Annotated in this window: 49 protein-coding genes (2 of these 49 cut by a window edge); 29 read left to right on the top strand and 20 right to left on the bottom strand. The window is 59.6% G+C overall.

Going from position 1 to position 57671, the window contains the following annotated elements; translation table 11 throughout:
* Together AB4P97_RS21240 and AB4P97_RS21235 are read left to right on the top strand one after the other, a co-directional pair.
* A protein-coding gene (locus tag AB4P97_RS21240) for an electron transfer flavoprotein subunit alpha/FixB family protein (RefSeq protein WP_395601574.1) crosses the window boundary here: on the top strand, positions 1-1082 show its 3' portion. It extends 139 nt beyond the left edge of the window; the window shows 1082 of its 1221 coding nt (coding positions 140-1221); its start codon lies off the left edge, out of view; its stop codon occupies positions 1080-1082.
* A 9-nt stretch (positions 1083-1091) separates the two neighbouring features.
* Positions 1092-1862, top strand: coding sequence for an electron transfer flavoprotein subunit beta (locus AB4P97_RS21235; protein ID WP_395601573.1), 771 nt, complete (start codon positions 1092-1094; stop codon positions 1860-1862).
* Between the two features lie 207 nt (positions 1863-2069).
* Here AB4P97_RS21235 and AB4P97_RS21230 read toward each other — a convergent pair whose 3' ends face one another.
* The 3 genes from AB4P97_RS21230 to gbcA form a co-directional block, all read right to left on the bottom strand.
* Entirely contained in the window at positions 2070-3596 is a 1527-nt protein-coding gene (locus AB4P97_RS21230; protein WP_395601572.1) for a lytic polysaccharide monooxygenase, read from the bottom strand.
* 81 nt (positions 3597-3677) lie between these two features.
* The gene (locus AB4P97_RS21225; RefSeq protein ID WP_395601571.1) at positions 3678-4334 is read right to left on the bottom strand and encodes a prepilin-type N-terminal cleavage/methylation domain-containing protein; all 657 of its coding nucleotides are present in this window, start codon (positions 4332-4334) and stop codon (positions 3678-3680) included.
* Between the two features lie 826 nt (positions 4335-5160).
* Positions 5161-6456, bottom strand: a complete 1296-nt coding sequence (gene gbcA / locus AB4P97_RS21220; protein ID WP_042561455.1) for a glycine-betaine demethylase subunit GbcA — start codon at positions 6454-6456, stop codon at positions 5161-5163.
* Positions 6457-6752: 296 nt separating this feature from the next.
* On the opposite strand from gbcA, the gene gbcB reads away from it, so the two are divergent.
* A complete protein-coding gene (gene gbcB / locus AB4P97_RS21215) occupies positions 6753-7853 on the top strand; it encodes a glycine-betaine demethylase subunit GbcB (RefSeq protein ID WP_042561454.1) in 1101 nt (366 codons plus the stop codon).
* 121 nt (positions 7854-7974) lie between these two features.
* On the opposite strand, the gene AB4P97_RS21210 is transcribed toward gbcB, so the two are convergent.
* Positions 7975-8799: an NAD(P)-dependent oxidoreductase gene (locus AB4P97_RS21210; protein ID WP_042561453.1), complete on the bottom strand. Its 825-nt coding sequence runs from the start codon at positions 8797-8799 to the stop codon at positions 7975-7977.
* Between the two features lie 191 nt (positions 8800-8990).
* Complete coding sequence (locus AB4P97_RS21205) at positions 8991-10031, bottom strand: low specificity L-threonine aldolase (protein ID WP_395601570.1); 1041 nt, start codon at positions 10029-10031, stop codon at positions 8991-8993.
* Positions 10032-10158: 127 nt separating this feature from the next.
* On the opposite strand from AB4P97_RS21205, the gene AB4P97_RS21200 reads away from it, so the two are divergent.
* From AB4P97_RS21200 to AB4P97_RS21160, 9 genes are all read left to right on the top strand, one after another.
* Positions 10159-10869, top strand: a complete 711-nt coding sequence (locus AB4P97_RS21200) for a TraX family protein (RefSeq protein ID WP_395601569.1) — start codon at positions 10159-10161, stop codon at positions 10867-10869.
* A 274-nt stretch (positions 10870-11143) separates the two neighbouring features.
* Entirely contained in the window at positions 11144-12397 is a 1254-nt protein-coding gene (gene glyA, locus AB4P97_RS21195) for a serine hydroxymethyltransferase (RefSeq protein WP_042561450.1), read from the top strand.
* A gap of 20 nt (positions 12398-12417) precedes the next feature.
* Positions 12418-13668: a sarcosine oxidase subunit beta gene (locus AB4P97_RS21190; RefSeq protein WP_047303829.1), complete on the top strand. Its 1251-nt coding sequence runs from the start codon at positions 12418-12420 to the stop codon at positions 13666-13668.
* Between the two features lie 14 nt (positions 13669-13682).
* On the top strand, positions 13683-14012 hold the full coding sequence (locus tag AB4P97_RS21185; protein WP_042561448.1) for a sarcosine oxidase subunit delta: 330 nt from the start codon (positions 13683-13685) through the stop codon (positions 14010-14012).
* Entirely contained in the window at positions 14009-17026 is a 3018-nt protein-coding gene (locus AB4P97_RS21180) for a sarcosine oxidase subunit alpha (RefSeq protein WP_339474388.1), read from the top strand. The genes AB4P97_RS21185 and AB4P97_RS21180 overlap by 4 nt, the downstream gene beginning before the upstream one ends.
* Before the next feature lie 144 nt (positions 17027-17170).
* Complete coding sequence (locus AB4P97_RS21175) at positions 17171-17803, top strand: sarcosine oxidase subunit gamma (protein WP_042561446.1); 633 nt, start codon at positions 17171-17173, stop codon at positions 17801-17803.
* Positions 17804-18066: 263 nt separating this feature from the next.
* Entirely contained in the window at positions 18067-18924 is an 858-nt protein-coding gene (purU, locus tag AB4P97_RS21170) for a formyltetrahydrofolate deformylase (protein WP_042561445.1), read from the top strand.
* A 201-nt stretch (positions 18925-19125) separates the two neighbouring features.
* Positions 19126-20325, top strand: coding sequence for a formaldehyde dehydrogenase, glutathione-independent (fdhA, locus tag AB4P97_RS21165; protein WP_042561444.1), 1200 nt, complete (start codon positions 19126-19128; stop codon positions 20323-20325).
* Between the two features lie 209 nt (positions 20326-20534).
* Positions 20535-21092 (top strand): DUF2780 domain-containing protein, encoded by a 558-nt coding sequence (locus AB4P97_RS21160; RefSeq protein WP_395597970.1) that lies wholly within the window; start codon positions 20535-20537, stop codon positions 21090-21092.
* 1 nt (position 21093) lies between these two features.
* Here the strand turns inward: AB4P97_RS21160 and AB4P97_RS21155 are convergent, their stop codons facing one another.
* Positions 21094-21981, bottom strand: coding sequence for an acyltransferase (locus tag AB4P97_RS21155; protein WP_042561442.1), 888 nt, complete (start codon positions 21979-21981; stop codon positions 21094-21096).
* A gap of 246 nt (positions 21982-22227) precedes the next feature.
* Here AB4P97_RS21155 and AB4P97_RS21150 point away from each other — a divergent pair, with 246 nt between their 5' ends.
* The 4 genes from AB4P97_RS21150 to creD all read left to right on the top strand — a co-directional run bounded on the left by AB4P97_RS21150 (position 22228) and on the right by creD (position 26440).
* Positions 22228-22734 (top strand): ATP-dependent zinc protease, encoded by a 507-nt coding sequence (locus AB4P97_RS21150; RefSeq protein ID WP_042561441.1) that lies wholly within the window; start codon positions 22228-22230, stop codon positions 22732-22734.
* Positions 22735-22801: 67 nt separating this feature from the next.
* Positions 22802-23482, top strand: a complete 681-nt coding sequence (gene creB / locus AB4P97_RS21145; protein WP_200616553.1) for a two-component system response regulator CreB — start codon at positions 22802-22804, stop codon at positions 23480-23482.
* On the top strand, positions 23482-24900 hold the full coding sequence (gene creC / locus AB4P97_RS21140; RefSeq protein ID WP_395601568.1) for a two-component system sensor histidine kinase CreC: 1419 nt from the start codon (positions 23482-23484) through the stop codon (positions 24898-24900). Before creB ends, creC begins: the two co-directional genes overlap by 1 nt.
* 169 nt (positions 24901-25069) lie before the next feature.
* A complete protein-coding gene (gene creD, locus AB4P97_RS21135; RefSeq protein WP_395601567.1) occupies positions 25070-26440 on the top strand; it encodes a cell envelope integrity protein CreD in 1371 nt (456 codons plus the stop codon).
* 244 nt (positions 26441-26684) lie between these two features.
* On the opposite strand, the gene AB4P97_RS21130 is transcribed toward creD, so the two are convergent.
* From AB4P97_RS21130 to AB4P97_RS21095, 8 genes are all read right to left on the bottom strand, one after another.
* Entirely contained in the window at positions 26685-27314 is a 630-nt protein-coding gene (locus AB4P97_RS21130) for a glutathione S-transferase (protein ID WP_047303822.1), read from the bottom strand.
* 172 nt (positions 27315-27486) lie between these two features.
* On the bottom strand, positions 27487-27666 hold the full coding sequence (locus AB4P97_RS21125; RefSeq protein ID WP_042561436.1) for a hypothetical protein: 180 nt from the start codon (positions 27664-27666) through the stop codon (positions 27487-27489).
* On the bottom strand, positions 27663-28793 hold the full coding sequence (locus AB4P97_RS21120) for a PepSY-associated TM helix domain-containing protein (RefSeq protein ID WP_395601566.1): 1131 nt from the start codon (positions 28791-28793) through the stop codon (positions 27663-27665). Before AB4P97_RS21120 ends, AB4P97_RS21125 begins: the two co-directional genes overlap by 4 nt.
* Positions 28794-28867: 74 nt before the next feature.
* On the bottom strand, positions 28868-31303 hold the full coding sequence (locus AB4P97_RS21115; protein ID WP_395601565.1) for a TonB-dependent siderophore receptor: 2436 nt from the start codon (positions 31301-31303) through the stop codon (positions 28868-28870).
* Positions 31304-31569: 266 nt separating this feature from the next.
* A complete protein-coding gene (locus tag AB4P97_RS21110) occupies positions 31570-32544 on the bottom strand; it encodes a FecR domain-containing protein (protein ID WP_273877167.1) in 975 nt (324 codons plus the stop codon).
* On the bottom strand, positions 32541-33017 hold the full coding sequence (locus AB4P97_RS21105) for an RNA polymerase sigma factor (protein ID WP_215729662.1): 477 nt from the start codon (positions 33015-33017) through the stop codon (positions 32541-32543). Before AB4P97_RS21105 ends, AB4P97_RS21110 begins: the two co-directional genes overlap by 4 nt.
* A 243-nt stretch (positions 33018-33260) precedes the next feature.
* Positions 33261-33968 carry a PolC-type DNA polymerase III gene (locus AB4P97_RS21100; RefSeq protein ID WP_395601564.1) on the bottom strand — a complete coding sequence of 236 codons (708 nt, stop codon included), beginning with the start codon at positions 33966-33968 and terminating at the stop codon, positions 33261-33263.
* Positions 33965-35905, bottom strand: a complete 1941-nt coding sequence (locus AB4P97_RS21095) for a putative nucleotidyltransferase substrate binding domain-containing protein (RefSeq protein ID WP_042561430.1) — start codon at positions 35903-35905, stop codon at positions 33965-33967. Before AB4P97_RS21095 ends, AB4P97_RS21100 begins: the two co-directional genes overlap by 4 nt.
* A 253-nt stretch (positions 35906-36158) precedes the next feature.
* On the opposite strand from AB4P97_RS21095, the gene AB4P97_RS21090 reads away from it, so the two are divergent.
* Together AB4P97_RS21090 and AB4P97_RS21085 are read left to right on the top strand one after the other, a co-directional pair.
* The gene (locus tag AB4P97_RS21090) at positions 36159-36605 is read left to right on the top strand and encodes a response regulator (RefSeq protein ID WP_042561429.1); all 447 of its coding nucleotides are present in this window, start codon (positions 36159-36161) and stop codon (positions 36603-36605) included.
* 136 nt (positions 36606-36741) lie between these two features.
* Entirely contained in the window at positions 36742-37161 is a 420-nt protein-coding gene (locus AB4P97_RS21085) for a hypothetical protein (RefSeq protein ID WP_395601563.1), read from the top strand.
* 139 nt (positions 37162-37300) lie between these two features.
* On the opposite strand, the gene AB4P97_RS21080 is transcribed toward AB4P97_RS21085, so the two are convergent.
* The gene (locus AB4P97_RS21080; RefSeq protein ID WP_395601562.1) at positions 37301-39478 is read right to left on the bottom strand and encodes a malate synthase G; all 2178 of its coding nucleotides are present in this window, start codon (positions 39476-39478) and stop codon (positions 37301-37303) included.
* Positions 39479-39999: 521 nt separating this feature from the next.
* Here AB4P97_RS21080 and AB4P97_RS21075 point away from each other — a divergent pair.
* A complete protein-coding gene (locus AB4P97_RS21075; protein ID WP_042561426.1) occupies positions 40000-40518 on the top strand; it encodes a glycine cleavage system protein R in 519 nt (172 codons plus the stop codon).
* Positions 40519-40738: 220 nt separating this feature from the next.
* Here the strand turns inward: AB4P97_RS21075 and rarD are convergent, their stop codons facing one another.
* The 5 genes from rarD to AB4P97_RS21050 all read right to left on the bottom strand — a co-directional run bounded on the left by rarD (position 40739) and on the right by AB4P97_RS21050 (position 46662).
* Complete coding sequence (gene rarD, locus AB4P97_RS21070) at positions 40739-41626, bottom strand: EamA family transporter RarD (protein WP_042561425.1); 888 nt, start codon at positions 41624-41626, stop codon at positions 40739-40741.
* A gap of 205 nt (positions 41627-41831) precedes the next feature.
* Complete coding sequence (locus tag AB4P97_RS21065) at positions 41832-42806, bottom strand: serine/threonine protein kinase (RefSeq protein WP_042561424.1); 975 nt, start codon at positions 42804-42806, stop codon at positions 41832-41834.
* Positions 42807-42972: 166 nt separating this feature from the next.
* Positions 42973-44874, bottom strand: a complete 1902-nt coding sequence (locus AB4P97_RS21060) for a PhoX family protein (RefSeq protein WP_395601561.1) — start codon at positions 44872-44874, stop codon at positions 42973-42975.
* Between the two features lie 70 nt (positions 44875-44944).
* Complete coding sequence (locus tag AB4P97_RS21055; RefSeq protein WP_261736664.1) at positions 44945-45709, bottom strand: TOBE domain-containing protein; 765 nt, start codon at positions 45707-45709, stop codon at positions 44945-44947.
* 218 nt (positions 45710-45927) lie between these two features.
* Complete coding sequence (locus tag AB4P97_RS21050) at positions 45928-46662, bottom strand: ComF family protein (protein WP_395601560.1); 735 nt, start codon at positions 46660-46662, stop codon at positions 45928-45930.
* 91 nt (positions 46663-46753) lie between these two features.
* Here AB4P97_RS21050 and bioB point away from each other — a divergent pair, with 91 nt between their 5' ends.
* The 10 genes from bioB to AB4P97_RS21000 all read left to right on the top strand — a co-directional run.
* Entirely contained in the window at positions 46754-47809 is a 1056-nt protein-coding gene (gene bioB / locus AB4P97_RS21045) for a biotin synthase BioB (RefSeq protein ID WP_047303803.1), read from the top strand.
* A 159-nt stretch (positions 47810-47968) separates the two neighbouring features.
* The gene (gene bioF, locus AB4P97_RS21040) at positions 47969-49147 is read left to right on the top strand and encodes an 8-amino-7-oxononanoate synthase (protein ID WP_047303801.1); all 1179 of its coding nucleotides are present in this window, start codon (positions 47969-47971) and stop codon (positions 49145-49147) included.
* Entirely contained in the window at positions 49140-49871 is a 732-nt protein-coding gene (locus AB4P97_RS21035; RefSeq protein ID WP_395601559.1) for an alpha/beta fold hydrolase, read from the top strand. Before bioF ends, AB4P97_RS21035 begins: the two co-directional genes overlap by 8 nt.
* Positions 49864-50676: a malonyl-ACP O-methyltransferase BioC gene (gene bioC / locus AB4P97_RS21030; RefSeq protein ID WP_273877164.1), complete on the top strand. Its 813-nt coding sequence runs from the start codon at positions 49864-49866 to the stop codon at positions 50674-50676. The genes AB4P97_RS21035 and bioC overlap by 8 nt, the downstream gene beginning before the upstream one ends.
* On the top strand, positions 50673-51353 hold the full coding sequence (gene bioD / locus AB4P97_RS21025) for a dethiobiotin synthase (RefSeq protein WP_042561416.1): 681 nt from the start codon (positions 50673-50675) through the stop codon (positions 51351-51353). The genes bioC and bioD overlap by 4 nt, the downstream gene beginning before the upstream one ends.
* A gap of 108 nt (positions 51354-51461) precedes the next feature.
* Positions 51462-51758 carry a pyrroloquinoline quinone biosynthesis protein PqqE gene (locus tag AB4P97_RS21020; protein ID WP_115147171.1) on the top strand — a complete coding sequence of 99 codons (297 nt, stop codon included), beginning with the start codon at positions 51462-51464 and terminating at the stop codon, positions 51756-51758.
* A 277-nt stretch (positions 51759-52035) separates the two neighbouring features.
* Entirely contained in the window at positions 52036-53841 is a 1806-nt protein-coding gene (locus tag AB4P97_RS21015) for a phenylacyl-CoA dehydrogenase (protein ID WP_042561414.1), read from the top strand.
* A 299-nt stretch (positions 53842-54140) separates the two neighbouring features.
* The gene (locus AB4P97_RS21010) at positions 54141-55430 is read left to right on the top strand and encodes a GGDEF domain-containing protein (RefSeq protein ID WP_042561413.1); all 1290 of its coding nucleotides are present in this window, start codon (positions 54141-54143) and stop codon (positions 55428-55430) included.
* Positions 55431-55521: 91 nt separating this feature from the next.
* Complete coding sequence (locus tag AB4P97_RS21005) at positions 55522-57318, top strand: acyl-CoA dehydrogenase C-terminal domain-containing protein (RefSeq protein WP_395601558.1); 1797 nt, start codon at positions 55522-55524, stop codon at positions 57316-57318.
* A gap of 210 nt (positions 57319-57528) precedes the next feature.
* Positions 57529-57671, top strand: partial view of an acyl-CoA dehydrogenase C-terminal domain-containing protein gene (locus AB4P97_RS21000; protein WP_042561411.1) — the beginning only. 1636 nt of this gene lie beyond the right edge of the window; 143 of the gene's 1779 nt are visible here — the first part of the coding sequence; the start codon lies at positions 57529-57531; the stop codon falls past the right edge of the window.

Raw genomic sequence — 57671 nt, 5'->3', positions numbered from 1 at the left:
TCGGTTTTATTGGCCCCAACGGCATCAAGCGTATCGACCGCAGCGGCGCGCAACAGGGCGGGGCGACTAAGCGTTCCGCCGCCGTAGAGGTGCAATTGCCGCTGCATCAGGTGCCGGCCCCGGCGTTCTACATCAGCGTGGTGCCGGACATGGTCGGTGGCCGCTTGAGCAGCCACGACCGCGACTTGCTGGGTCTTGCCCATGAGTTGGCCGGCAAGGATGGGGCGGTGTTGGCGGTGGTGTTCGGCGAGCACAAGGAAAGCGCATTTGCCACGGCGGGCGTTGACCGCTTGCTGGTACTCGATGGCGAAGAATTCAGCGGTTATGCACCGGAACAACGGGTGCAGGGCCTGCGGGCTGTGGATAACCAGTTCAGTCCGCGTCACTGGCTGCTGCCGGACAGTCGCAGCGGTGGCGGTGAACTCGGCCGTCGCTTTGCTGCAGCGTTGGGAGAACGCCCGGCCACACGGGTCTGGCAGGTCAAGGATGAGCAATGCATCGGCCGCGCCGGTGCGGGGCTGCAAGACCTGGCGCGTCCGGTCGCTCGATTGATTCTGGCCTCGGCCGAATGCGCAGAACCGGTCAGCGAAACTCGCCACGAAGCGCTGCCCGTGGAGTTATCCACAAGCGTCGCGCGCAGCTTGTCGCGAATCGAGGATCTGGGCGCGGTGGCGGTGGACCCTGCGGCCATTCCGATGGCCGAGGCCGAGTTCATCTTCTCTGGCGGTAACGGGGTCAAGGACTGGGCGCTGTTCCACCAGACTGCTGCCGCACTGGGTGCCACCGAAGGCGCTTCGCGGGTGGCGGTGGACGACGGCTACATGGCGCGTGATCGTCAGGTTGGCGCGTCCGGTACCTGGGTCACTGCGCGGGTGTATGTGGCGGTGGGGATTTCCGGCGCGATCCAGCATCTGCAAGGCATTGGCGCCTGCGACAAAGTGGTGGCGATCAACCTCGACCCGGGTTGCGACATGATCAAACGTGCCGACCTGTCAGTGATCGGTGAGAGCGCAGAGATTCTTCAAGCCTTGATCGCGGCGGTAGCGGCCTACCGCAACGACGCCAAGCGCGATGCGGCTTAAGGAAACGCTATGAACACGAAAATCATCAGTCTGGTTTCAATCGGCGCCCACCCGACATCCGGCCGCCCACGCCGGGCGGAGCAGGATGCACGGGCAGTGGAACTGGGTTTGCAACTGGCTGGGGATAACCTGCAAGTGCTGCACGCCGGCGATGTCGCGGAACCCGCATTGCGCGCCTATCTGGGCATGGGCCTGGAGCAGATGCACGTGCTGGAACAACCCGCCGGTGCCGATGCATTGCCGGCGCTGACCGCCTATTTGCGTGATGCCGGTGCGCAGGTGGTGCTGACCGGTAGCCAGGCGGAAACCGGTGAAGGTTCGGGGATTCTGCCGTTTCTGCTGGCCGAAGGTCTGGGCTGGCCACTGGTGGTTGGATTGGCCCAGGTCGAGTCGATCAATGATGGTTCGGCATTGGTGTTGCAAGCGCTACCGCGTGGGCAACGTCGCCGGTTGAAGGTGAAATTACCATTTCTGGCGACTGTGGATAACGCAGCGCCGAAGCCTCGGCAGAGTGCTTATGGGCCGGCGCGGCGTGGGCAGTTGGAGGCTGATGACGTCGAAGTTATCGATGATGAGCTTTTGTCTGTCGCCACGCTGCAACCGGCCAAGCCGCGGCCGAAGCGCTTGAAAGTGATCAAGGCCAAGAGCGGTGCTGATCGGATGAAGGCTGCTACGGCCAAGGCCAGTGGTGGCGGGGGGCAGGTGCTCAAAGGCGTGAGCGCCGAAGACGGCGCCCAGGCGATTCTCAAGCTGCTGATCGAAGAGGGTGTGGTCCGTTAACTCAAGGACATGCCAACCCACGCAGGAGTTGGCTTGCCGACGATAGCGGCACAACAGTCAAAATATAACTGACTGATACACCGCCATCGCCGGCAAACTGATCTTCATGTGGATAACGCTCCCTACCCGTTGCAGTTCAAGTCCATCGTCCACAGTGGTGTTGCTCGAAATAAGGCGCCATGCGACGTGTACTTGCGCACTGATGATTCATTCAACTTCATCCCAGGCATCTTTCCACGAAGAGCCTGCCCCTGGGGCATAAGCCCACGCGGCGCCGGCACACCAGGCAGTGACAGGTTCGGGTTTGCACTGATAGTTTTTGCCCGCGTTAGTCACGATATCGCCGGCCCTATACGGGGTGCCTTCTTTGTAGGCCGGGTACTCTCCGCCGTCGCTGGCTGGCGTCACGGTAAATTCGAACTCCGCTTGGTCCGTTTTGCCATTTTTCGGATCGCGAACATTCAAGCGGGCCGTGAACTTGCGTGGCTGTGTGACGGGTAATGCGATGCCGCTGACAGTCGGGCCGTCCTGTGCGCCTGTCATCCCTGGAACGGCCCACTGAAAGAGCAGGGCACCATTACTTGCCGATGATGACGTGCCGTTGAACGTAAAAGGTTGCCCCGTCTTCAATGTCGCAGGCCCGGTGATGCGCGCGACCGGTGGCGCCGGATTAACAGGGCCTGGATCCTCGCCTGCAATGATCGACATGGCCTGGCTGTAACCTTTTTGAGTGGCATAAGTCGAGTTGCTTGAAGGGTTCTGCACGTTGTAAGTGACGGTCGAACCCTGCAACTCGCCAATTCTGGCGATAGCGGGGTCGACCTGGTCAGCTATTTCCTTGCCCCATCGAGCAGGCGGTAAATTAGCTGCGCTGATTTTATGGATGATATCGACCAGCTCTTTTTTTGCCCCATCGTTACCGAAGATCCGAAAGTGCACAGAATCACCAGGCTTGAGGGCACCCATGTCGCCGTTGATAAAGCTGCCGATATTGTGAGGTTCTTCGGGTACACCTCCACCTTTGAAACTCACGTCTGAACACGAAATGAAAAACTCGCCATTCGGGTCGTTTCGTATCCAGATGCCGACAACCAGCCCATTCCCTGAAAGCCCGTCAGGGATAGTTCTGACTATTTCGAAATATCCTGATGCGCCGGGTAGTCTGGGTGGCGTCAGCCAGTTTGTTTTTGCGACGGTGAAGACTTCTTCCTGGCCCAACTGCACCAGATCGCCCCACTTTAGTTTGTCAGTCGCCGAATCGAAGCCTTGTTTACTGGTAAATGCATAGAACCTGCTGGGTACATGGGGTGCGGTGCCAATAAGTCGCAGGGTCAGTGCCTGCCCGGCTACAACGTCAGTCTTGGTCCAGTAGGGTGTGGGGTAATCCAGGCTGGCCTTTCTGGGGTCATTCGCGGCGCAGATCTGGTCATCTTTGATAATGGCCTTGATCTGATCCAACGATGGATTATCAATCTCCGGGATGTGTGCAACCTCATTCCATTGTTGGGCGGCGAATACTCTTTCGGCAGGGGTATTAAAGAGTTTGGCTGATTCGCGGCAACCTTTATCGACGATGGAGGAACCATCCTCTGATTGCCAGTAGCCTCCGGTAGCCTGGCAGTTCACCGCACGTGATGCCGGGAAATCCAGGGCGCCATGTGCCCAACTCAAGGTCGGCGCCAAACACAAAGCTGCCAGCGTCCATTTGAGAACTCCTTTTGTGTATTTATTCATGCTTTAGTCCACCTTCAATTCAGATAAACAAGTTCCGAACTGCTGGAACGATCAGTGTGCTTGTTCAATTGGCATTATTGGTTAGCGGATCTCCACGGGAGTGATGCAAGTTGCAGAGTTGTTCTGCCCAGGGCCAGACAGAAACATCCACCCTTGATTACAGCCTTGCCCTGTAAAGCTGTGATTGATGACTGAAAGTTGATTGGCTCGAATGGCTTGTCGCCCGCCACCCCGGCCGGCAGTGCCGGCCAGTGGGCAAGCAAAGGCCCGGCGCAGGTAGCGGCGCTCCAGCAGGGTTTGCAGAGAGTCAGGGGGGCGATAGGGGTTCAGTGTCAGGCGAATGGAGGACGAGTAATTGCGCAGCACGGCTTGCCGGGCTTTGGTGTGTTGGCGCAAGTGACGGGGCATGCCCTTCTCGACTAATGCCTGAAGAGAGGGCGGGTGACCGCTGTCGCTGATAGTTTTTTCAATACGACTGTCGTGGCTGGCTTCTTTGCAGGAGTCAATCGCACGGCGTTTTTCCCGCAACGAACGTTGCAGGTCAAGTCCCCGGTTGCGTTTATCCATCAACGCCGTCAGCGGATAAGCCACTGTCGAAAGCGTGGCCTGTAAGGCCAACGTCAGTAGTAATTCAATCAGCGTAAAACCTTTGGCGCAGTGATGGCTGGGCGTGCCCTGCCACATCACTGGTCTTCCTCCTTTTATAACGCCAAGGACTTCTGCATTAACCCAGGCCATTGGATATAACTGCAAAAGTGAGTGTAGATGAACTTTTCGCCCGAGTATTTTTGCGCAATTTCAATCAAGCAGCATGTTACTCACAATCGCTGTGCACACGCTTGTGGATAAGTTGTTCGCGGTTCTCTGTAGGGCACGTAAAACAGGGCCTGTAGCCTGCTGTATGAAAACTGATCAGGCTAACCCACGGTTTTTACGGGTTTTTTTGTGTGGATAAGGCTCCTGCTTATTTTCGATTTGCCCCCAAAGTCTGTTGGCGTTTCTGTGGATAAGATGTTCGCTATTGGCCACAGGCCTTGTATATAAAGGCTTTAAGACATTTGGTCAAATAGTGATCAATGTGCTGCGGAATACCAATTAAAACCCTGAAAGCCTCGGTTTATGACGGTTTGGCGTGGTTTTCCACAGAGTCGGTAAAGTTACCCCCGATCTCTGTTGGCGCTTCTGTGGATAAGGTGTTCGTCATCCTCTGCAAGCCATACAAAACGCTGCATACAGAGATATGGTCAAAAAACGTTCAATAGTCATCGCAAACCATGCTTTTGCATAAGTCACGGTTTTTCTTCACAAATCAGTGGGTTATTTTTCGAGTCATCCACAGTTGTCCCCATTTGCTGTGGGTGGGTATGTGGATAAGTTGTTTGCGGAAGGCTGGGGGGCTTGGCGGGTATGGTGTGTGGCGTGATTGATCAAAATTCATTCAATTGCAACGGAGCAGAGTCCCAGGACGCCATCGCTGGCAGGCCAGCTCCTGAAGGCTTCGGGGGTTCACAACTTATGTGTACACCGCAGAACCCTGTGGGAGCTGGCTTGCCAGTGATGCTTTTTATCCTTGAACGGGCACACCCTTGAGATACGGCGCAGGCTCAGCCCCAAGGTTGCTCAACAACCGCTCGCTGTACCAATCGACGAAATTCACCACACCAAACTCATAGGTCTTCGAGTACGGCCCCGGCTGGTAAGCCGTGGAGTTGATCCCGCGCTGGTTCTCTTCGGCCAGACGCCGATCCTGATCATTGGTCGCATCCCACACCTGGCGCATGCGTTCTACGTCGTAATCGACGCCTTCAACCGCATCCTTGTGCACGATCCACTTAGTGGTAACCAGGGTTTCCTGGGCGCTGATCGGCCACACGGTGAAGACGATGATGTGATCGCCCATGCAGTGGTTCCACGAGTGCGGCAGGTGCAGGATGCGCATTGAGCCGAGATCCGGGTTCTTGATGCGGCCCATCAGTTTGGCGCAGCCCTGTTTGCCGTCGAGGGTCATCGACACGGTGCCCTTGAGCAGCGGCATGCGCACGATGCGGTTGCGCAGGCCGAAACTGGCGTGGGCGTACGGGATCTTTTCGGCTTCCCAGGCTGCGGCGGAGGCTGCGACGTGATCCTTGAACGCCTGATCGGCGCGCGGGTCGGTGACGTCGTCCCACTCCAGCAGGGTTTTCAGCAGTTCCGGGTGCGAGGCGTTGCAGTGGTAGCACTCGCGATTGTTTTCCAGCACCAGTTTCCAGTTGGCCTTTTCCACCAGGGTGGTGGTGATTGCCACCTTGGTGTTCTCCATGTCGTACGGTTCCATGTAGTGGTTCAGCGTCGACAGGAAGTCATCGATGGCCGGTGGATTCTCCGCCAGGCTGATAAAGATGTAGCCGCCAGCTGTCTTTACGTTCACCGGTTTGAGGCCGTACTGCTTCATGTCGAAGTCGGCGCCCATTTCGGTACCGGCGAACAGCAGGCGACCGTCCAGCTCATAGGTCCACTGGTGGTAGTGGCAGACCAGTTTGGCGACCTTGCCCTTTTCACTGGTGCACAGGCGCGAGCCACGGTGGCGGCAGACGTTATGGAACGCATGCACCACACCTTCGGCGCCACGGATGACGATGATCGGGTTTTTGCCGACCTGCAGGGTCAGGTAGTTGCCCTTGGTCGGGATTTCGCAGGTCATGCCGGCGATCAACCACTCTTTCTGGAAGATCTCCTGCATGTCGATATCGAACAGCCGCTCGTCGCTGTAGAACGGTTGCGGCAGCGAGAAGGTGCGCTCGCGCTCCTGCAACATTTGGGCGGTGGCCTTGCGTGCGGGTTCCAGCGGATCGCCCAGGCTGATTTTTGCGGTGACGTCCATCGATGTGATCCTCATGGCCATCTGCGTGGCCGGCGAAAGTGGCTAATCAGGTGTGCTGCTAACGGTTGCTACGCAAGGTGTAAAGAATCTGTCTTGGTGTTGGGGCGAGTGTGGGCCCGGCGCAGTGCGGAACCTTATCCATGGGCGACATGGTGCAATCTGTTCCCGACGCGCAACCCCCGGTGGTTGGGGGCTGGTCGCGATAAGTATGCCGATGTCGCGGATAGGTAAACGGGCGGTCTGCGCTATACGCAGAATCGCCACATGAAGGCCGACAGTCGGCCGTGGAGAACAGCATGTCCAACAGCTTCCTGAATCCGGTCACCACCCAGACCTGGGCCAATGGTCGACACATTGTCCGTTGCGTCAAAGTCATCCAGGAAACCTGGGACGTGCGCACCTTCTGCTTCATGGCCGATCAGCCGATCCTGTTCTTTTTCAAGCCCGGGCAGTTCGTCACCCTGGAGCTGGAAATCGAAGGCCAGCCGATCATGCGTTCGTACACCATTTCCAGTTCGCCGTCGGTGCCTTACAGCTTTTCGGTGACGATCAAACGGGTGCCGGGTGGCAAGGTTTCCAACTGGTTGCACGACACGCTGCATGAAGGCCAGGAGCTGGCGGTGCACGGGCCGGTCGGGCTGTTCAATGCCATGGACTATCCGAGTCCGAAAGTCCTGTACCTCAGCGGCGGCGTCGGTATTACGCCGTGCATGTCGATGGCGCGCTGGTTCTACGACACCAACGCCAACGTCGACATGACCTTTGTCCACAGCGCGCGCTCGCCCAAAGACATCATTTACCACCGCGAGCTGGAACACATGGCCTCGCGGATCGACAACTTCAGCCTGCACCTGATCTGTGAGAAGCACGGCTTGGGTGAGCCGTGGGCCGGGTATCGCGGTTACCTCAATCACAAGATGCTCGAATTGATGGTGCCGGACTTCCTCGAGCGCGAAGTGTTCTGCTGCGGGCCGACGCCGTACATGCACGCCGTCAAGCGGCTGCTGGAAGCCGCCGGTTACGACATGTCGCGCTACCACGAAGAATCCTTCGGTGCCACGCCACCCGAGGCTCGCGCCGATGCTGTCGAACAGGCCGAGCAGGCAGCCGACGCCCCGGAAATCGACGCGGCGGATCTGCATCAGGTGGAATTCACTTCGTCCGGCAAGAGCATTCGTGTGGCACCGGGCGAGACCGTGCATGCGGCGGCGGCCAAGCTCGGCCTGATGATCCCGAAAGCCTGCGGCATGGGGATTTGCGGGACGTGCAAGGTGCTCAAGCTTGGGGGCGAAGTGGAGATGGAGCACAACGGCGGGATTACCGAGGACGACGAGGCGGAAGGATTTATCTTGTCGTGCTGCAGCGTGCCGAAGGGCGACGTGCGCATCGAGTTCTAAAGATTGGCGCAAATCCAATGTGGGAGCGAGCCTGCTCGCGAATGCGATGTGTCATTCAGCGTCTGCGTTTTCTGAAACGGCCTATTCGCGAGCAGGCTCGCTCCCACAGGGGTTATGGATTTCAATCTACGAAGAGGTCGGGCATCAGGGTTGCGTCGCTGTCCGGCTCGAAGCGATAGTGATTGAATTCGCTCACACCGCTCTCGCGCAAAATCTCCTCATCAATCAGCAATCGCCCCGTGATCTGCCGCTTGCTGCTACTCAAAATCACATACGCCGCATCCGCCATGATCTCGGGCGTGCGCGCATGCTTGAACGACTCTCTGTTGCCCAACTGAAACTCAATCGCTGCCGTGGCAATCATTGTCTGCGGCCACAGTGAGTTGACGCTGATCCCGTACCCGGCGAATTCCTCGCTCATGCCCAGTGTCAGCATGCTCATGCCGTATTTGGTCACGGTGTACGGGCTGTACTGGGCGAACCACTTGGTCGCCAGGTTCAGTGGCGGCGACAGGTTGAGAATGTGCCCGGCGGATTTCTTCAGATAGGGCAGGGCGGCCTGGCTGCACAGCAGCACTGCACGGGTGTTGATCTGGTGCATCAGGTCGAAACGCTTGAGTTCGATGTGTTGCACGCCGGTCAATTTGATCGCCCCGGCGTTGTTCACCAGCGCATCGATGCTGCCGAAATGTTCGTTGGCCTGCGCCAACGCCTGGCGCACTGCGTCGTCGTCACGCACATCCAGTTGCAACGCCAAGGCTTTGCCGCCCGCCGCTTCGACTTCCGCGGCGACGCTGTGGATGGTGCCGGGCAACTTGGCGTGGGGTTCGGCGCTTTTCGCCGCAATGACAACATTTGCTCCGTCCCTGGCGGCTCGCAGCGCAATCTCACGGCCAATGCCACGGCTGGCGCCGGTGATGAACAGGGTTTTGCCTTGTAACGACATGCCGATGCTCCTGCTTATTGTTATGTGAGCGGAGGGCTCGACAGACAATGTAGACCAAGCGCAGAAAGGCAATCGACGAAGGGGCCGTGTAGGAGTTGCCGCAGGCTGCGATCTTTTGATTCTGTTTTTAGGATCAAGATCAAAAGATCGCAGCCTGCGGCAGCTCCTACAGGGAGAGGGGTTGTGTCAGGTCAGGCGCTCATGACTTCGCGGATGTCACGGGCCAGTTCGCGTACGCGCTCTTCCTCGGTATCCCACGAGCACATGAAACGTGCCCCGCCCTTGCCAATGAAGGTGTAGAAGCGCCAGCCGCGTTCGGTCAGCGCGGCAATGGCCGGTTCGGACAGTTGCAGGAACACGCCGTTGGCCTGGACCGGGAACATCAGCTCGACGCCCGGAATGTCGCTGACCAGTTCGGCCAGCAGTTGTGCGCAGTGGTTGGCGTGGCGGGCGTATTTGAGCCAGGCGTCGTTTTCGAGGATGCCCACCCACGGTGCCGACAGAAAGCGCATCTTCGAGGCCAGTTGTCCGGCCTGTTTGCAGCGGTAATCGAAGTCTTCGGCCAGTTTGTGGTTGAAGAACAGGATCGCTTCACCGACCGCCATGCCGTTTTTGGTGCCACCAAAACACAACACATCAACACCGGCCTTCCAGGTCAGATCCGCTGGCGAGCAGCCGAGGAACGCGCAGGCGTTGGAGAAACGCGCACCGTCCATGTGCAGGTTCAGGCCCAGCTCTTTGCAGGTGACGCTGATGGCGCGGATTTCTTCCGGGGTGTAGACGCTACCGACTTCAGTGGCCTGGGTCAGGGTCACGACACGCGGTTTAGGGTAGTGAATGTCCTGACGCTTGAGCGCGACTTCGCGGATCGAGGCCGGGGTGATCTTGCCGTTTTCAGTGCCGGCGATCAGCAGTTTCGAGCCGTTGGAGAAGAATTCCGGGGCGCCACATTCGTCGGTTTCGACGTGGGCGGTTTCCGAGCAGATCACGCTGTGATAACTCTGGCACAGCGACGACAGGGCCAGCGAGTTGGCGGCGGTGCCGTTGAAGGCGAAGAAGACTTCGCAATCGGTGTCGAACAGCTTGCGGAAATGGTCGGCCGCGCGAGCGGTCCATTCATCGTCGCCGTAAGCACGTTGGTGGCCGTGGTTGGCCTGTTCCATGGCAGCCCAGGCTTCAGGGCAAATACCGGAATAGTTGTCGCTGGCGAATTGTTGGCTCTTGTCGGTCATGGCCGGCTTCCGTGATCGAAACGCTTGTGGCGCTTCGTTGGTCAATGATGGTGCGCACTTTACCGAAGATCTTCCGGGGAGCACACGAGATGTCGCTGTCAAAACTCTACAAGGACACGGGCCGATTATGCACCTGAGCAATCGCGACGGCGCGCTGGATCTGCTCAAGTGGCTGGCACTGTTGAGCATGTTGCTCGATCACCTGCGATATGTCGGGTTCTCCGTCGATTGGCTGTATGTGCCTGGGCGGTTGGCGTTTCCATGGTTTTGTCTGGCAATGGCGGCGAATCTTGATCGTGCGGGTGCGCGCAAGACCGAGTGGCGGTATCTGGGCTGGTTGCTGTTGTTCAGCCTGGTCAGCGAGATTCCGTATCGGTTGTACATTCCTGATCCCGACACGTTGAACGTGATGCCGACGCTGGCGTTGGGATTGCTGGTGGCGCGAGGCTGGCAGGATCGGGCCTTGGCATCGCGATTGCTCGGCGCCGGCGCGTTGCTGCTTTCTGCGTTGTTCTCGGAACGGCTGATGTTCGGTTTCTTTGGTGTTTTGCTGCCGCTGGCGACGTTGTGGGTGATTCGTCGCCCGTGGTATTTCGCGGTGTTGCCGGGGCTGGTGTGCCTGGCGGCGAATCAGTGGCGGGTGTTGGTTGAATCTGCGCGGTTCGGCAATGAGTTGGCGATCTTCGGCCTTATCATTTGCCTGATTGCGCCATGGCTGGGAATGTTCCTGTTGCGACATGCCCGGTCACTTTATCCGCCACCCATGCGCCGCTGGGCGTACGCCCTCTATCCGGGCCATTTCCTCCTGCTACTACTTATCCGCCAGATCGCCGCCTAACCCTGTGGGAGCTGGCTTGCCAGCGATAGCGGTGCGTCAGCCTCCATCAATGCAAGATGTGCCACCGCCATCGCTGGCAAGCCAGCTCCCACAGGGTTCTCCAGTGTTTTTGAGATCGAGTCTGGCAAGGGCTTTTCCCGCCATGTCGTAAACGCACCTTTGCGTGGCGTCCGTAGGCATTTGAGCTGTCTGCGCCGGTCATACCATCGCATCAAAGGGCACGCAGGTGCCTGACCGAGACGAATGGCGCACCGCCGCCGCTGGGAGAGACGCGATGTTCAGCAAGCAAGACCAGATCCAGGGTTACGACGATGCACTGCTGGCGGCGATGAATGCCGAGGAGCAACGTCAGGAAGATCACATCGAGCTGATCGCGTCGGAGAACTACACCAGCAAACGCGTGATGCAAGCCCAGGGCAGCGGCCTCACCAACAAATACGCCGAAGGCTATCCGGGCAAGCGCTACTACGGCGGCTGCGAGCATGTGGATAAAGTCGAAGCGCTGGCCATCGAGCGCGCCAAGCAACTGTTCGGCGCCGATTACGCCAACGTCCAGCCGCACTCCGGTTCCTCGGCCAACAGCGCCGTGTACCTGGCGTTGATCCAGCCGGGCGACACCATTCTGGGCATGAGCCTGGCCCACGGTGGTCACTTGACCCACGGCGCCAAAGTGTCGTCCTCGGGCAAGCTCTATAACGCCGTGCAGTACGGGATCAACACCGATACCGGCCTGATCGATTACGACGAGGTCGAGCGTCTGGCCGTCGAGTGCCAGCCGAAAATGATCATCGCCGGCTTCTCGGCTTACTCCAAGACGCTGGATTTCCCGCGCTTCCGCCAGATCGCCGACAAGGTCGGTGCGCTGCTGTTCGTCGACATGGCTCACGTCGCCGGTCTGGTCGCGGCCGGTCTGTACCCGAATCCGCTGCCGTACGCTGATGTGGTCACCACCACCACGCACAAAACCCTGCGCGGCCCGCGTGGTGGCTTGATCCTGGCCAAGTCCAACGAAGAAATTGAAAAGAAACTCAACTCTGCGGTGTTCCCTGGCGCTCAGGGTGGCCCGCTGATGCACGTCATCGCCGGTAAAGCCGTGTGCTTCAAGGAAGCGCTGGAGCCTGGTTTCAAGGCATATCAGCAACAAGTGATCGACAACGCCCAGGCGATGGCGAGCGTATTTATCAAACGTGGCTACGATGTAGTGTCCGGCGGTACTGACAACCATCTGTTCCTGGTCAGCCTGATCCGTCAGGGCCTGACCGGCAAAGACGCCGATGCCGCCCTCGGCCGTGCACACATCACCGTCAACAAGAACGCGGTGCCGAACGATCCGCAGTCGCCGTTCGTGACGTCCGGTCTGCGCATCGGCACCCCGGCCGTCACGACTCGCGGCTTCAAAGTGACGCAGTGCACTGAACTGGCCGGCTGGATCTGCGACATCCTCGATAACCTTGGCGATGCCGATGTTGAGGCGGATGTGGCGAAAAACGTCGCGGCCCTGTGCGCTGACTTCCCGGTTTATCGCTGAGCGTTCTGGAGTACATGACTATGCAACGCTATTCGGGCTTCGGCCTCTTCAAACACTCGCTCAGCCACCACGAAAACTGGCAGAAAATGTGGCGCACGCCGACCCCGAAAAAGGTCTACGACGTGGTCATCGTCGGCGGCGGCGGGCACGGTCTGGCAACTGCTTATTACCTGGCAAAAGAGCACGGCATCACCAACGTCGCCGTGGTCGAGAAAGGCTGGCTGGGCGGCGGTAACACCGCGCGCAACACCACCATCGTGCGTTCCAACTATCTGTGGGACGAGTCGGCGCATCTGTACGAACACGCGATGAAATTGTGGGAAGGCCTGTCGCAGGACTTGAACTACAACGTGATGTTCTCCCAGCGCGGCGTCTACAACCTGTGCCACACCTTGCAGGATATCCGCGATTCCGAACGCCGGGTCAGCGCCAACCGCCTCAACGGCGTCGATGGCGAGTTGCTCAACACTGAGCAAGTCGCCAACGAGATTCCGTACCTCGATTGCTCGAAAAACACTCGCTACCCAGTGCTCGGCGCAACCGTCCAGCGTCGCGGCGGCGTCGCCCGTCACGATGCCGTGGCGTGGGGCTTTGCCCGTGCCGCTGATGCTTTGGGCGTGGACTTGATCCAACAGACCGAAGTCATCGGTTTCCGCAAAGAAAACGGTGTGTGCATCGGCGTTGAAACCAACAAGGGTTTCATCGGCGCCAAGCGCGTCGGCGTGGTGACGGCCGGTAACTCCGGGCACATGGCCAAACTCGCCGGTTTCCGTCTGCCAATCGAATCCCACCCGCTGCAAGCACTGGTGTCCGAGCCGATCAAACCGATTATCGACAGCGTGATCATGTCCAACGCCGTGCACGGTTACATCAGCCAGTCCGACAAGGGCGACCTGGTGATCGGCGCCGGTATCGACGGCTACAACGGTTACGGTCAGCGCGGTTCGTACCCGGTGATCGAGCACACCATTCAGGCCATCGTCGAGATGTTCCCGGTGTTGTCCCGTGTGCGCATGAACCGCCAGTGGGGCGGCATCGTCGACACCACGCCGGATGCGTGCCCGATCATTTCGAAAACCCCGGTGCCGAACATGTTCTTCAACTGCGGTTGGGGCACCGGTGGCTTCAAGGCAACACCTGGCTCGGGCAACGTGTTTGCCGCGAGCCTGGCCAAGGGTGAAATGCACCCGTTGGCCGCACCTTTCTCCATCGACCGTTTCCACAACGGTGCGTTGATCGATGAACACGGCGCTGCTGCGGTTGCCCACTAACAGGAGAAATCCCCATGTTGCATATCTTCTGTCCTCACTGCGGCGAGCTGCGCTCCGAAGAGGAATTCCACGCATCCGGTCAGGCGCACATTCCGCGTCCGCTGGACCCTGCAAGCTGCACCGATGCGGAGTGGGGCGACTACATGTTCTTCCGCGATAACCCACGCGGTCTGCACCACGAGCTGTGGGATCACGTCGCCGGTTGCCGCCAGTACTTCAACGTCACCCGCGACACCGTGACCTACGAGATTCTCGAAACCTACAAGATCGGCACCAAGCCGCAATTCACCGACAAGGCTGATGCTGCGAAAACAGCCACGACGGCGCTGGGAGAGAAGGTATGAGCCAGACCAATCGCCTGTCCAACGGTGGACGGATCGACCGCAACAAAGTGCTGAGCTTCACCTTCAACGGTCAGAGCTACAAAGGCTTCGAGGGTGACTCGCTGGCCTCGGCGCTGATCGCCAACGGCGTCGACATCATTGGCCGCAGCTTCAAGTATTCGCGCCCACGCGGCATCTTTGCTGCCGGTGCCGAAGAGCCGAACGCGGTGCTGCAGATCGGTGCTACCGAAGCCACGCAGATCCCCAACGTGCGCGCCACGCAACAGGCGCTGTATCAGGGTCTGGTTGCGACCAGCACCAACGGCTGGCCGAGCGTCAACAACGACATGATGGGGATTCTCGGCAAGGTCGGCGGCAAGCTGATGCCGCCGGGTTTCTACTACAAAACTTTCATGTACCCGCAATCGTTCTGGATGACTTACGAGAAGTACATTCGTAAGGCTGCAGGTCTTGGCCGCTCGCCGACCGAGAATGATCCGGACACCTACGACTACATGAACCAGCACTGCGACGTGCTGATTGTTGGCGGTGGCCCGGCCGGTCTCGCTGCAGCACTGGCCGCTGCGCGTAGCGGTGCTCGCGTGATCCTCGCCGATGAGCAGGAAGAGTTTGGCGGCAGCCTGCTTGATTCGCGCGAAAGCCTCGACGGCAAGCCTGCGTTGGAGTGGGTCGCCAGCGTCATCACCGAACTGAAAAACACCCCGGACGTGCTGATCCTGCCGCGCGCCACGGTCAACGGTTACCACGACCACAACTTCCTGACCATTCACGAACGCCTCACCGATCACCTCGGCGACCGTGCGCCAATCGGTCAGGTGCGTCAGCGCATCCACCGCGTTCGCGCCAAGCGTGTGGTGCTGGCCACTGGCGCTTGCGAGCGTCCGCTGGTCTACGGCAACAACGATGTGCCGGGCAACATGCTCGCCGGTGCGGTATCGACTTACGTGCGCCGTTACGGCGTGGCGCCGGGCAAGAAACTGGTCCTCAGCACCAACAACGATCACGCCTACCGCGTGGCGCTCGATTGGCTCGACGCCAGCCTGCAAGTGGTGGCCATCGCCGATGCGCGCAGTAATCCGCGTGGCGCCTTGGTTGAAGAGGCTCGCGCCAAAGGCATCCGCATCCTCACCGGCAGCGCCGTGATCGAGACCCGAGGCAGCAAGCGCGTCACTGCTGCCCGCGTCGCCGCGATTGATGTCAAAGCGCACGCCGTGACCAGTCCGGGCGAATGGCTCGACTGCGACGTGGTCGCCAGCTCCGGCGGCTACAGCCCGGTGGTTCACCTGGCCTCGCACTTGGGCGGCAAGCCGACCTGGCGTGAAGACATCCTCGGTTTCGTACCGGGCGAAGCACCGCAGAAACGCGTGTGCGTCGGTGGCATCAACGGTGTCTACGGTCTCGGCGATTCGCTGGCTGACGGTTTTGAAGGTGGCGTGCGCGCCGCTGCCGAAGCCGGTTTCCAGACCGTTGAGGGCGTGCTGCCAAAAGCCTTGAGCCGTCACGAAGAGCCGACGCTGGCGCTGTTCCAGGTGCCGCATGAGAAGGGCACCGCACGGGCGCCGAAGCAATTCGTCGACCTGCAAAACGATGTGACCGCCGCCGCCATCGAACTGGCGACTCGCGAAGGTTTCGAGTCGGTCGAGCACGTCAAACGCTATACCGCGCTGGGCTTCGGCACCGATCAGGGCAAACTGGGCAACGTCAACGGTCTGGCCATCGCCGCCCGTTCGCTGAACGTGACCATCCCGCAGATGGGCACCACGATGTTCCGCCCGAACTACACGCCAGTGACTTTCGGCGCGATCGCCGGCCGCCACTGCGGGCATATCTTCGAGCCGGTGCGTTATACCGCACTGCATCAATGGCACCTGAAAAACGGCGCCGAGTTCGAAGACGTCGGCCAGTGGAAGCGTCCGTGGTACTTCCCGAAAAACGGCGAAGACCTGCATGCCGCTGTGAAGCGCGAATGCAAAGCCGTGCGCGACAGCGTCGGCCTGCTCGACGCCTCGACGCTGGGCAAGATCGACATTCAAGGCCCGGATGCCCGCGAGTTCCTTAACCGCGTGTACACCAACGCCTGGACCAAACTCGATGTGGGCAAGGCCCGTTACGGTTTGATGTGCAAAGAAGACGGCATGGTCTTCGACGACGGCGTGACGGCTTGCCTGGCGGACAACCATTTCGTCATGACCACCACCACTGGCGGCGCCGCTCGCGTGCTGCAATGGCTGGAGCTGTACCACCAGACCGAATGGCCGGACATGAAGGTGTACTTCACCTCCGTGACCGACCACTGGGCGACCATGACCCTGTCCGGCCCGAACAGCCGCAAGCTGCTCAGCGCTGTCACCGATATCGATTTGAGCAACGAAGCGTTCCCGTTCATGACGTGGAAAGAAGGCGAGGTCGGCGGCGTGCCTGCGCGGGTGTTCCGCATCTCGTTCACCGGTGAGCTGTCGTACGAAGTCAACGTGCAGGCCGACTACGCGATGGGCGTGCTGGAGAAAATCGTCGAGGCGGGCAAACAGTACAACCTGACGCCGTATGGCACCGAAACCATGCACGTCCTGCGCGCCGAGAAGGGTTTCATCATCGTCGGCCAGGACACTGACGGCTCGATGACCCCGGACGACTTGAACATGGGCTGGTGTGTCGGTCGCACCAAACCGTTCTCGTGGATCGGCCAGCGCGGCATGAACCGTGAAGACTGCGTGCGTGATCAGCGCAAGCAGTTGGTCGGCCTGAAGCCGATCGATCCGACCAAATGGCTGCCGGAAGGTGCGCAGTTGGTGTTCAACACTAAACAGACGATCCCGATGACCATGGTCGGCCACGTGACTTCCAGCTATGCGCACAACTCCCTGGGCTATTCGTTTGCGATGGGCGTGGTGAAGGGCGGTTTGAAGCGTCTTGGCGAGCGGGTGTTTGCACCGTTGGCGGACGGCAGCGTGATCGAGGCGGAAATCGTTTCTTCGGTGTTCTTCGATCCGAAGGGTGATCGCCAGAACATTTGATGGTCTCGAGAACTGTGGGCGGGCGGCTATTCGCGAGCAGGCTCGCTCCCACATTCGACCGTGTTCACCTGTGAAGGCGAGCCTGCTCGCGAAAGCGGCAGATCAGCCACCACAGGAACCAACAGAATTCAGCAAAGGTGCTTTATGACCACAGCCAACGTGTACCAACAACGCCCGACCACCGGTGCCCGTGCCGAGTCGTCGCTGCACCATGCCGACCTCGCCAGCCTGGTCGGCAAGGGCCGCAAGAACGCCGGCGTGATCGTGCGTGAGCGCAAACTCCTCGGCCATCTGACCATTCGTGGCGACGGTCATGATCCAGCGTTCGCCGCTGGCGTGCACAAAGCACTGGGCATCGAATTGCCCGGCGCCCTGAGCGTGATCGTCGAAGGCGAAACCAGCCTGCAATGGATGGGCCCGGATGAATGGCTGCTGATCGTGCCAAGCGGTGAGGAGTTCGCCGCTGAACAGAAACTGCGTGAAGCGCTGGGCGATCTGCATATCGCGATCGTCAACGTCAGCGGTGGTCAGCAACTGCTCGAACTGAGCGGGCCGAACGTGCGTCAGGTGCTGATGAAGTCCACCAGCTACGACGTGCATCCGAACAGCTTCCCGGTCGGTAAAGCGGTGGGCACGGTGTTCGCCAAGTCGCAACTGATGATTCGCCATACCGCTGAAGACACCTGGGAACTGCTGATCCGCCGCAGCTTCTCGGATTACTGGTGGTTGTGGTTGCAGGATGCTTCGGCTGAATACGGGTTGAGCGTTCAGGCTTGAAGTGAATTGCGTTGAGCGTGCTTGCGTTTAGGGCTGGAGATTTTTTCCCCCTCACCCCAGCCCTCCCGAAACGTCGGACCGCCCCCAAGGGGGAGAGGGGGAAGGGAGCAGATCTCGGGTGTTTTTGCGATCTGTATTCACCCGCGAGATTTCAGGTCGATGTAACTCGGCAGACACTTAGGTCAGTCCCCTCTCCCTCCGGGAGAGGGCTAGGGTGAGGGGAAAACTTGACACCCCGCACAAAGAACAGGAGTCACCGCACCATGAGCCGCGCCCCAGACACATGGATTCTGACCGCCGACTGCCCAAGCGTCCTCGGCACTGTGGACGCGGTCACGCGTTTTCTGTTCGAGCAGGGTTGCTACGTCACCGAGCACCACTCGTTCGATGACCGGCTCTCCGGCCGCTTCTTCATTCGCGTGGAATTCCGCCAGCCCGACGGCTTCGACGAACAAGCCTTTCGCGCCGGCCTCGCAGAACGGGGTCAGGCGTTTGGCATGATCTTCGAGCTAACTGCGCCGAACTACCGGCCAAAGGTAGTGATCATGGTTTCCAAGGCTGATCACTGCCTCAACGACTTGCTCTACCGCCAGCGCATCGGCCAGTTGTCGATGGATGTCGCGGCGGTGGTGTCCAATCATCCGGATCTCAAGCCGCTGGCCGACTGGCACCAGATTCCTTACTACCATTTCCCTCTCGATCCCAACGACAAACCGTCGCAAGAGCGCCAGGTCTGGCAGGTGATCGAAGAGTCTGGCGCCGAGTTGGTCATCCTCGCCCGCTATATGCAGGTGCTGTCGCCAGAGCTGTGTCGCAAGCTCGATGGCAAGGCGATCAACATTCATCACTCGCTGCTGCCGGGTTTCAAGGGCGCCAAACCGTATCACCAGGCTTACAACAAAGGCGTGAAGCTGGTCGGCGCGACGGCGCACTACATCAACAACGATCTCGATGAAGGGCCGATCATTGCCCAGGGTGTCGAGGCGGTGGATCACAGCCATTACCCGGAAGATTTGATTGCCAAGGGGCGCGACATCGAAGGTCTGACCTTGGCTCGCGCGGTGGGGTATCACATCGAAAGAAGGGTGTTTCTCAACGCCAATCGAACAGTCGTTCTTTAGATCGCCATCGCTGGCAAGCCAGCTCCCACAGGGATTTGTGTCGGTTACAAAATTTCAATCCAACCCGAATCCTGTGGGAGCTGGCTTGCCAGCGATGAGGCCATTACTGACAACGCAAAACCAACAAGCAATAACCCGAGCACTTAACGCGCTGCCTGTCTGGGCAACGCGGTTCCATAAAAACAACAGCGAGGTGAAAGCATGTCTGGCAATCGTGGTGTGGTGTATCTCGGCGCTGGCAAGGTCGAAGTACAGAAAATCGACTATCCGAAAATGCAGGACCCGCGTGGTCGCAAGATCGAGCACGGGGTCATTCTCAAAGTGGTTTCCACCAACATCTGCGGCTCCGACCAACACATGGTGCGCGGCCGTACCACGGCGCAGACCGGTCTGGTGCTGGGCCACGAGATCACCGGCGAGGTGATCGAAAAAGGCTCCGACGTCGAAAACCTGAAAATCGGTGATCTGGTTTCCGTACCGTTCAACGTGGCTTGCGGGCGCTGCCGTTCCTGCAAAGAGCAACACACCGGCGTCTGCCTGACCGTCAACCCGGCCCGTGCCGGCGGTGCTTACGGTTACGTCGACATGGGCGACTGGACCGGTGGCCAGGCTGAATACGTGCTGGTCCCCTACGCTGACTTCAACCTGCTGAAACTGCCGGATCGCGACAAGGCCATGGAGAAAATCCGCGACCTGACTTGCCTCTCTGACATCCTGCCGACCGGTTATCACGGTGCAGTCACCGCAGGCGTAGGCCCGGGCAGCACGGTTTACATCGCAGGTGCCGGCCCGGTCGGTCTGGCCGCCGCCGCATCGGCACGCCTTCTCGGCGCAGCAGTAGTGATCGTTGGCGACGTCAACACCATCCGCCTGGCCCACGCCAAAGCGCAGGGTTTTGAGATCGTCGACCTGTCGAAAGACACCCCGCTGCACGAACAGATCGCCGCGCTGTTGGGCGAGCCGGAAGTGGATTGCGCGGTGGACTGCGTTGGCTTCGAAGCCCGTGGACACGGTCACGACGGCGTCAAATCCGAAGCCCCGGCCACGGTACTCAACTCGTTGATGGGCGTGGTGCGCGTGGCCGGCAAGATCGGTATCCCGGGCCTTTACGTGACTGAAGATCCGGGCGCCGTCGACGCCGCTGCGAAAATGGGCAGCCTGAGCATTCGTTTCGGCCTTGGCTGGGCCAAATCCCACAGCTTCCACACCGGCCAGACTCCGGTGATGAAGTACAACCGCCAACTGATGCAGGCGATCATGTGGGATCGCATCAACATTGCCGAAGTGGTGGGCGTGCAGGTGATCAGCCTCGATCAGGCGCCGGAAGGGTATGGCGAGTTCGATGCCGGTGTACCGAAGAAGTTTGTGATTGATCCGCACAAGTTGTTCAGTGCCGCGTAAGCGAGCGAGAAAAAAACGGCGACCATTGGTCGCCGTTTTTTTATCCATCACAGCGCCACGCAACCTTCGCTCACGGGATTTCACAGTTTCTCCACACAGGCTCTGCGACAGTGACGCTAGCGGTTCCGGAACATGGCGGCGCATACCCGGTCAAACCGGCAGTTTGATCGTTGAATGAACGGTCTTTACGTCACAAGAGGATGTCTGAAATGAAGATTGCACGCGGTTTTGCCTTGGCCTCATTGATGGCGTTGACTGCAGGCCCCGCGCTTGCCGGTTTCAGCCTCAACGATGTAGCGGGGGCGGTTTCGGGCATGCAGGGCGGTGACAAGGCTGCCGCCGCGGCGCCGACCTCGGAAACCGCCGGTCTGTTGAGCGCGCTTAGCGCTTTGGACGTCACGCCGCAGCAAGCCGTTGGTGGTACCAGTGCGATGCTGGGCCTGGCGAAAAACCAGCTGAGCAGCACTGACTACTCGCAGCTGGCCAAGGAAGTGCCGGGCATCGACAAGCTCTCGGGTGGCAGCGGCAATCTGGCGGCATTGAGCGGCTTGCTCGGTTCGTCGGGCAAATCCGCCGGTCTGGAAAACGCGTTGGGCAACGTCAAGGACACCAATGACCTGAACAACGCGTTCAGCGCGCTGGGCATGGACAGCGGCATGATCGGCCAATTTGCCCCGGTGATCCTGCAATACCTCGGTCAGCAGGGCGTCGGTGGTTCGCTGTTGAGCAGCCTTGGCGGCATCTGGGGCACCGGCACCGGTAGCTGAATCAGCTCCGCTCGCCGCGTAACTCGGTGATGCGTTGATCCTTGAGCGTCCAGAGTTGGTTGACCCAGTTCTGGACCTTCTCGCGAAACACCGGATCGTTGGCGTAATCGCCCTGCCACAGCGCGGGGTCGAGTTCGCGGGTCTGGATGTCGACGATCACTCGCGGCACGCCGCCGCTGATCAAGTCCCAGAATCCCGGAATCTTCTGCTGTGGATAAACCACGGTGACGTCGAGAATCGCGTCCAGCTGTTCACCCATCGCCGCCAGCACGAACGCCACGCCGCCGGCCTTGGGCTTGAGCAATTGGTTGAACGGTGATTGCTGCTGGCTGCTTTTGGCAGCCGTGTAGCGCGTGCCTTCCAGATAATTCACCACCGTCACCGGCTGGCGCTTGAACAGCTCACATGCGGCTTTGGTGATTTCCAGATCCTTGCCCGCCAGTTCCGGGTTTTTCGCCAGAAACGCCTTGGTGTAGCGCTTCATGAACGGGTAGTCCAGTGCCCACCAGGCCAAACCCAGGAACGGCACCCAGATCAGCTCCTTTTTAAGGAAGAACTTGAAGAACGGCGTGCGTCGGTTGAGGGTCTGGATCAGCGCCGGAATGTCGACCCAGGACTGATGGTTGCTGACCACCAGATACGAGGTGTCCCGGCGCAGGTTTTCGCCACCGCGAATGTCCCACTGAGTCGGGATGCACAGGCGGAAAATCAGCTTGTCGATTTCCGCCCAGGTCTCGGCGATCCACATCACCGCCGCCGACGCATGATCGCGCCAGCGGCCGGGCGCAATCAGTTTGAGCAAGGCAAACACCAGCAACGGCCCGATCAGGATCAGGGTGTTGAGCAACAGCAGCAGGGTGACGAAACAGCCGGTGAGCAGGCGGCGCATAAGGAACTCTTTGAAGACGGATGTGCTCGCCATGATAAGCAGCTTCGGGCGACAGGCCAAATCTGCGCTGACGAATGTTTCACCTTTGCACCACTAAGATCAAAGGATCGCAGCCTTCGGCTGCTCCTACCCTGATCACTGTAGGAGCTGCCGAAGGCTGCGATCTTTTGATCTGTCGTTTGCCGAACGAATTCAAAGACAACGGTCTAAAATCCCGTTGCCTAACTCCTCAAGGAAGCCCCTTACGTGAAATCCCTCCTTGCACTGTTTGCCCTTGTCGCTCTGCCGGTCATGGCCGCTGAGCCGACCCTCTACGGGCGCTATGAATACATCGCGTTGCCGGAAATCGGTGGTGAAGTGCTCAAGGCCAAGATGGACACCGGCGCGCTGACTGCCTCGCTGTCGGCCAAGGACATCGAGACTTTCACCCGCGATGGCGACGACTGGGTACGTTTCCGCCTCGCCACCAAAGATGCCAGCAACAAGGTTTATGAACACAAGGTCGCGCGCATCAGCAAGATCAAAAGCCGTTCCGACGAGGACGACGATGAGCGCGAAACCACTGAAGCGGCCAAACGCCCGGTGGTGGATCTGGAGCTGTGCCTGGGTAACGTCAAGCGCACCGTGGAGGTCAACCTGACGGATCGCAGCCACTTCAACTATCCGCTGTTGATCGGGGCCAAAGCCTTGCGTGAGTTTGACGCGGCAGTAAACCCGGCGCGTCGTTACACGGCTGACAAGCCTGACTGCTAAGTGGTCTCATTGACGTGACGTCAGGCTTGGGGCAACGTTCGCGCACTCAACCACGGGCTCGGATGCCATGCCTCATATCCTGATTGTCGAAGATGAAGCGGCGATTGCCGACACGCTGATTTTTGCCTTGCAGGGCGAGGGGTTCACCACCACGTGGGTGAGCCTTGGCGAGGCGGCGCTTGAGCATCAACGGCAAACGCCGGCCGATCTGATCATCCTCGACATCGGCCTGCCAGATATCAGCGGTTTCGAAACCTGCAAACAGCTGCGGCGTTTCAGTGAAGTGCCGGTGCTGTTCCTCAGTGCTCGCGATGCCGAGATTGATCGTGTGGTGGGGCTGGAAATCGGCGCTGACGACTACGTGGTCAAGCCGTTCAGCCCACGGGAAGTCGCGGCGCGGGTGAGGGCAATCCTCAAGCGTATGGCGCCGCGTCCCGTCATTGAGGCCTCTTCGACACTGTTTCGCATTGATCCCGAGCGCGTCCAGATCAGCTATCGCGGTCAGACATTGAGCCTCACGCGCCATGAATTCCGCCTGCTGCAATGCCTGCTCGAACAACCGGAGCGGGTGTTCAGTCGCGAACAATTACTCGATGCGCTGGGCGTGGCCGCCGATGCCGGGTACGAGCGCAGCATCGACAGCCACATCAAAAGCGTACGCGCCAAACTGCGCCTGGTCCGCGCTGAAGCCGAGCCAATCCAGACCCATCGTGGCCTCGGCTACAGCTACAGCCCGGGGCATAGCTGATGTCGTTGGGCCTGCGAATTTTTCTGGTGTATGTGCTGTTTGTCGGCCTGACCGGTTATTTCGTGCTCAACACCGTGATGGAAGAAATTCGCCCTGGCGTGCGTCAGTCCACCGAAGAAACGTTGGTTGATACCGCCAACCTGATGGCGGAGATCCTGCGAGACGACTTCAAGGCCGGCACCCTCAGTGAGAATCGCTGGCCGCAATTGCTCCGTGCTTACGGCGAACGCCAGCCGCAAGCGACAATCTGGGGCTTGCCGAAGAATCAGGTCAACCATCGCATCTATGTCACCGACGCCAATGGCATTGTCGTGCTGGACTCCAATGGCGTGGCGGTGGGGCAGGACTATTCGCGCTGGAACGACGTCTACCTGACCCTGCGTGGTGAATACGGGGCCCGTTCCAGCCGCAGCAATGCGGATGACCCGAGTTCTTCGGTGATGCACGTCGGCGCGCCCATTCGTGACAACGGCCGCATTATCGGTGTGGTCACGGTGGCCAAGCCCAACAGCTCCTTGCAGCCGTATGTCGATCGTACCGAGCGGCGCCTGTTGCTTTACGGCGCCGGGTTGATCGGCCTCGGTCTGCTGTTCGGCGCATTGCTATCGTGGTGGCTGAGTCGCGCGCTGCATCGCTTGACCGGTTACGCTCAGGCCGTCAGCGAAGGGCGGCGGGTGGAAGTGCCGCACTATCGCGGTGGTGAGTTGGAGCAGCTTGCGACAGCGGTGGAGCAGATGCGCACGCAACTGGAGGGCAAGGCCTACGTCGAGCGTTACGTGCACACACTTACCCATGAACTGAAAAGTCCACTGGCGGCGATTCGTGGCGCGGCGGAGTTGTTGCAAGGCGAGATGGCACCGGCGCAGCGCCTGCGGTTTGTCGGCAACATCGACAGCGAAAGTGCACGGATGCAGCAGTTTATCGAGCGCTTGCTGAATCTGGCGCAAGTGGAGCAGCGCCAAGGTCTGGAGGAACGCGTGGCCGTGCCGCTGGCAGTGTTGGTCGATGAGTTGTTGCACGCCCAGGCTGCGCGAATCGAAGGCAAACAGTTGCGCGTTGAACAAGCGGTCGCGGCGGATCTGTTGCTGATCGGCGAGCCATTTCTGCTGCGTCAGGCGTTGGGCAATCTGCTGGAGAATGCGCTGGATTTCACCCCGCGTCAGGGCTTGCTGCGCTTTAGCGCCGAACGGTTGGGGGAGCAGATTGAAGTCCGCTTGTTCAATGAAACCTCACCGATTCCCGACTATGCGTTGCCGCGTTTGACCGAACGCTTCTACTCGCTGCCGCGCCCGGACAGTGGACGCAAGAGCACCGGGCTTGGGCTCAATTTCGTTGAAGAAGTGGTCAAGTTGCATGGTGGCTCGATGAGCATTCGCAATGTCGAGAGTGGGGTTGAAGTGAGATTGCGCATGCCTTGATACCGCCAAAAGATCGCAGCCTTCGGCAGCTCCTACATAGGGTCACGTACACCTGCAGGAGCTGCCGAAGGCTGCGATCTTTTGATCTTTCCACACAATCTCCATATTCCCCCCACATTCCTTCCATACAGCCCCGCCAGACTCTGCCCATCAAAACAGGGAGAGTCCCATGAACAAGAATCTAACCATAAAGCTGGGGGCCATTGGCCTGCTGATCCTGCTGTTGCTGGTGCCGCTGCTGATGATCGACGGCGTTATCGATGATCGCCAGCAACTGCGTGACGGCGTGCTTGAAGACATCGCTCGCAGCTCCAGTTACAGCCAGCAGTTGAGCGGGCCGGTGATGGTGGTGCCGTATCGCAAAGTGGTGCACAACTGGAAGATCAACGACAAAACCAATCAGCGTTATGACGAGCCTGGCGAAGAGCGCGGGCGTTTGTACTTCCTGCCGGAACGCTTCGAACTCGATGGTCAGGTGCAGACCGAACTGCGCGCCCGGGGCATTTACGAGGCGCGGCTGTTCCACGCCGATAACCGCATCAACGGGCATTTCTCCCTGCCGGCGCAATTGGGCATCAAGGAAGACTTCGTCGACTATCAGTTCGATGCACCGTTTCTCGCGGTCGGCATCAGTGACATTCGCGGCATCGAAAACGCCTTGAAACTGGAACTCGACGGCCAACGCCTGGACTTCGTTCCCGGTACGCAAGTCGGCTGGCTCGGCGAAGGCGTACGGGTGACGCTGCCACTGCTCGACGCCAGCAAAGCCACGGAACTGGCGTTCGGCTTCGACCTGCGTCTGCAAGGCACCGGCTCGCTGCAAGTGCTGCCGGTGGGCAAGAGCAGCAGTGTGAGCCTCACCGCCAACTGGCCGCATCCGAGTTTTGTCGGCAACTTCCTGCCGGCCAAACGCGAAATCAATGACGCCGGTTTCAGCGCTGACTGGCAGACCACCTTCTTCTCCACCAACTTGCAGGACGCCATGAGCCGCTGTGCGAGCAGCAATGATTGCGAGGCCTTCAATGGCCGTAGCTTCGGCGTAAGTTTCATCGATCCGGTGGATCAGTACCTGAAGAGCGACCGTGCGATCAAATATGCGTTGCTGTTTATCGTCCTGACGTTCGCCGGTTTCTTCCTGTTCGAAGTGCTCAAGAGCCTGGCTGTGCACCCGGTGCAGTACGCGTTGGTGGGTGTGGCGCTGGCGTTCTTTTATCTGTTGTTGCTGTCGCTGTCGGAGCACATCGGTTTTGGCCCGGCGTATCTGCTATCGGCCAGCGGTTGTGTGCTGTTGATCGGGTTCTATGTCTGTCATGTGCTGCACAGCGTGCGGCATGGCTTGAGTTTTTCGGTGGGTTTGGCGGCGTTGTATGGCTTGCTCTATGGCTTGCTGAGCGCCGAGGATTACGCGCTGCTGATGGGCTCGCTGCTGCTGTTTGGCTTGCTGGGTGTATTCATGGTGCTGACGCGCAAACTGGATTGGTACGGGATCGGGCAGAAACCGGCCAAACCGCTGGAGTTTGATATTGGAGCGGTGCAATGAGTGGATTGCGAGAGGATCAGCGTGAGGCTGAGGTGTTGGTGACGCTGATTGTTGCGTCACTACCGCCGGAACCGAGGTGGTGCCATCGCTGGCCAGCCAGCTCCCACAAGATTTGTGCTGGATCAGTTCTCTCTGCCACATCCAGCTCCCATAGGTTCTGTGATGAAACAGATATCTCTGTTACACCCAAATCCACTGTGGGAGCTGGCTTGCCAGCGATGAGGCCGGAACAGGCGCCTCGGATTCAGGGCTTGGGCATGGTCGCGATCATGGACGGTCGCTGACTGACTTCAAAGAACCAGTTGGCCAGTTGCGGGTTGGCCTCGCGCCAGCCCAGGTCCGGAAAGCGCAGGTCGAGATAACCCAGGGCACAGGCCACGCTGATCGCGGCAATGTCGAAGTGGCTGGTCAGTTCGGCGATGGCGTCGTTCTCCAGCAGATTCAGGGCGCGGCGGATTTTCTCGCGTTGCGCTTCGAGCCATTCATCCCAGTGTTTTTCTGGCGCGCGCAGCACCAGTTCATAACGCACCATGACCGAAGCATCCATGATCCCGTCGGCCATCGAGGCCAGGGTCAGGCGCCGCCAGCGGGCCGAGCCTTCGCGGGGGATCAGCGGGTTGCCGACATGCTGGTGATCGAGGTATTCGAGGATGACGCGGCTGTCATGGATGACGGTGCCGTCGGCCAGGCGCAGGGCCGGAATCTTGCCCAACGGGTTGTCGGCGTTGAGCGCCGGGTCCGGGCTGACCGGGCTGAGGACGCAGTCTTGCAGCGCAACGCGATCCTGCTGACCGGTCTCATGCAGCAACACCATCACTTTGCGTACGAACGGGGAAAGCGTGTTGTGGAACAGGGTCATGCTGGGGGCGGACATTGGCAAACCTCGATCAAAATGGTGAAGGGGCAGCATAGCGCGTAACGCCGCCTCCTCAATCCGTGCGCAAAACCAATGTGGGAGCGAGCCTGCTCGCGAAGCCGTCGGTACAGTCAACGTTGATGTTGAATGTCAGAGCGCTTTCGCGAGCAGGCTCGCTCCCACACGTTTTCTAGCTTCGCTGCAGCAATCCTTTTATGGCCAGAACCGCAGGCACGCCGAGCCCGACCCAGCTCAACGCATCCCAGATGCCATCCCCCAACAATGCCGCGAACAACCCCGCCGCACTGAGCAACGCAATCACCAGCGGTGTGCTGAACACCTTCCAGAAATTCGACTGACGCGGCTTCATGCAGACGCCTCCGCCGTTTCCAGCACAGGCTTGGCCGCCCTGCGCCGAACCACCCACAGGTACACGCCACTGCCGAGCACGATGATCGTCAGCACATCGAGCGTCGCCCAGAGGATTTTCATCGGCATGCCGCCGTAGTCGCCAAAGTGCAGCGGCTGCGACATGCCCATGGCGTCCATGTACCACGGGCGTTCGGCGATGGCGGTGACTTTCAGGGTTGTGGCGTCGATCAGCACCGGCGTCAGCAGGTGCGACGTCAAATGCGTACCGCCCTTCATGAACACCGAGTAATGATGCTCGCTGGAAAAGCGCGTGCCGGGGAAGGCAATGAAATCCGGCTTCATGCCGGGGGCGACTTCGCCGGCAATGTCGAGCAAGCGGGTGGCCGGTGCCAGGTGCGTCAGCGGCGGTGCATCGCGATAAGGTGCGATCAGCGTAGTCAGCGCATCGTTGCGCCAGGCGGCGATGATCAGATCGGAGCATGCGCTGATCACACCGGTCACGCCGACCACCAGTGCCCAGGTCAGTGTGACGACGCCGATCAGGTTATGCAGGTCGAGCCAGCGCAGGCGCGTGGATTTGTCCTGGCGTACGGTGCCGAACTTCAACCGGCGCATGAACGGCAGGTACAACACCGTCCCCGAAACAATCGCGACGACAAACAGCAAACCCATGAACGCCAGCAGCAGTTTGCCCGGCAGCCCGGCGAACATGTCGACGTGCAGGCGCAGGATGAACAGCATCAAACCGCCGTTGGCCGAAGGGGTTTCCAGCGCTTCGCCGGTGCGCGCGTCAAGCATGAAGGTGTGTGAGGAGTTCGGTTCGGTGCCGGCAGTCTTCGCCATGATCGTCAGCACCGCGTTCGGCTCATCGTCGTCGAAGCCGAAGTACTGCACGACCTCGTCAGGGCGATGTTGTTCGGCAGCCTGCACCAGTTGCGCCAGATTCAGGCGCGGTGTGTCGGCCGGCATCTCGCGTACTTGCGGCGCATCGCCGAGCGCGTGTTCGATCTCGTGATGGAAAATCAACGGCAAACCGGTCAGGGCCAGCATCAGCAAAAACACGGTGCAGATCAGGCTGGTCCAGGTGTGGATGAACGACCAGCGGCGAATTGTTTTACTTTTCATTTCATGACCTTCAAAAACACCAAAGCCGTCCGCGAGGGACGGCCAGGTTACAGGGCCTGTTTCAGCTCAGTCGCTTACCACTTGTAAGTGGCGCTGGCGACGACGCTGCGCGTGTCGCCGTAGTAGCAGTAGAAGCTGTCGCAGGTGGAAATGTATTCCTTGTCGAACAGGTTGGTCGCGTTCAGTGCCAGCGACGCACCTTTGAGGCTGTTGTCCAGACGTCCGAGGTCGTAATGCACGCTCGCGTCGAACACGGTGTAAGCGTCCGCCTTGCCCAGCCAGGTGTTGGCTTTGTCGCCGTAGGTGTTGCCGGTATAACGCACGCCGGCGCCCACGCCGAAACCATCAAGCACGCCGGTGTGCCAGGTGTAGTCGGTCCACAACGAGGCCTGCTGGTTCGGCATCAGTTGCAGGCGATTGCCTTTGTCGGCGCCGTTCTGCACTTCAGACTTGGCCAAGGTGTAGGCGGCGATGACTTTCAGGTTTTCGGTGACGTCGGAGACCGCTTCCAGCTCCAGGCCTCTGACTTTCACTTCGCCGGTCTGGCTGGTGATCGACACGCCGTCGACGAACGTGTTGACCGAGACGTTCTTTTGGGTGAGGTCATACACGGCGGCGCTGAGCAGGGTCTTGCTGCCCGGCGGCTGGTACTTGATGCCCAGTTCCCATTGCTTGCCTTCGGTGGGCTTGAGCGAACCGGTGGACGTTGCGTCGGCGCCAGTGGTTGGCTGGAAGGATTCGGCATACGACAGGTACGGCACGAAGCCCGAATCGAATACATAGCTGAGCGCCGCGTTGCCGCTGAACGCCTTGTCGCGCTGGGTGTTGGTGGCATCGCCCTTGTTGATGAACTGAGTGCTGGTGTGCACCCAGTCTTCACGCCCGCCCAGTGTCAGGCGCCACTGATCGAGGGCCATTTGGTCCTGCACGTACAGGCCGGTCTGGTAGGTCTTCTGGTTGTAGTCGTAGAACGCAGTGGAGCGCGCCGGACGCACGATTGGCTGGCCGTAGATCGGGTTGATTACGTTGGTACCAGGAGTGGTATCCGAAAAGCCGAAAATCGAGGTGTAGTTGGTGTTGCTGCGCTGATGATCCAGGCCCAGCAGCAGGGTGTGGCGGATGTCACCGGTAGCGAAGTCAGCCTGGAAGTTGTTGTCCACGGCGAACTGGCTGATGTCTTCATCGACGCTCGTGGACGAGCGACCGACGTTGCCCTGGTCATCGACTTCAGTGAATGGATACGAGCCAACCGTCAGTGCCTGGAACGACAGATCCGACTTGGTGTAACGCAGGTTCTGCTTGAACTGCCAGGTGTCGTTCAAGCGATGCTCGAAGGCATAACCCAATGCGTAGTAAGTGCGGTCGTAGTATTCCCAGTCAGGATCACCGAGATTCTTGTGATGGGAAATATCACCGAATGGCGATTTGATCTTGGTGCCCTGAATCGGCAGGAACTGGCTGGTAATGCCGGTATCGTCGCGGGTGAACTGGCTCAGCAGGGTGAACTTGGTATCTTCGTCGATGTTCCAGGTCAGGCTCGGCGCAATGTTGTAGCGCTTGTTGTCGACGTGGTCGACCTGCGTACCGCTGTCACGCACCACGCCGCTGATGCCATAGAGAAACTGACCGGCCTCATCGATCTTGCCGGTGCTGGCGAAGTTGATCTGGCGATGGTTGTCGCTGCCGTACTGCAACTGGATTTCGCTGCTGGCGATGTCGCTTGGGCGACGGCTGACCATGTCCAGCAAGCCGCCCGGCGGGGTCTGGCCGTAGACGGACGACGCCGGGCCGCGCAGCAGGGCGAGGCGGTCGAGGTTCCAGGTTTCCTGTTTCGGGTTGGCGTACACACCTTTTGGCAGCGGCAGACCGTCGAGGAACTGGGTCGGCTCGAAGCCGCGTACGCGCAGCCAGTCGGCCCGGGTGTCGCTGCCGTAGCTGCTGGCGGTGATGCCCGGCATGTAGCGCACGGCGTCATCGAGACTGTGCACGCCTCGGTCTTCCATTTGCTGACGGGTCGCTACCGAGATCGAACGTGGCGCTTCGACCAGTGCTGTGTCGGTTTTGCTGCCGGCGGCGGTGCGGGTGGCGGTGTAGCCCTCGACCGGGCTCCAGGCTGTTTCCAGATTCTCTACACCGATGACCGATGTTTCCGGCAGCGCCATCACGCCTTCCGGCACAGCCACCAAGGTGTAAGTGCCAGTGCTGCTTTGTTCCAGTTGCAGGCCGGTGCCACGCAGTGCTGCGCGCAAAGCGCCGGCGGCGTCGTATTGGCCGCTCACGGGCGCCGAAGTCTTGCCCGCCGCCAGCGCCGGGTTCAGCGACAGCGCGAGGCCGCCCTGGCTGGCGATCTGGTTCAGGGCGGTCGACAGCGGCGCTGCCGGCAGGTTGTAGGCGCGAACGCTGGACGCTTGTTCAGCAGCGATCAGTTGGCTGCTGACCAGCGGAGTGCTGAGGGCAATGGCGACCGCCAGCAAACTGGGGCGCAACAAGGTGTCTAGCGAACGGGACATACGGCGGCTCCTGAATGAAAATATTTCTCAATTGCCTGTGTGCCGGATGAAAATCAAAAAGTGATAGGGCTGGATGGAAATAATTTCGATTTACTTGAAGTGGGGCTGCTGATTCTTGTGGCGACCCTTGTTTTTGCGAGCAACTGGCGGCCTCATCGCTGGCAAGCCAGCTCCCACAGGGTTCTGCGGTAAACATTAATTTTGTGTACAGCACTGAAAACTGTGGGAGCTGGCTTGCCAGCGATGGCGGTAGCTCAGGCAACCAATTACTCAGGTTTGGAATCAGCCTTCGCCACGGTGACCCAATACGGTGTGCGCTGCTCGATCTGCACCGGCAGGGTCGGTAACAGCGCGCTCAAGGCTTTATCGGTGTCATGCAACGGGAAGCTGCCGGTAATGCGCAAATCGGCCACTTCCGGTGCCACGCCCAAATGCCCGTGGCGATAGCGACCCAGTTCATGGACCAGATCGCTCAGTCGTGCGTTGTCGACCACCAGCATCCCGCGTGTCCAGGCATCGGCGCCGGGAGTGAGGGCGACAATCGAGCCAAGTCCGTCACTGCGCAGCAGCACTTGCTGGCCCTCGCGAAGGATCTGTTCTTCAGGGTTCGATTGCGTATGCGCCGCCACCGCCGATTGCAGCACGCTCAGGCGCGTGCCTTGTTCCTCGCGCTTGACCAGGAACCGTGTTCCGAGCGCGCGCATGCTGCCTTCGCGAGTCTCGACAATGAAAGGTCGCGTATCGCCGTGAGCGGTTTCGATGAGAATTTCGCCTTCCTGCAAAACAATCAGGCGCTGCTTCGCATCGAAGCGCACGTCCACGGCACTGTGGGTATTGAGGTTGAGCAAAGTGCCGTCGGCCAACCGCACAGTGCGCTGTTCGCCGGTGGCGGTACGCTGGTCGGCGAGCCAGTAATCGAGCGGCAGATAGCGTTCACCGGCAAACAAGGCCAGACCAACCACCGCGACAACGCTGGCCAGACCACTCCCCAATTTGCGTACGCGGCGGCGAATGCTTTCGCGCGATTGCAGCAGCGCACTGCGGGCCGGCCCTTTGGCGACGCTGAATCGCTGATCGAGCATGCCCAACTGGCGCCAGGCGCGGGCGTGTTCTTCGTGAGCCGCATGCCACTTGACGAATTCTTCGCGCTCCAACGGACTGCTGGAATCGAGCGTCAGTTGCCAGGCTATCGCCGCGTCCAGCACATGCGCCGGTACCGGTCTGGAACTGGCCGGACTCATGTTGGCTCACCGTACAGCGCGATGTAGCACTGACGAATGCCCTGAGCGAGATACTGGCGCACGCGCGGCACTGACACACCGAGCTTCTGGGCGATCTCGGCATGGCCGAGGCCATCGAGGCGGTTATAAAGGAACGCAGCGCGGGCCTTGGTCGACAGTTTACCGAGCAGGCGGTCGATGGCCTTGAGGTCTTCGAGGATCAGTTGCTGTTCTTCCACCGACGGTTGTTCGCCTTCGGGAATCAGCATCAGTTCGGTGAGGTAAGCCTGTTCGAGGGCAGCGCGGCGGAAGTAATCGAACAGCAGCCCTTTGGCGATCGCCACCAGGAAGGCCCGGGGCTCGCGCGGTGTCAGCAGTTCATCGCGGCCGAGCAGGCGTACGAAAGTGTCCTGGCTCAAGTCTTCGGCACGCTGCGGACACGCCACATTGCGCCGCAGCCACGCCAGCAGCCAACCGCGATGGTCGCGATACATCGCACCGACGAGCTCACTGTGAGGGCTTGGGACTGACGACACCGGACATCACCGATTGGGAAATATTAACTAACGCGAATTGTTCGCGATTGTGGCAGAGGTGGGAATGGTTAGCAATTGGCCACTGGTCGGGTGCTGCCCTGCGTAGGAGCTGCCGAAGGCTGCGATCTTTTGATTTTGCTGTTTATAAGATCAAAAGATCGCAGCCTTCGGCAGCTCCTACAGGGAGTGTGTTGTTTAAAGTCAGAAAGAGGGCGCCTGCTGCCGTCGCTTCCACTGGCTCAAGCGCTGCTGCAAATTCAACGGACTATGAATCTGCTGTCCCCGCGCCCGACTGAACAGTATCAACGCCAACTCCGCCGTTGCCAGTGCATCGGCACTCGCGTTGTGCCGCTCGAATACTTCAAGCTTGAACCAGTCGATCCACTCATCCAGCCCGGCCTCGCGAATGTTCGCCTGTGGGCAGACCAACGGCGCAATGTCGGCGACATCCAGAAACACATGCTGCAGTTTGTACCCCAGATGTTCCTTCAGCGCTCGTCCGAGCATGTGCTGATCGAACGGGGCATGAAACGCCAATACCGGGCTGTCACCGACAAACTCCATGAACTCCACCAGCGTCTCGGCCGGGTCGCTGCCGGCGGCGATCGCGTTCGGCCCCAGGCCATGAATCAACACACTGGCGCCGAGCTTTACCTCCGAGTACTGCAGCGTGCGTTCGAACTGCTGGCTTAAGTCGATCGCGCCGTCTTCGATCACCACGGCGCCAATCGACAACAACCGATCCTTGTTCAGGTTCAGCCCAGTGGTTTCGAGATCAAGCACCACCCAGCGCTGTTCGCGCAGGCTGCAATCGCCCAGTTGATTGATCGACGGCAGGCTTGCCAGACGCTGTTGCAGATCAGCCGGCACCACCGGGCTGGCCGGACGCAGCCACGAAAACAGACTCATAGCTGATACCGCAACGTCAGGCTGCTTTGCAGGCGTTGGGCCTGACGCAGCGATTCACGCAGGATGCGCCGGTCCAGATGATTGAGGCTGTCGGGATCGACCCGGTTGGAATACGGCAGGTTCTCTCGGCTCTGGATCTGATGCTGCTGCATGCGCGTTTGCTGAATGAAGTGATAAGCCTCTTCATATGCCGCGCCGTCGAGTCGCTCGATGACTTCCTTCTCCACCAACTGACGGAAGCGTTCCAACGTATTGTTGGCATCGATGCCGTTGGCTAGCGCGAGCAACCGCGCACCATCCACGAACGGCGTGAGGCCCTGGACTTTCAGATCCAGGGTGGCTTTCTCGCCGTTCTTGCGTGCCAGCACAAACTCACGGAAGCGTCCCACTGGCGGGCGATTGCGCAGGGCGTTGTCGGCCATCATGCGCTGGAACAAGCGGTTATCGCCGACCTGATCGAGAATTCCCCGGCGCAATTGCGCACAGCCCTGTTCATCGCCCCACACCACGCGCAGATCGAAATAGATGCTCGACCCCAACAGGTTTTCCGGCGTCGCCTCGCGGATAAACGCCGCAAACCGTCGCGCCCATTCCGCGCGGGACAGGCACAGCTCAGGGTTGCCGGCCATGATGTTGCCCTTGCACAGCGTGAAGCCGCACAGCGCCAGACTCTGGTTGATCTGCTGGGCAATCGGCAGCAGCTTGCCGCGAATCTCCGCGGCATGCGCCGCATCTCGCGCGTCAAAGAGAATGCCGTTGTCCTGATCCGTGTGCAGCGTCTGCTCACGCCGGCCCTCGCTGCCGAAACACAACCAACTGAACGGCACCCCCGGATCACCTTTTTCGGCGAGGGTCAGTTCGATCACCCGGCACACGGTGTGATCGTTGAGCAGGGTGATGATGTGGGTGATCTGCGTCGAGGACGCACCGTGAGCCAGCATGCGCTCGACCAATTGGCCGATCTCGCCGCGCAGGGTCACCAGTTGCTCGACGCGTTGGGCGCTGCGGATGGTCCGGGCCAGATGCACCAGATCCACCCGTTGCAGGGAAAACAGATCGCGTTCGGACACCACGCCGCACAGGCGCTGATCCTTGACCAGGCAGACGTGGGCGATGTGCCGTTCGGTCATGGCAATCGCGGCATCGAAGGCGCTGTGATCCGGCGACAGATAGAACGGCGCGCGGGTCATGTGGCGTTCGATGGCTTCGCTGAAATCGCCGACACCTTCGGCCACCACATGGCGCAAATCGCGCAGGGTGAAAATGCCCAGCGGCGCCTTGTGCTCATCCACCGCAACGATGCTGCCGACCTGCTGCTCGTGCATCAACTTCACCGCTTCACGCAGTGGCGTGTCGGGGCTGCACGTCACCGGATGGCGCATCGCCAACTCGCCGAGACGGGTGTTCAGCGAATATTGGGTGCCGAGATTTTCAACGGCTTTCTGCTGGACTTGCTGATTGACCTGATCGAGCAGGCTGCTGACCCCGCGCAAGGCGAAGTCGCGGAAGACGCTGGAGAGGGCGAACAGTTTGATGAACGCCTGTTTGTTCAGTTGCAGGCAGAAAGTATCTTCACCGGCCAGATGCTCGGTGCGTGTTGCCCGCTCACCCAGCAACGCGGCCAGGGGAAAACATTCGCCGGTGGTGATTTCGAACGTGGTTTCAGTGCCGCCCTTGGCCGTGTGCGGACGTTCGCCGACCACGCGGCCCTGTTTGACGATATGGAAGTATTCCACCGGGCCGTCGGCAGGCTTGATGATGCTTTCGCCCTGACCGTAAAACCGCAGCTGGCACTGCTCCACCAGATAGGCGAGGTGGGCGTGCTCCATCTGATTGAAGGGCGGGAAACGCTGGAGGAATTGCACAGTGCCCTGAATGTTCTGCAACACCGCGGTTTTCCCTGCCTGGGTGAAGGCGTCCGCTTTACTCATAACCATTACCGCAGTCTTTTTTGAATTGTTGTTGTCGGATCGTTGCAGCCATGGTCGACCCCTGCGGCCGGGGTGCCCATTGGACGTAAGTCTAGGTTGGCGATGACGTTGGGTATATTTGGGAAGTGACCTACAAATTCAGTCGGAAATTCGCCCGCCCAACTATTGGAAAAAAATCCGACGAAGTGCACATTGAAGCTCTGCCTGGCGATGTCTGACGACTGAGCGAGGTGATTGATTTGGAAATGTAGAGAATGCCATGTCCGACCACGATATTTTGAGCGACGCCGAGCGAGAAGCGCTCAGCGCCGTAATGCTCGAACCCGACCTGCCGCCGCAGCGTGTACTGATCGTCGATGACGACAAGGACGCCCGCGAGCTGCTCGCGGAGATTCTGGCGTTGGACGGCATTCGCTGCATGACCGCCGCCAGTGGCGAAACCGCACTGAAGATGCTTGAGGAAAAGCCTTCGATCGGGCTGGTGATCACTGATCTGCGCATGGGCAATGTCGGTGGGTTGGACCTGGTTCGTCAGGTGCGCGAATCGGTACGGGCGGCGATGCCGATCATCATTGTGTCGGGCGATGCCGATGTGAAAGACGCGATCGCGGCGATGCACTTGAGCGTGGTGGACTTTTTGCTCAAGCCGATTGATACGACGAAGTTGCTGGGGTTGGTCAAGCATGAGTTGGGGATGGCCCAATAGGTACCTTAGTCGGCTTCGGGTACCTGTCAATGTTGACAGTAGAACGCCATGTAATTTACCTGTTTACTTGAGTTGAAAGGCTACGTGAAGCCGAACGCAGCCTACCAGTCTAGAGGGAATTACTATGGTGGCTAATATGGATACTGCGAGCCGTGGTCGTAAGTTTAAGCTCGTTACAGAGGGCAATGCGCAGATCAAGATTTTTCGCAATGGTGTGCTTATTCGCAAGGTAGATGCGGGATACATTGCAGGCGATAGTTTTTATCTGATTGTCAGTGATGAAACATATAAAGAGATCGTTTTTGTCGAGTTTCCAGAGGAAGTTTCAGAAGGAGAGTACACGTTTAATTTTGATGGCTATCAAGACTCGGGACCGCACCCTTCATTTATACGGCATGAGTATGATTCAAAGCGGTTTTATATGTCCGGAGTATGCCATTTGATCGCCAGCAACGCAGGCCGAGAACAGAAGTTTCAAGCGGATGCGACATATGAAGATGGCAGTGATGTTATGCGGGTCGTAATGATAGGCGAGGTTAGTAGGGTTTTTAGCTGATGCATTATGAAAGCCATGTTTTATGCGTTAAGAAACAGGCTGTTTTTGGGTGAGTAGTTTGAAGCTCACTGCGCGAGTTATGTGCAAGGCTCATAAAAAAGGCTCTGTTTTCTCAAACAGAGCCTTTTTTATTTCTTAGTTAAAGGCCGTTTTTAGCCTTGAACTCACGACGACGACGGTGCAGAACCGGCTCGGTGTAACCGTTCGGCTGTTTGGTGCCTTCGATCACCAGTTCGACCGCCGCCTGGAAGGCGATGTTGCTGTCGAAGTTCGGTGCCAGCGGACGGTACAGCGAGTCGTTGGCGTTCTGACGATCGACCACCGGCGCCATGCGCTTGAGGCTTTCCATCACTTGCGCTTCGGTGACGATACCGTGGCGCAGCCAGTTGGCGATGTGCTGGCTGGAGATACGCAGCGTCGCACGGTCTTCCATCAGGCCGACGTCATTGATATCCGGCACTTTCGAGCAACCAACGCCTTGGTCGATCCAGCGCACCACGTAGCCGAGAATGCCCTGGGAGTTATTGTCCAGTTCGTTCTTGATCTGCTCTGGTGTCCAGTTCGGATTGACCGCCAGCGGAATGGTCAGGATGTCGTCCACGCAAGCGCGAGCACGTTTGGCCAATTCGGCCTGACGGGCGAACACGTCGACCTTGTGGTAGTGCAGCGCGTGCAGCGCAGCGGCGGTCGGCGATGGCACCCAAGCGGTGTTGGCACCGGCCAGTGGGTGAGCGATTTTCTGTTCGAGCATCGCTGCCATCAGGTCGGGCATCGCCCACATGCCTTTACCGATTTGTGCACGACCTTGCAGGCCAGTGCTCAGACCGATATCGACGTTCCAGTTCTCGTAGGCGCCGATCCATTTCTCGGCCTTCATGTCGGCCTTGCGCACCATCGGGCCGGCTTCCATGGAGGTGTGGATTTCGTCGCCGGTGCGGTCGAGGAAACCGGTGTTGATGAACACCACGCGCTCGCTGGCCGCCTGGATGCAGGCCTTGAGGTTGACCGTGGTGCGGCGCTCCTCGTCCATGATCCCGACTTTCAGGGTGTTGCGTTTCAGGCCAAGCACGTCTTCGATACGGCCGAACAGTTCGTTGGTGAACGCTGCTTCTTCCGGGCCGTGCATCTTCGGTTTAACGATGTAGACCGAGCCGGTGCGAGTGTTCTTGCGCGAAGTGTTGCCGTTGAGGTTGTGCATCGCCGCAAGGCAAGTCAGCAGACCGTCGAGGATGCCTTCCGGCACTTCGTTGCCGTCTTTGTCGAGGATCGCGTCGATGGTCATCAGATGACCGACGTTGCGCACGAACAACAGCGAGCGGCCATGCAGGGTCACTTCGCCGCCATCGACTGTGGTGTAGCTGCGGTCCGGGTTCATGGTGCGAGTGAAGGTCTGGCCGCCCTTGGCGACTTCTTCCGACAGATCGCCCTTCATCAGGCCGAGCCAGTTGCGGTAGATCACCACTTTGTCGTCGGCATCGACGGCCGCCACGGAGTCTTCGCAGTCCATGATGGTGGTCAGCGCGGCTTCCATCAGCACGTCTTTGATGCCGGCCGCGTCGGTCTGGCCGACAGGGGTGCTGGCGTCGATCTGGATTTCGAAATGCAGACCGTTGTTTTTCAGCAGGATCGCGATTGGCGCGTTGGCGTCGCCCTGGAATCCGATCAGCTGTGCATCGTTACGCAGACCGCTGTTGCTGCCGCCCTTGAGGGTGACCACCAGTTTGCCGTCAGCGATTTTGTAGCCGGTCGAATCGACGTGGGAACCCGCGGCCAGTGGCGCGGCTTCGTCGAGGAAAGCACGGGCGAAGGCGATGACTTTGTCGCCACGCACCTTGTTGTAGCCTTTGCCTTTTTCCGCGCCACCGTCTTCGCTGATCGCGTCGGTGCCGTAGAGGGCGTCGTACAGCGAACCCCAGCGAGCGTTCGAGGCGTTGAGGGCAAAGCGCGCATTCATCACCGGCACAACAAGTTGCGGGCCAGCGGTACGGGCGATTTCGTCATCGACGTTTTGCGTCGTTGCCTGGAAATCAGCCGCTTCTGGCAGCAGATAACCGATTTCTTGCAGGAAGGCTTTATAAGCCACAGCGTCGTGCGCCTGGCCCGCGTGTTCCTGATGCCAGGCGTCAATGCGAGCCTGGAAGTCATCGCGTTTGGCGAGTAGGGCTTTGTTCTTCGGTGCCAGGTCGTGAATGACCTTGTCGGCACCTTCCCAGAATTTGTCGGCGGTGAGGCCGGTACCGGGAATGGCTTCGTTGTTCACGAAGTCGAACAGGACTTTGGCGACCTGCAGGCCACCGACTTGAACGTGTTCAGTCATTGCTTGCCTCACTCTGCTCAGCTATTTCGCTTTTCAGCTCTTCAATTTACCAATGAAGCCTCTGGCCATTTAAACCACAAACCTGCGGACCAGTACATGCCATTGCTGGCGGCTGGGCTGGGACCAATCAACGGCTTGGGGCCTTGCTGACGGGGCTTTCAGGATTGCGAACATGCCTTGGGCAGACATCGATCCAGCGTTATGTAGTGCGCGCTGCGGCATACTACATGATGAGTTGCGCTTGTGAAAATCAGACTAATTACGTCGTTCTGCGACCCCATGACGCATTGCGGTCACGGCGCGGAACAGGATGTTCTCAAAAAACCATTGGATTGTTCCAGTTAAATATCGAAAGTTGTACACGATTTATCTTCGCGTCAGATCGGACGGGGCCCATATGGCCGGCGCATTCCCCTGTGGGAGCGGGCTTGCCCGCGAAGAGAGCAGTCGCTACGACGCACAAGTCCTGCTTGCCTATACTTGCCCTTCCATAACAAAAGTCATGACAAGAGGGCTGCGCCATGGACCATCTCGTACTCACTGTTTTCGCCCCGGACAAACCCGGGCAGGTCGAGCGCATCGCCCAATGCATCGCCGAGCATGGCGGTAACTGGCTGGAAAGTCGTATGTCGCGAATGGCCGGACAGTTCGCCGGGATTCTGCGGGTGGGTGTGCCGGCGGAGGCTTACGACGAATTAGTCGATTCCCTACAAGCACTGTCGACTCATGGCATTCGCGTGCTGATCGCCGAAAGCGGTATCGAGCAATCCTGCACCTGGAAACCGATCGCGATGGAACTGGTGGGCAATGACCGCCCGGGGATAGTGCGCGACATCACCCGCCTGCTGAGCGAGCAGGGCGTCAACCTGGAGCGGCTGGTGACCGAAGTGCGCCCGGCACCGATGAGCAGCGAGCCGCTGTTTCACGCCGAAGCGATTCTGGCGGTGCCGTTGACGTTGTCGCTGGATGTCCTGCAATCGCGCCTGGAAACCCTGGCGGACGACCTGATGGTGGATCTGGTGTTACGCACAGAGGTTTAACGCTTTGGGTTATCCAGTTTAAACGTGCACCTGCCTGTGGATAACCTGTAGAGACTGCTCTCCAGGCCACGTCCACTGTGGCTCTGCGAGAGTTGATCAAAAAACCGCCAGCATTCAGTGACTTGCGCACAAACGGCGGGGATCACGCTGTGGATAACCTTGGGAAGGAACGCTAAGGGCCGCGAGCAACGTGGCCTGTAGCTGTTTGTGCGTTTTTTGATCAGCTGCGTCGGCGCAAACTTATCCACGCATCGACGCTGTAAACGGCAAGGCCGGCCCATATAAAGGCAAAAGCGATCAACGTGCTCGACGACATGTGTTCACCGAACAACAGCACCGCTTGCAACAACACCAGCGTGGGCGCGATGTATTGCAGGAAGCCGATCGTGGTGTAGGGCAAATGCCGGGTTGCTGCGTTGAAACACACCAGCGGAATCAATGTCACCGGGCCTGCTGCGACTAGCCACCACGCTTGCGAAGTCGTCCAGAACTCGGGTTGAACACTGGTCGCAGTTTGATTGAACAGCAGCCATGCGATGGCAATCGGCACCAGCATCCAGGTTTCCACCACCAGTCCGGGCAATGCCTTGACCGGCGCCTGTTTGCGGATCAAACCGTAGAAACCGAACGTCAGCGCCAGCACCAGCGATACCCACGGCAGACTGCCGACTTGCCACACCTGCTGCGCCACGCCAATCGCCGCCAGCCCCACGGCGATCCATTGCATGCGCCGCAGCCGTTCGCCAAGAATCACCATCCCCAGCAGCACGTTGATCAGCGGATTGATGTAGTAACCGAGGCTCGCTTCGAGCATGCGCCCGTTGTTGACCGACCACACATAGGTCAGCCAGTTGGCCGCGATCAACGTGCCGCTCAGCGCCAGAATCGCCAGACGTTTCGGGTTGTCGAGCAATTCGCGCAACCAGCCTGGGTGCTTCCAGACCATCAGCAGCAGCGCGCCGAACAGCGCCGACCACAACACCCGATGGATGATGATCTCGACCGCTGGTACTTCAGCGATGGCTTTGAAATAGATCGGGAACAGGCCCCAGATGATGTAGGCACTCAGGCCCAGGATGTACCCGCGGCGCGGGTTGGCAGCTTGCATGCAGAATCCTTGCTTAGGCAGCTAACAAAGGAGGGGATTGTAAGGAGATTTTTCTACGAATGCCGTAGCGCAATGGTCGGGAAATTGTGAACAGCGGACAATTGTGGGAGCGAGCCTGCTCGCGAAGGCGTCGTTTCAGTCAACATCAGTGTTGAATGTCAGTCCGTATTCGCGAGCAGGCTCGCTCCCACATGGATTTGGTGAATCAGAAGAGTTTCAGCGGTTCTTCATTGAGCGCCGACAACTGTTCACGCAATGCCAACACCTGATCGCCCCAATAACGTTCCGTACCAAACCACGGAAAACTGTGCGGGAACGCCGGGTCATCCCAACGCCGCGCCAACCAGGCGCTGTAATGCATCAGGCGCAACGCGCGCAGCGGTTCGATCAGTGCCAACTCGCGCGGGTCGAAATCGTGAAACTCGTTGTAGCCGTCCATCAATTCCGACAATTGCCCCAGGCATTCCTGCCGATCACCGGCAAGCATCATCCAGATGTCCTGCACCGCCGGACCCATGCGGCAGTCGTCGAGGTCGACGATGTGGAACATCTCGTCGCGGCACATCATGTTGCCGGGGTGGCAGTCGCCGTGCATGCGGATGTTCTGATGCGGCGTGTTGGCGTAGACGTCTTCCACACGCTTGAGAAGATCGCGCGCTACCGATTCGTAAGCTGGCAGCAGGCTCTTGGGGATGAAGTTGCCTTCGAGCAGCGTGGTCAGCGAGGCATGGCCGAAGTTCTGCACGGCGAGGGCTTCGCGATGTTCGAACGGCTTGGTCGCGCCGACCGCGTGAATGCGCCCGAGCAACTGACCGAGTCGGTACAACTGATCAAGATTGCCCGGCTCCGGCGCACGGCCGCCGCGACGCGGGAACAGGGTGAAGCGGAAACCGGCATGTTCGTGCAGGGTTTCGCCGTTGTGGATCATCGGCGCGACCACCGGGATCTCGACGTCGGCCAGTTCGAAGGTGAACTTGTGTTCTTCGAGGATGGCCTCGTTAGTCCAGCGTTGCGGTCGGTAGAACTTGGCGATCAGCGGTTCGGAGTCTTCGATGCCGACCTGATAGACGCGGTTTTCGTAGCTGTTGAGCGCCAAAATGCGCGCATCGCTCAGGAACCCGATGCTTTCTACGGCATCGAGTACGAGGTCGGGTGTGAGGGTTTCAAACGGATGGGCCATGCTGACTCCTGCGCGCAGCAGGCTGCCGCGTCCGGCCCAGCATGGTAGCGCAGATGGCGGCGGGGGAGTTGGTTGGTGTCTGGTCGGGCCTCTTCGCGAGCAAGCTCGCTCCCACATTCGGGATGCGATCCCCTGTGGGAGCGAGCCTGCTCGCGAAAGCGATTTGTCAGGCGCCGACGACCCCGCCATCCTCACGGGTAATCGCCATCACCGAAGACCGTGGCTTGCCATTCGGCAGATGCTCAGGGAAGGTCGAACCGCCGTTCTCCCCCGGATGCTGAATCCCGACAAACAATGTCTTCTGATCCGGCGAGAAGCTGATCCCGGTGACTTCACAACCAATCGGCCCGACCATGAAGCGGCGAATCTCGCCGGTCTTGGGGTCAGCGCAGAGCATCTGGTTATTGCCCATCCCGGCAAAGTCCCCGGCGTTGCTCGAGTCGCCGTCAGTCAGAATCCACAAGCGTCCGGCCTTGTCGAAACCCAAGCCATCGGGGCTGTTGAACATGTTCTGCGGGGTGATGTTTTTCGAGCCGGCCTTTGACGTGCCGGCGTGCACGCCCGGGTTGCCGGCGACCACGAACAGATCCCACGAGAAGGTCTTCGACGCATGATCATCGCGGTCGGTGCGCCAGCGCAGAATCTGCCCGTAGACGTTCTTCTCGCGCGGGTTCGGCCCGCCCACCGGTTGCCCGTCTTCGCCGCGCTTGGCGTTGTTGGTCAGGGTGCAATAAACCTGGCCGTCCTTCGGGCTGACCACGATCCATTCCGGGCGGTCCATGCGCGTGGCGCCGACCACACTGGCGGCGAGGCGGGCGTGGATCAGCACTTCAGCCTGATCGGCAAAGCCGCTGCTGGCATCGATGCCGTTTTTGCCGTGGGTCAGTTCGATCCATTGGCCCTGGCCTTTCGGGTGATCCGGGTTGCTGTCGCCGTTATCGAACTTGGCGACGTACAGGGTGCCGTGATCAAGGATGTCGCGGTTGGCTTTGGCGTTGCGGTGGTTGATGCGGTCGCGGCTGACGAATTTGTAGATGAACTCGCCACGCTCATCGTCGCCCATGTACACCACGGCGCGACCGTCGTTGGTCTCGGCCAGTGCGGCGTTTTCATGTTTGAAGCGGCCCAGCGCCGTGCGTTTGACCGGGGTCGATTGCGGATCGAACGGGTCGATCTCGACCACCCAGCCGTGACGGTTGAGTTCGTTGGGGTTCTTCGCCATGTCGAAGCGCGGGTCGTGCGGGTGCCAGTTGATCTCGCGGCTGGCGGCCGAGACGCCGTAGCGCTTTTGCGCCGCGTCGAACTGCTGCTGGGCGTTGCTGCTGCCGAAGACGTCGGTGAAGTTCTCTTCGCAGGTCAGGTAAGTGCCCCACGGCGTTTTCCCGTTGGCGCAGTTCTGGAAGGTACCGAGGACCTTTTTGCCGTGTTTGTCGGCGGCGGTTTTCATCAGGTCGTGACCGGCCGCCGGGCCGGCGATGCGCAGCGGCGTGTTGCCATGGATGCGTCGGTTGTAACGCGAGCCCTGAACGAATTGCCACTGGCCGTTCTTGCGCTGCACCTCGATCACCGAAACGCCTTCGCACGCCAGGGCCTTGCGCACGTCTTCGGCCGATTGCGGCATGCCGCCGTGCGGGTAGAGGTAACGGTAGTTGGTGTATTCGTTGTTGATCGCCATCAACGCGCGGTTTCTGTCGTCCGGGAAGGCGAACAGGCTCATGCCGTCGTTGTTGTCACCGAACTGCACTTCCTGTGCGGCCGCGGTGCCATTGCCACTCGGGTCGAACGCCGGGCCATTCTCTTGCAGTGGCTGGCCCCAACTGATCAGTACTGAAGATTTGTAGCCTTTGGGCAGGCTGATGACATCAGTGGTTGCCGCCGGAATGCTTTCGAAGCCCAGCAGACGGCTGTTGCCAGCACTGACGCCAGTGGCCAGCGCGCTGCGGCTCAGGAGGCTACCGCCCAGGAACATCGCTGCGCCACACAGAGCGCCGGCGCCGATGAAACCGCGACGGCTGAGGCCGACCATTTTTTCCAGATCAGTCGATTGGTTTTCTTCTAGTAGGCTCACATCAGGCTTCCTGCTTGGTTTTGGCAGTCACCTTAATGAGCGTCGATGACGCTTTCGTTGCAGGCCGCGATTAAAGTGACGTGCCGATCAGCACATTGGACGGCGAAAACTGCACATGCACGGGTTGCCCCACTGCCAGCCCACGGCTGCGCAAGTCCTGCGGTTCGGCCAGCGCGCAAAGGGTGTGGCCGTTGGGTAGGGAAATCCGCACTTCGCTGGGGCCGTCGTCGGCGTCGAGAATCGCTTCGATGGTGCCCTCCAGATGATTGTGCCCAGGCGTTGCCGGCTGATCGCTGGCCAGCAATTCGAGCCAGCCGGCCTTGATCAGGGCCACCACTTGCGAACCGGTTTGCAGCTCCAGATGCACAGTGCTGTCGTGGGTGATTTGTGCGTCGAGGCACAAGCCTTCGGCCAGCTCCAGACGAATCAGGTCATTGCGCCCCTGCGCGTTGATCGCCACGACTTTGCCGTGCAACTGGTTGCGAGCGCTGGTGCGTAGCATCAAGCGACCGAGCAGGTCGAGGTCGCTGGCGTCTTCGGCGGCTTCCAGTACCTGCGCTTGCAAGGCTTGCAGCTTTTGATAGAGGCGCAGCACCCGTTGACCTTCGCTGGACAGTTTGGCGCCGCCGCCGCCCTTGCCGCCGACGGCACGCTCGACCAGCGGCTTTTGCGACAGGTTGTTCAGCTCATCGATGGCGTCCCACGCCGCTTTGTAGCTCAGCCCTGCACTTTTCGCTGCACGGGTGATCGAGCCCTGTTCGGCGATGTGTTGCAGCAGGGCAATGCGCTGCGGACGACGGACAATGTGCTGGGAGAGCAGGGAAGGCATGGACATGAATGGGTGCTTTTTTGCTGTGGCGGTGGAATGTGAAGTTGGCGGCTTGTGGCGCGCGAGTCAAGCCGTGTGCAGAACCTGTCCGTGGGGGGCGCCCTGCTATTCGTCACTGCGCAATATCGATGTAGGAGCTGCGGCACGCTGCGATCTTTTGATTTTAAAGATCAGGATCAAAAGATCGCAGCGTGCCGCAGCTCCTACAGGAGATTGCGCTGACCTCAGGAGCCGGGTTTTGGCGTGCGCGCCAGGCAATACACGTCGACCCTTGCCGCTCCCGCATTCATTAACAGTCGTGCAAGGGCCTGGGCCGTTGCGCCGGTGGTCAAAACATCATCAACCAACGCCAGATGCCGACCCTTTACGTTCGCATCTGACGTCAGGGCAAAGGCATTGCGCAGGTTGCGCTTGCGCGCCTTGGCATCAAGATCCTGCTGGGCGCTGGTGTCCTGAATCCTGTGCACAACATTCTCCTCGCAGGGCAAATCCAGTTGCCGACTCAACCAGCGCGCCAACATCGCTGCCTGGTTGAATCCGCGTTGACGCAGACGTTTAGCGGCCAATGGCACCGGCAACAACGCGTCGGGGCGCGGCAAGTCTTCATCGAAGCGATGTTGCAGGTATTGGCTGAGAACGTCGGCGAGCAGATGACCAAACGGCCATTTCGCGTTGTGTTTAAAGCGGGTAATCAAACTGTCCACCGGGAAATCGTAGCGCCATGGCACGGCGACCTGTTCGTACGCCGGAGGCTCTAGCAGGCACCCGTCGCAGGTCAGGCCGGCCTCGGGCAGCGGCAATGCGCAGGTCTGGCAGTGCTCGCCCAGCCATGGCATCTCGGCTTCGCAAGCGACGCAGATTGGCATTTCTGCTTCTGCTGGCTCATCGCACAATAAGCAGATTTGTACGTTTTTTAAACAGATGTAAACCTGATCTTTGTCTTGTGGTTGACAGCGCATGACACTTCCTTAAATATGCCGAACATCCGTGTAGCGCCTGTGGGTATTCCGTTCCCGCAGCCGCCAGCCAAGCATAACCAAGGAAATACCCATGAGCGCGAGCACCACTGCCACCCTGCGTCACGACTGGTCATTGGCCGAAGTCAGAGCCCTCTTCGTACAGCCATTCAACGACTTGCTGTTCCAGGCGCAGACGGTGCACCGCGCGCATTTCAACGCCAACCGCGTTCAAGTCTCCACGCTGCTGTCGATCAAAACCGGCGCCTGCCCGGAAGATTGCAAATATTGTCCGCAGTCCGGTCACTACAACACCGGCCTGGAAAAAGAAAAGCTGATGGAAGTGCAGAAAGTCCTCGAAGAGGCTGCCCGCGCCAAAGCCATCGGCTCGACGCGTTTCTGCATGGGGGCGGCGTGGAAGCATCCGTCGGCCAAGGACATGCCCTACGTATTGAAAATGGTCGAAGGCGTCAAAGCCATGGGCCTGGAAACCTGCATGACCCTCGGTCGTCTCGATCAGGATCAGACCGAAGCGCTGGCCAAGGCCGGGCTCGATTACTACAACCACAACCTCGACACCTCGCCTGAGTTCTACGGCAGCATCATCACCACCCGCACGTACAGCGAGCGCCTGCAAACGCTGGCCTACGTGCGTGAGTCGGGGATGAAGATCTGTTCCGGCGGCATTCTGGGCATGGGCGAGTCGCTGGATGACCGCGCCAATCTGCTGATCCAGTTGGCTAACCTGCCCGAGCATCCGGAGTCGGTACCGATCAACATGCTGGTGAAAGTCGCCGGCACGCCACTGGAAAACGCCGAGGACATCGATCCGTTCGACTTCATCCGCATGCTCGCCGTGGCGCGCATCCTGATGCCGCAATCCCACGTGCGGCTGTCGGCCGGGCGTGAAGCGATGAACGAGCAGATGCAGGCCCTGGCGTTCTTCGCGGGCGCCAACTCGATTTTCTACGGCGACAAGTTGCTGACCACTGCCAACCCGCAAGCGGACAAGGACATGCAACTGTTTGCACGTCTGGGCATTGCGCCGGAAGCCCGCGAAGAGCACTCCGACGAAGTGCATCAGGCCGCGATCGAACAGGCGTTGGTGGAGCAGAAGAGTACCGAGCAGTTCTACAACGCCGCGGTGTAAAGATTTGCGCGCACTCCTCTGAAGGAATGCAAACCCCTGTGGGAGCGAGCCTGCTCGCGAATGCCGTCGAATATTCAACAGTGATGTCGACTGGACTGACGCTTTCGCGTTCAGGCTTGCTCCCACAGGGGATCTGTCTATTTGAAAATCGAGGCCTGCATGTCTTTCGATCTCGCCGCACGCCTTGCTGCCCGACGTGCCGAAAATCTCTACCGCCAGCGACCGCTGCTGGAAAGCCCGCAAGGGCCTGAGGTGGTGGTCGACGGCCAGCCATTGCTGGCGTTCTGTAACAACGACTATCTGGGCCTGGCCAATCACCCGCAGGTGATCGAAGCCTGGCGCGCCGGTGCCAAGCGTTGGGGCGTGGGCGGCGGGGCGTCGCATCTGGTGATCGGCCACAGCGGCCCGCATCACGCACTGGAAGAAGCACTGGCTGATCTCACCGGTCGGCCGCGTGCGCTGCTGTTTACCACCGGCTACATGGCCAATCTCGGTGCGGTCACCGCGCTGGTCGGGCAGGGCGATACGGTGCTGGAAGACCGGCTCAATCACGCCTCGTTGCTGGATGCGGGGCTGTTGTCCGGCGCGCGCTTCAATCGTTATCTGCATAACGACGCGGTAAGTCTGGCCAAGCGACTAGAGAAAGCCACCGGCAATACGTTGGTGGTTACCGATGGCGTGTTCAGCATGGACGGCGACCTTGCCGATCTGCCGGCGCTGGCCCGTGAGGCCAAGTCCAAAGGCGCGTGGCTGATGGTCGACGATGCCCATGGTTTCGGCCCGTTGGGCGCTAATGGCGGCGGTATCGTCGAGCATTTCGGCTTGAGTCAGGACGACGTCCCCGTGCTGGTCGGCACGCTCGGCAAAGCCTTCGGCACGGCGGGCGCGTTCGTCGCTGGCAGCGAAGAGTTGATCGAAAGCCTGATCCAGTTCGCGCGTCCGTACATCTACACCACCAGTCAACCGCCGGCGCTGGCCTGTGCGACGTTGAAAAGTATCGAGCTGCTGCGCAGTGAACACTGGCGTCGAGAGCATTTGCAGACGCTGATCCGCCAGTTCCGTCGCGGTGCCGAACAGATCGGCCTGGAGTTGATGGACAGCTTTACCCCGATCCAGCCAATCATGATCGGCGATGCCGGCCGCGCGGTGCGCCTGTCGCAGATGTTGCGCGAACGTGGCTTGATGGTCACCGCGATCCGTCCGCCGACCGTGCCCGCTGGCAGTGCACGTCTGCGCGTAACCCTGACCGCCGCCCACAGCGAGGCGCAGGTGCAGCTATTGTTAGAAGGACTGGCTGATTGCTTTGCCCAACTGTCGTCGGAGCCAAGCCATGCGTGATCGCCTGATTCTGCTGCCCGGCTGGGGCCTCGGTGTTTCGCCGATGGAGCCTTTGGCCGCTGCGCTCCAAGGACTCGACGAACATCTGCATGTCGAGGTCGAGCCGTTGCCGGAACTCGACTCCTGCGACCTGCAAGACTGGCTCGATGACCTCGATGAGCGCATTCCTCAAGACGTGTGGCTTGGCGGCTGGTCGCTCGGCGGGATGCTCGCGTCCGAACTGGCGGCGCGTCGCGGCGACAGATGTTACGGCTTGCTGACGCTGGCGAGCAATCCTTCCTTTGTTGCTCATGAACAATGGCCGAGTGCGATGCCCGGCGAGACCTTCGATGCGTTTCTTGCCGGTTGCGCTGCTGACCCACGTTTGACCCTCAAACGTTTCTCGCTGCTGTGTGCTCAAGGCGCGCAAGACCCGCGCGGCTTGTCGCGGCTGATGCTCGGCGGCGCACCGAACACTTCGTCGGCGGCACTGATGGCCGGGCTGGAATTGCTCGCGCAACTGGATACGCGCGAAGCGTTGCAGGCGTTTCGTGGCCCGCAGTTGCATCTGTTCGCCGGGCAGGACGGATTGGTGCCGGCAGAGGCGGCGGGCGAATTGTTCGCCCTGTTGCCGGATATTGAAATTGGTCTGATCGAACAGGCCAGTCATGCGTTTCTTCTGGAAGACCCCCATGGAGTGGCGGGTGCGATCCAGGCTTTTTTACATGAGTGCGGTGATGACTGATTTGTCCCATGTGGCGCTGCCCGGCGGCTTGCCTGACAAGCGTCAGGTCGCGGCCTCTTTCTCCCGCGCGGCGGCCAGTTACGACAGTGTCGCCGAGTTGCAACGTGATGTCGGTACACAGTTGCTGCAGCGCTTGCCTGCGGATTTCGTGCCGTCGCGCTGGCTGGATCTGGGCTGCGGCACCGGGTATTTCAGTCGTGCATTGGCCGGGCGTTTTGCCCATGGCCAGGGGCTGGCGCTGGACATTGCCGAGGGCATGCTTGATCACGCGCGTCCGTTGGGTGGTGCCGAGCATTTCATCGCCGGTGACGCGGAACGTCTGCCGTTACGCGATTCAACCTGCGATCTGATCTTCTCCAGCCTTGCGGTGCAGTGGTGTGGGAATTTTGATGCGGTGCTCAGTGAAGCTTTCCGTGTGCTGAAACCCGGCGGAATTTTCGCGTTTGCTAGTCTTTGTGTAGGGACATTGTTTGAGTTGCGCGATAGCTGGCGTCAGGTCGATGGTCTGGTGCATGTGAATCGCTTCCGCGAGTTCGCGCGATATGAACAGTTGTGTGCGGCCAGTGGCCTGCGCACGGTGAGTCTGGAGAATCAGGCGCATGTGCTGCATTACCCGGATGTGCGCAGTTTGACCCATGAGCTGAAGGCTCTGGGGGCGCACAATCTGAATCCTGGTCGCCCGGGTGGATTGACCGGGCGGGCGCGGATTCTTGGTCTGGTCGAGGCTTACGAGCAGTTTCGTCAGGCGTCGGGCTTGCCGGCGACTTATCAGGTGGTCTACGCCGTGTTGGAGAAACCCGTATGAGCGCAGCCTATTTCATCACCGGAACTGACACCGACGTTGGCAAGACAACGGTCGCCGCCGGATTGCTGCATGCGGCGCGTTCGGCAGGGTTGAGCACCGCGGCGGGTAAGCCGGTTGCCTCCGGGTGCGAAGTCACGCCCAAGGGTTTGCGCAACTCGGATGCCTTGGCCTTACTGGCCGAGTGTTCGTTGCCGCTGAGTTATCAACAGGTCAATCCGATAGCGTTCGAGCCGGCTATTGCTCCGCATCTGGCGGCTCGCGAGGCCGGTGTCGCGCTGACGGTGCAATCGCTGCTGACGCCGATGCGCGAGATTCTGGCGATGAATGCCGATTTCACCCTGATAGAGGGCGCGGGTGGCTGGCGGGTGCCGTTGGCGGATCAGGACAATCTCTCGGATTTGGCGATGGCGTTGAAGCTGCCGGTGATTCTGGTGGTGGGTGTGCGGCTGGGTTGCATCAGCCATGCGTTGCTGACAGCCGAGGCGATTGCCCGAGATGGCCTGCAACTGGCGGGGTGGGTGGCGAATATCATCGATCCGAAGACTTCGCGGCTGGAGGAGAATCTGGCGACGCTCGCCGAGCGGATTCCCGCACCGTGTCTTGGGCGAGTGCCCAAGCTCAAGGCGTTGAGCGCTGAAGCGGTAGCTGAGCATTTGCAGTTGGACTTGCTCGACTAAGGTTTTGCCTATGGGCAGGCACTGTGCCATTAGTGTTTTTGACGGGTGTTTTTCTGGCGCCTCTGGTTCAATGGCGACTATTGATCCTTCCCAAGGATGAGACCAGTTATGGAAATCTCCGGTAACACAGCTTTTTATGCGGGTTTGAGCTCGATTCAGACCGGGCAGAATCGCGTCGATCAGGCGGCCGGCCAGATCGCCAACAACACCATTGAGCGTTCGGTCACCAGCCAGTCTTCCGAAGTACAGGTCGATCGCCTGCGTGGTCTGGATCGTGCGCAGCAGTCTGATCTGGCAAGCAACATCGTCGAGATGTCTCAGGGCAAATACCAAGCTGAGCTGGGCGTGAAAGTCGTCAAGGCATCCGACGAAGTGCTCGGTACGATCATCGATACATTCGCCTGATTTTCATAGCTTCCAGCACGCTGAACGCCGCGCATTGTCGCGGCGTTTTTCGTTGTAAGTCCTTCTCGCTCAACTAATCTTCTTTTTATCGCCCATGACTCGATCGAGTCGATGGCGGTTTGCTGTGTCCGGCGTTTGGAAGATATGAAGACGAACGGCAAATGATCGACGCTTGACAAGATTTCGGCGTAAACGTATGTTTCAAACAACTGTTTGACCGTCACAACAAATCAACACGGTCGTTCATTCCCGGTTACATCAGCAGAGGTTTATCGCTATGCCTGACTACAAGGCCCCCTTGCGTGATATTCGCTTCGTTCGTGACGAACTGCTCGGCTACGAAGCGCACTATCAGAGCCTTCCGGCTTGCGCAGACGCAACTCCGGACATGGTTGATGCCATTCTCGAAGAAGGCGCCAAGTTTTGTGAGCAGGTACTGGCGCCGCTGAACCGCGTGGGCGACATCGAAGGTTGCACCTGGAGCGAGTCCGGCGTTAAAACCCCGACTGGCTTCAAAGAGGCTTACAAGCAATTCGTCGAAGGCGGCTGGCCAAGCCTGGCGCACGACGTCGAGCACGGTGGTCAGGGTCTGCCTGAGTCGCTGGGTCTGGCCGTCAGCGAAATGGTTGGCGAAGCCAACTGGTCGTGGGGCATGTACCCAGGCCTGTCGCACGGCGCGATGAACACCATCTCCGAGCACGGCACCCCTGAGCAGCAAAGTGCTTACCTGACCAAACTGGTTTCGGGCGAATGGACCGGCACCATGTGCCTGACCGAGCCGCACTGCGGCACCGACCTGGGCATGCTGCGTACCAAGGCCGAACCTCAGGCTGACGGTTCGTACAAAGTTTCCGGCACCAAGATCTTCATCTCGGCCGGTGAACACGACATGGCCGACAACATCGTCCACATCGTACTGGCCCGCCTGCCGGATGCGCCTGCTGGCACCAAAGGCATCTCCCTGTTCATCGTTCCAAAGTTCATGCCCAATGCTGATGGCACCGTCGGTGCACGCAACGCTGTGACTTGCGGTTCGCTTGAACACAAGATGGGCATCCACGGCAACGCCACTTGCGTGATGAACTTCGACGGCGCCACCGGTTTCCTGATCGGCCCGGCGAACAAAGGCCTGAACTGCATGTTCACCTTTATGAACACCGCACGTCTGGGGACCGCGCTGCAAGGTCTGGCCCACGCCGAAATCGGTTTCCAGGGTGGCCTGAAATACGCTCGCGATCGTCTGCAAATGCGCTCCCTGACTGGCCCGAAAGCGCCGGAAAAAGCTGCTGACCCGATCATCGTGCACCCTGACGTACGCCGCATGCTGTTGACCATGAAGGCATTCGCCGAAGGCAACCGCGCGATGGTGTACTTCACTGCCAAACAGGTCGACATCGTCAAATACGGTGTAGACGAAGAAGAGAAGAAGAAGGCCGACGCACTGCTGGCCTTCATGACGCCAATCGCCAAAGCGTTCATGACCGAAGTCGGTTTCGAATCCGCCAACCACGGCGTGCAGATCTACGGCGGCCACGGCTTCATCGCCGAGTGGGGCATGGAGCAGAACGTTCGCGACAGCCGCATTTCGATGCTGTACGAAGGCACCACCGGTATCCAGGCACTCGACTTGCTGGGCCGCAAAGTACTGATGACGCAAGGCGAGGCTCTGAAAAGCTTCACCAAGATCGTCCACAAGTTCTGCCAGACCAACGAAGGCAACGAAGCGGTTCAAGAGTTCGTCACGCCGCTGGCTGCACTGAACAAGGAATGGGGCGAGCTGACCATGAAGGTCGGTATGGCCGCCATGAAAGATCGCGAAGAAGTCGGCGCGGCCTCCGTGGATTACCTGATGTACTCCGGTTATGCCTGCCTGGCCTACTTCTGGGCCGACATGGCGCGTCTGGCTGCCGAGAAACTGGCAGAAGGCACGGGCGACGCGGCGTTCTACACCGCCAAGCTGCAAACTGCGCGCTTCTACTTCCAGCGCATCCTGCCGCGTACCCGTACCCACGTGGCCACCATGCTGTCGGGCGCCAATAACCTGATGGACATGAAAGAAGAAGACTTCGCACTGGGCTATTAAGCCTTAACGCGGTCTGTTGAAAAACCGCTGCTCCCTCGGGGGCAGCGGTTTTTTTATGCGCGAATTTCCTCCGGCCGCGGGTATTTCTGAAAGAAATTCCCTACGTGGCCATCAAGCATGATGGCCATGAAGGAGATTTCATCTCCAAGGGGGCAAAAAACCTTGGTCGACGGCTCAGAAATCAGTGTTTCCGGCCGTTAAAGAGACTGCATGTGATCTGGATCACAATCTGTGTGCTTAACTAGCCACATTGCAGGCACAATGCCATCTCTTTGCCATGACGGGTCGGAGCTTTACCCTTGCCACGTTCTTCCGCTGTACGTTTCAGCCATTTCCTACCTTCCCTGCTGTTGTTGCTTGCGGGGTTGGCGGCTGCGTATGTCAAAGACCTCAGCGTGTTCTTCACTTCCCTGTTCAACGTGTTGCCGACTCTGGTCCTGCTGCTAGGTGGCGCTTACTGCGCGGTTTACCGACGCCAGCGCGAACTGTTTCTGATGCTCACGGTGTACATCGCCTACTTTTTGCTCGACACCCAGACCGACTTTTACCGCGACAACGGCAAAGTGCGCGAAGACGCCGCCGTGGTCTTCCATCTCGTCTGCCTGTTGCTGCCCCTGTTGTTCGGTCTGTTTGCTGCGTGGCAGGAGCGCACACACCTGTTTCAGGACATGGTGGCGCGATTCGCCGTGTTGCTCGCCTTCGGCAGTGTGGCGCTGGGGCTTGAGCAAAGTTACCCACAGGCGTTGCTGATGTGGCTTTCGGAAATTCGCTGGCCGGCGCTGCACGGCGCGTGGATGAGCCTGATCCAGTTGTCGTATCCGGTGTTCATTTCGGCATTCCTGCTGCTGGCCTGGCAATACTGGCGCAATCCGCGTCCACTGCATGCGGCGCAACTGGTCGGTTTGCTCGGGGTGTTCTGGATGCTGCCGAAAACCTTCATCCTGCCGTTTACCCTGAACATCATGTGCAGCCAAGTGATGTTGATGATTGCTGCCGCCGTGGCGCACGAGGCTTATCAAATGGCCTTTCGCGACGAACTCACCGGTTTGCCGGGCCGCCGTGCGCTCAATGAACGCATGCAGCGCTTGGGGCGCAACTATGTGCTGGCAATGAGCGACGTTGACCACTTCAAGAAATTCAACGACACCCACGGCCACGATGTCGGTGATCAGGTGCTGCGACTGGTCGCCAGCAAGCTGTCCAAAATCAGCGGAGGCGGTAGGGCATATCGCTATGGCGGTGAGGAATTTGCCCTGGTGTTCGCAGGCAAAACCCTTGAGGAGTGCATGCCGCACCTTGAAGTCATTCGCGAGTCGATTGCGTCCTACAGCATCCAGTTGCGCAATCAGGAAAACCGCCCGAACGACGATCAGCAAGGTCGCCAGCGTCGCGCCGGTTCCGGTGCTTCCAGCGTGTCGGTGACGGTGAGTATCGGCGTCGCTGAGCGGGTGGAGCAGCGCAACCCCGAGCAAGTTCTAAAATCCGCGGACGAGGCGCTCTACAGTGCCAAGGGTGCGGGGCGCAACTGCGTGGTCGCGTTCGGCCAGAACCGCCGTGGCGCGGTGCGCATGGACACCGCTGCGGGTTGAGTGATGACGGCGCATTCAGCGTCTGGACAGTGATTGTGGGGCGTGGTGGCCGGCAGTAGTTTCAAGGAAACCTGCTGACGGAGAAGCCATCATGCCCGAGTACAAAGCCCCGCTGCGCGACATGCGTTTTCTGATCGACCACGTCTTCGACTTCCACACCAACTACGCCGCCCTCGGCGCCCACGACGCCAGCCCGGACATGATCAGCGCGATCCTCGAAGAAGGCGCGAAGTTCTGTGAGAACGTTCTGGCACCGCTCAATCGCAGCGGTGACGAAGAGGGCTGCCATTTCGACAACGGGGTGGTGACAACGCCTACAGGCTTTAAGCAAGCCTTCGCACAATATGTCGAGGGCGGCTGGCATGGTCTGGCGGCAGATCCGGTTTATGGCGGTCAAGGCCTACCAAGCTCCCTGGGGCTGGTGATCAGCGAAATGGTCGGCTCCAGCAACACGTCCTGGGGCATGTACCCGGGCCTGACTCACGGCGCGATGTCGGCAATCCATGCCCACGGCACCACCGATCAGAAAGACACTTACCTGAGTAAACTCACCGCCGGCCAGTGGACCGGCACAATGTGCCTGACCGAAGCCCACTGCGGCACCGATCTGGGCATCATCAAAACCCGCGCCGTGCCTCAGGCGGACGGCAGTTACATGGTCACGGGCAGCAAGATTTTCATCTCTGCCGGTGAGCACGACATGAGCGAAAACATCATCCATCTGGTCTTGGCCAAACTGCCGGATGCGCCGGCGGGAACAAAGGGCATCTCGTTGTTCATCGTGCCAAAATTCCTCCCGGATGCGTCGGGCGAGGCGGGTGAGCGCAATGGCGTTTCCTGCGGCTCGATCGAACACAAGATGGGCATCAAGGCCTCGGCCACTTGCGTGCTGAACTTCGATAGCGCCAAAGGCTTCTTGATCGGCGAACCGAACAAGGGCCTGAACTGCATGTTCACCATGATGAACCACGCGCGGCTCGGCACTGGAATGCAGGGCTTGTGTCTGGGCGAAGCGAGTTTCCAGGGCGCCATCAAATACGCCAACGACCGCCTGCAGATGCGTTCGCTGACCGGCGCCAAAGCCCCGGACAAACCTGCCGACCCGATCATCGTCCACCCGGACGTGCGGCGCATGCTGCTGACCATGAAAGCCTTCAACGAAGGCAACCGCGCGCTGACTTACTTCACCGCGCAACTGCTCGATGTCGCCCATCTAGGCAGCGATGCCGAGGCGCGTCAGGAAGCCGAAGACCTGCTGGCGTTCCTCACGCCGATCTGCAAAGCGTTCATGACCGACTCCGGGCTGGAAGTGACCAATCTCGGCATGCAGGTTTTTGGCGGTCACGGTTTCATTCGCGAGTGGGGCATGGAGCAGTTGGTGCGCGATTGCCGCATTGCGCCGATCTACGAAGGCACCAACGGCATTCAGGCGCTCGATCTGCTTGGGCGCAAGGTGCTCGGCAGTCAAGGCAAGCTGCTGCGCGGCTTTACCAAAATCGTCCACAAGTTCTGCGCGGCGAACGAGGGGCATCCGCAACTGGGGAGCTTTGTCACGCAGCTCAATGAGCTCAACCAGCAGTGGGGCGATCTGACCATGAAGGTCGCAATGGCGGCGATGAAGAACCCGGACGAGGTCGGCGCTGCGTCGGTGGACTATCTGATGTACAGCGGTTACATCATCCTCGGCTATCTGTGGCTGCGCATGGCGCTGGTGGCGCAAGCGCAACTGGATGCGGGCGAGGGGGAGGCGGATTATCTTCGGGGGAAATTGGCCACTTGCGAGTTTTACTTCAAACGGTTGCTGCCACGCACGGCGGCGCATCGTGCGGCGATTGAGGCGGGGAGTGATTGTTTGATGAAGCTGCCGGCCGAAATGTTTGCGCTTTAAGGTAGATCAAAAGATCGCAGCCTTCGGCAGCTCCACGGGATTGCTTTTTACCTGTGGAAGCTGGCGAAGGCCGCGATATTTTTCTGATGACTAAAAATAACAGATCAGTCACCGGTTGACCCTATGTGTCACAAAAGTTGTTGATGTACACTCCGGCTCAACGAGAATACATTCCCACGAATCACCTGTTTAGATCTTGCGAGGTTTGCCATGGCTGACTACAAAGCGCCGCTGCGCGATATGCGCTTCGTCCTCAATGAAGTGTTCGAGGTCGCCAAACTCTGGGCGCAACTGCCGGCGCTGGCCGAGACCGTCGACGCCGAGACTGTTGAAGCGATTCTCGAAGAGGCCGG

Source organism: Pseudomonas sp. A1230, assembly GCF_044218825.1.
GTDB lineage: Bacteria > Pseudomonadota > Gammaproteobacteria > Pseudomonadales > Pseudomonadaceae > Aquipseudomonas > Aquipseudomonas iridis.
This window is presented reverse-complemented; position numbering and strand designations above follow the sequence as displayed.

Bases quoted from the DNA above. Each gene is read 5' to 3' on its own strand.
- AB4P97_RS21235 (WP_395601573.1), top strand. From the start codon at position 1,092: ATGAACACGAAAATCATCAGTCTGGTTTCAATCGGCGCCCACCCGACA.
- AB4P97_RS21230 (WP_395601572.1), bottom strand. From the start codon at position 3,596: ATGAATAAATACACAAAAGGAGTTCTCAAATGGACGCTGGCAGCTTTG.
- AB4P97_RS21225 (WP_395601571.1), bottom strand. From the start codon at position 4,334: ATGGCCTGGGTTAATGCAGAAGTCCTTGGCGTTATAAAAGGAGGAAGA.
- gbcA (WP_042561455.1), bottom strand. From the start codon at position 6,456: ATGGACGTCACCGCAAAAATCAGCCTGGGCGATCCGCTGGAACCCGCA.
- gbcB (WP_042561454.1), top strand. From the start codon at position 6,753: ATGTCCAACAGCTTCCTGAATCCGGTCACCACCCAGACCTGGGCCAAT.
- AB4P97_RS21210 (WP_042561453.1), bottom strand. From the start codon at position 8,799: ATGTCGTTACAAGGCAAAACCCTGTTCATCACCGGCGCCAGCCGTGGC.
- AB4P97_RS21205 (WP_395601570.1), bottom strand. From the start codon at position 10,031: ATGACCGACAAGAGCCAACAATTCGCCAGCGACAACTATTCCGGTATT.
- AB4P97_RS21200 (WP_395601569.1), top strand. From the start codon at position 10,159: ATGCACCTGAGCAATCGCGACGGCGCGCTGGATCTGCTCAAGTGGCTG.
- glyA (WP_042561450.1), top strand. From the start codon at position 11,144: ATGTTCAGCAAGCAAGACCAGATCCAGGGTTACGACGATGCACTGCTG.
- AB4P97_RS21190 (WP_047303829.1), top strand. From the start codon at position 12,418: ATGCAACGCTATTCGGGCTTCGGCCTCTTCAAACACTCGCTCAGCCAC.
- AB4P97_RS21185 (WP_042561448.1), top strand. From the start codon at position 13,683: ATGTTGCATATCTTCTGTCCTCACTGCGGCGAGCTGCGCTCCGAAGAG.
- AB4P97_RS21180 (WP_339474388.1), top strand. From the start codon at position 14,009: ATGAGCCAGACCAATCGCCTGTCCAACGGTGGACGGATCGACCGCAAC.
- AB4P97_RS21175 (WP_042561446.1), top strand. From the start codon at position 17,171: ATGACCACAGCCAACGTGTACCAACAACGCCCGACCACCGGTGCCCGT.
- purU (WP_042561445.1), top strand. From the start codon at position 18,067: ATGAGCCGCGCCCCAGACACATGGATTCTGACCGCCGACTGCCCAAGC.
- fdhA (WP_042561444.1), top strand. From the start codon at position 19,126: ATGTCTGGCAATCGTGGTGTGGTGTATCTCGGCGCTGGCAAGGTCGAA.
- AB4P97_RS21160 (WP_395597970.1), top strand. From the start codon at position 20,535: ATGAAGATTGCACGCGGTTTTGCCTTGGCCTCATTGATGGCGTTGACT.
- AB4P97_RS21155 (WP_042561442.1), bottom strand. From the start codon at position 21,981: ATGCGCCGCCTGCTCACCGGCTGTTTCGTCACCCTGCTGCTGTTGCTC.
- creB (WP_200616553.1), top strand. From the start codon at position 22,802: ATGCCTCATATCCTGATTGTCGAAGATGAAGCGGCGATTGCCGACACG.
- creC (WP_395601568.1), top strand. From the start codon at position 23,482: ATGTCGTTGGGCCTGCGAATTTTTCTGGTGTATGTGCTGTTTGTCGGC.
- creD (WP_395601567.1), top strand. From the start codon at position 25,070: ATGAACAAGAATCTAACCATAAAGCTGGGGGCCATTGGCCTGCTGATC.
- AB4P97_RS21130 (WP_047303822.1), bottom strand. From the start codon at position 27,314: ATGTCCGCCCCCAGCATGACCCTGTTCCACAACACGCTTTCCCCGTTC.
- AB4P97_RS21125 (WP_042561436.1), bottom strand. From the start codon at position 27,666: ATGAAGCCGCGTCAGTCGAATTTCTGGAAGGTGTTCAGCACACCGCTG.
- AB4P97_RS21120 (WP_395601566.1), bottom strand. From the start codon at position 28,793: ATGAAAAGTAAAACAATTCGCCGCTGGTCGTTCATCCACACCTGGACC.
- AB4P97_RS21115 (WP_395601565.1), bottom strand. From the start codon at position 31,303: ATGTCCCGTTCGCTAGACACCTTGTTGCGCCCCAGTTTGCTGGCGGTC.
- AB4P97_RS21110 (WP_273877167.1), bottom strand. From the start codon at position 32,544: ATGAGTCCGGCCAGTTCCAGACCGGTACCGGCGCATGTGCTGGACGCG.
- AB4P97_RS21105 (WP_215729662.1), bottom strand. From the start codon at position 33,017: ATGTATCGCGACCATCGCGGTTGGCTGCTGGCGTGGCTGCGGCGCAAT.
- AB4P97_RS21100 (WP_395601564.1), bottom strand. From the start codon at position 33,968: ATGAGTCTGTTTTCGTGGCTGCGTCCGGCCAGCCCGGTGGTGCCGGCT.
- AB4P97_RS21095 (WP_042561430.1), bottom strand. From the start codon at position 35,905: ATGGTTATGAGTAAAGCGGACGCCTTCACCCAGGCAGGGAAAACCGCG.
- AB4P97_RS21090 (WP_042561429.1), top strand. From the start codon at position 36,159: ATGTCCGACCACGATATTTTGAGCGACGCCGAGCGAGAAGCGCTCAGC.
- AB4P97_RS21085 (WP_395601563.1), top strand. From the start codon at position 36,742: ATGGATACTGCGAGCCGTGGTCGTAAGTTTAAGCTCGTTACAGAGGGC.
- AB4P97_RS21080 (WP_395601562.1), bottom strand. From the start codon at position 39,478: ATGACTGAACACGTTCAAGTCGGTGGCCTGCAGGTCGCCAAAGTCCTG.
- AB4P97_RS21075 (WP_042561426.1), top strand. From the start codon at position 40,000: ATGGACCATCTCGTACTCACTGTTTTCGCCCCGGACAAACCCGGGCAG.
- rarD (WP_042561425.1), bottom strand. From the start codon at position 41,626: ATGCAAGCTGCCAACCCGCGCCGCGGGTACATCCTGGGCCTGAGTGCC.
- AB4P97_RS21065 (WP_042561424.1), bottom strand. From the start codon at position 42,806: ATGGCCCATCCGTTTGAAACCCTCACACCCGACCTCGTACTCGATGCC.
- AB4P97_RS21055 (WP_261736664.1), bottom strand. From the start codon at position 45,709: ATGTCCATGCCTTCCCTGCTCTCCCAGCACATTGTCCGTCGTCCGCAG.
- AB4P97_RS21050 (WP_395601560.1), bottom strand. From the start codon at position 46,662: ATGCGCTGTCAACCACAAGACAAAGATCAGGTTTACATCTGTTTAAAA.
- bioB (WP_047303803.1), top strand. From the start codon at position 46,754: ATGAGCGCGAGCACCACTGCCACCCTGCGTCACGACTGGTCATTGGCC.
- bioF (WP_047303801.1), top strand. From the start codon at position 47,969: ATGTCTTTCGATCTCGCCGCACGCCTTGCTGCCCGACGTGCCGAAAAT.
- AB4P97_RS21035 (WP_395601559.1), top strand. From the start codon at position 49,140: ATGCGTGATCGCCTGATTCTGCTGCCCGGCTGGGGCCTCGGTGTTTCG.
- bioC (WP_273877164.1), top strand. From the start codon at position 49,864: ATGACTGATTTGTCCCATGTGGCGCTGCCCGGCGGCTTGCCTGACAAG.
- bioD (WP_042561416.1), top strand. From the start codon at position 50,673: ATGAGCGCAGCCTATTTCATCACCGGAACTGACACCGACGTTGGCAAG.
- AB4P97_RS21020 (WP_115147171.1), top strand. From the start codon at position 51,462: ATGGAAATCTCCGGTAACACAGCTTTTTATGCGGGTTTGAGCTCGATT.
- AB4P97_RS21015 (WP_042561414.1), top strand. From the start codon at position 52,036: ATGCCTGACTACAAGGCCCCCTTGCGTGATATTCGCTTCGTTCGTGAC.
- AB4P97_RS21005 (WP_395601558.1), top strand. From the start codon at position 55,522: ATGCCCGAGTACAAAGCCCCGCTGCGCGACATGCGTTTTCTGATCGAC.